Origin of the sequence: Kurthia zopfii (assembly GCF_003143955.1) — a bacterium.
GTDB classification, from domain to species: Bacteria; Bacillota; Bacilli; order Bacillales_A; family Planococcaceae; genus Kurthia; species Kurthia zopfii.
Map to the genome: position 1 here is coordinate 1 of NZ_QFVS01000015.1, position 57671 is coordinate 57671.

Genomic DNA, 57671 nt, shown 5'->3' on the forward strand with positions numbered 1-57671 from the left:
ATGACGTATTACAATCATTATCGTGGTCAGTGGAATTTAAAGAAGCTGCCGCCTGTAAAATACAGACAGCAGCTTCAACAAGTTTCCTAGTCTTTTTCAAAATGTCCTTTACAAAGGGTACACTTTATATGGAATCGGGGGTTTGTTTTTTTGTTCCAATATTTACATAATTATAGTACGATTGTAATGGTTCGTAAGTTATTAAAGTTAGATGAATTTGAAAATAGGAGATGATTGTATGGAAATTGATCGTAGACAACAAGAGATTATTGCCCTTTCTAAAAATATTAACTTATCAACAATAGTGAGCAGGAGAAAGTAGCGAATAAATAGTAACGACTGACTGTACTTGAATTGAAACAGGTTCTAAATATTGTTGTGTGATTTCTCAAAAAGGCAATGAAAATAAAGTTTTTCCACATTCACTTAACAAAAGTGTAATCTCGATTACGATTCCATAAAAATAAATCAATTGTTAATTGCCAGACGTATTTCTAATGAAGTATACGGCGCATATTGAAGAAATAGTACAATATAACTCAAAACCGTAGAAAGTGAAGTTTAAGAAGATTGCTTTTATTTTAAATAGTTAGTCAGAGGTTGGTAAACAACTTCCAAGTTAGCTACTTTTAATTACCACTATAAGGTGAAATAAAATCTCTATCGCTTTTAAATACGTTTTCACGGATAATATAGTATATACGGTATTTAAGGGAAACGATAATACCAATTGAGGATGATGAATTAGCTAGTTTGCAATCAAATAACTCAACGAAACCAATTCGCCGTGTTGTAAATATTGCTGAGGCGCTTTCGAAGTTAGGGACAATACCGCAAGTATTAGCGCAAAAGGATGTCATCGACCAAGTACGAACAACAGAATTCTGGGAAACAGCATCATTAGCTGATTTAGAGAAGGTGCGTGTCGCGATGCGTGACTAAATCCGCTATATTGAACGTTCGAATCAGAAAATCTACTATACAAATTTCCAAGATGAAGTAATGTCTGTTGTCGAAAATGCTTCTTTTTAAACGTCAATGATCTAAAAAGCTATAGCAAAAAGGCCGAGCATTACTTAAAAGAGCATCAACACAAGGATACTTTGGCAATCTACAAGCTTCGTAACAATAAACCCTTAACGAAGCTTGATGTAGATTATTTATAACAAATCTTGTGGAAAGAGCTTGGTTCAAGGGAGCAGTACAAAAAAGACTATGGCGATACACCTGTTACAAAGCTTGTTCGTAAGGTAGTAGGGCTGGACGCCAAGCAGCTGTTGAAGCATTTTCTGTGTTTTTCTCAGAGCAAAACCTTAATCTCCAGCAATCGCAATTCATCGAGATCATCATTGATTACATCGTAAAAAAAGGTACACTAGAGCGCCAAGTATTGCAGCAAGACCCGTTTAGTTCAGTAGGTGGAATAATGGTTGTGTTCAAAGACCAGTTGCCAAAAGCGCGCGGTATTTTGGATATTCTTGAACGTATAAATCGGAATGCGGAGGAAATATCATAGCGAAAAAATGAGTGTTTAGTGAAAGGATGATTTTTATGGATATCGAAGATAAATTATTACTTCATTTGAGTAAAATTACAACAGCTCCTTTCCTTTTTATTGGATCTGGATTTTCTAAAAGGTATTTAGATACAGAAAGTTGGGAAGGATTGATTAGAAGGTTTTGCGAATTAGTTCCACAAGGCTTTGGATACTATAGATCTACCTCAAATAGTAAATGGGATATCGCTGCACAAATGATAGCAGAAGATTTTCATCAAATTTGGTGGAGTGATGATAGATATTCAGATAGTAGAAAAAAATTTGAAGAATATGCTACGAAAAAAAATAGTCCGCTAAAAATAGAAATTTCCAACTACCTAAAAAGTAAATCCTATGAGTATGGAATTGATAAGCAAAATGACATTGAAATAAATTACCTGAAAGAGGCTGTAATTGACGGTATTATAACCACGAATTGGGATACGCTGTTAGAACAAATTTTCTATGAAGAAGAAATGACTGTTTATATCGGACAAAAGAAGTTACTATTTTCTAATAATTTGGGAGTTAATGAAATTTATAAAATTCACGGTTGTAGTACAGAGCCAGATTCATTGGTGTTAACTAATGATGATTATGAAGAATTCACTAGTCGTAATGCTTATCTTGCTTCTAAACTACTCACTATATTTGTTGAACATCCAATAATTTTTATAGGTTATTCAATTTCTGACACAAATATTATTCAAATATTAGAATCTATTACAGCCTGTCTGGATTCCACTAATATTAATGATTTAAAGGATCGTTTAATATTTGTAGATCGTGCGGGTGGTGCAAGTGAGTCATTTCAAGAATCTACTATTACAATAAATGGACTAACAATTCCAATTACTAGAGTAGTTACAGACAAATATGAAAAAGTTTATAGACCCTTAACAACTATTAAGCGGAAATTCAGCACTAAAAAACTGAGACAAATGAAATCTGAAATGTACGAGTTAATAAAACATAATGATCCAAAAGGAAAAATGAAAGTTATCAATTTGTACGAAGGAGAAGTTGAAAACGATAATATTGAATTTGTAGTAGGTTTTGGGATGAATCATTTTGCTGAACAGATTGAGGGAATAATTGATTCAACTGATAGATTAAAGCCTAGTAAATTAAGACATTCTTCTATGGGATATATAACTTATTCTCGTACAGACTTATTAAAAGAAGTATTAGCGGATTATGACAAATTTAGTTATGACTATGATGAATTGTTAAAAAGGACACTTCCAGAAAAATTGAAAACAGATCACAATTTACCTGTAAATCGCTTTATTAAGTTTTCTAATATAACTGACATTGAAAATTTAGATCATAAAATAATTAAAAGAAAAAATATGAAAATAAATGATTTTTTAAATCATCAACAAAGAATGATGAAAAAAGAATTCGCTTTTGAGTGGCAATTTAATAGTGTTAAAGAAGTTTATGATGGCTATAATAATTTGGAAGAAAAATTCTTTTATATTGCTGTCTTAAAACAAGATAAAATTGATTTAGCAGAGTTAAGAGAAATTCTTTTACAGCACATTGATTTAGTAGAATCGAAAAACAGTGAAGGAGCCAACTTGAGGAGATTATTTAGTATTTATGATTATTTGGCTTTTGCCGATAGAAATTAAAGTATTACAAATACTTCAAAGGGGTTAGAAGTATGATTTTAGTTGAACTTGATAGTTCGAAAAGGGCAAATGATTTCAAAATGTGATAATAATCTCTATCTGTATTTAGCAAGTTATAGAACATAAGATTGCAAAGCCGACTTTGGTTGCAAATACTATGTACTTTCATTTTGCAGCATTACATCATCGATTGCCGAAAGAGTTGCATACAAATACTTATAGTGATGTTAAATTCTAATTCAACATTTTATGGTTTTTAGACTACAAGGAATTAGTACCAATAAAAGTAGTAAAAGGAATAGCTTTTTTAAACAGGTACTCGAAAAAGAGGGACTCAAAGATAGGATTGATATGCTTTAACAATTAGATGAATTGTATTCTGAATTGAATATAAATCAGGCATCCTCGGAACTTAAACAGGAAATTATGAAGGAAATAGCACAAGGGGGAAGAGCGACTGTGATATCCTTCCAACAATTTGAAGATATTGATTCTATCATAAGTATATAAAGTGTTGTGGGATAATTGGATATTTTGAGAGTGTTCCAGTTATTTTTGAATTATAGAGAATAAGTATTCAAGAAGTTGTTGAATTTCCTTTTAATGTTGAAATAGGTGAAGTGCAGGTATACAGTCAATATTTTCAACGATGAAATGTATTAAAAGTGCATGCAATTGATGATAAGTATGGAATCGTTGCTAGGATATCTAACCTTCAGTATGTGATGTAGGAGCGATAGATTCAAATGATTAAGAAAGAAAGTTATCCTTGTTTCTGTAGTTTGGTTTGCAAATAGGTAATATGGATAAGGAGTAGATTAATAAATCAACTTCTGTAGAATTGTATCTGATACCAGAGTGGTATGTTTTTTTATGTTTCATTATTCTTTCAGCAGATTTGTGAGAAGTCAAATGATTTATTAAAATGAAGGTGGTATTGGGTTACAATGGAATAATAAAAGTGATATTTTCCACCATCAATAAATTTGTTCTTAAATGATGAATTAAATTAATACGCCGCTTCATATGCCTTTCCGGGTATGTCTTCTCAACCTGCGCAGTCAATACTCCAGGCACTATGATGAAGTGAATAATACCTAAAATATGGTTTATGCCTATTTTTAAGGTAATTTGGTGTTAAAACTACTGTGATTTTATTATTCTTTTCTATATAATAACACCACCTATAATTTATAATAGACAATATTAGGGGGAAATAAACAATATGAATATTGATCAATGTACTAAAGAAGACTTACTTCGGTTAGAAGAAATCGCCATTAAACAGGGGAATGTAATAAACCTTTCAATAATACTGATTACTGTAAAACCAAAAGATGATGAGCTGCAAGATATCTTGAATTATTTTGAAGAAAAAAATATAAAAGTTATAAATTCAGATATCGAACCTGATTCTATTGATGAAAAAGAAAGTGATTCTACTGAAATGTATATTAAACCTTTTGATCCATCTAAAATTGATATAAAAATGGATAAAATGACGATTGATTCAATAATTAAAAGAATTAAGTATGGAGAACTAGAATTTGATTCAGATTTCCAACGCAAATCTGGACTTTGGAATATTGTTCAAAAAAGTCAATTGATAGAATCTATTCTCCTAAGGATTCCTTTGCCAGCTTTTTATTTTGATGCTTATAATGACGATAAATGGCTAATTATAGATGGCTTGCAAAGAGTTGGGACGTTGAAGGAATTTATCGTAGAGAAATCATATCAATTAAAAGGAATGGAATTTTTGCAAGACTTAAACGGACTGAATTTTGATAAATTACCTAGGTCATTTCAACGAAGAATTGAAGAAACAAATGTTAATGCATACCTTGTTAATCCGGCTACTCCTCCAAATGTAAAGTTTAATATTTTTAAAAGAATAAATACTGGCGGATTAGTTTTGGAACCCCAAGAAATTAGAAACGCATTATATCAAGGTAATGCAACAAAATTACTAAAAGAATTAGCAGATCTACCAGTGTTTACAAGTGCTACTGATCAAAGTATAAAAAAGGACAGAATGTTAGATAGAGAATTTTGTTTAAGATATGTAGCGTTTACTTCTTTAACTTTAGATATTTACAGTAACATCGAGGAATACCTTAATGCAGCAATGGGTTATTTAAATGAAATTGACGAAAAAGAATTACAGCGTATAAGTAATGATTTTAGTAGAAGTATGACATCGTGTAATCGGATTTTTGGGAAATACGCTTTCAGGAAAATGGCAGATGATGGAAGGAGGCGTCCTATAAATAAGGCAGTATTTGAAATATGGTCGCATATTACTTATAAACTAAAGGATAATGAAATTGAACAACTAATTAAAAGAAAAAGTGAAGTTCAAAGCGGATTTATCGAATTGTGTGGAAACAATCAGTTTTTGAATCTCTTAAAATCATCGAACCAGAGGTCGATAAAAAAGAGAATTGATGAGGTAAAAAATATGGTTACAGAATTATTAGTGAGGTGAGTTCAATGATAAAGAATATAACGTTAAAAAACTTCAAATGTTTCAAAGATTTGTTTTTGGAAATGGAAAATTTAAATGTTCTTGCAGGTGTCAATAGTAGAGGTAAATCTACGGTAATTCAAGCTTTGTTACTATTACGTCAGTCATATGATATGGGAGCAATTAATAAAGGTTTACATTTAAACGGTGATATAACTAATTTGGGGACTGGATATGACGTTTTGTATAAAGATAGTGAAGAAGATGAATTTGAAATAATAATCGAACAAAATGACAGCAAATATAAATGGAGCTATACTTATGAAAAAGATTCTGATTTTCAAAAATTAAAAAAAGACAATGAACTTGAAACAGATTCATTAAACTCGAACATATTCCAACCTACATTTGCTTATGTATCTGCTGAGCGAATTGGTCCACAAAGATTTTATAAAAAATCTTATCACGAGGTATTTGATAAAAATCAAGTGGGGTATAAAGGGGAGTTGTTTGTTGATTATCTTGCTGAAAGAGGTATGTTAGAAAAAGTAGAAAATAGTAGTGTGTTGCATAACAAAATTGAAAGTCAGATCTTAATATATCAGGCTCAAGAGTGGCTATCCGAAATAAGTCCTGGAATAAAGATCGGAACAAAAGACTATACAGGGGCAGGCATAGTAGGAATCGAATATGATGGGATTAATCCATTAAATGTAGGATTTGGATTAAGTTATGTAGCGCCGATTATAATTAGTCTCCTTAAGGCAAAAAAAGGTGATTTATTAATTATTGAAAATCCCGAGGCGCATTTACATCCAAAAGGACAACGTAAGATGGGAGAGCTAATCGCAAAAGCGAGTGCAGGGGGTGTACAAGTCATTTTAGAAACGCATAGTGACCATTTACTTAATGGGTTGCGATTAGCAGTCAAGCAAAATATAATCGATAGTAATTCAATTCGATTAAATTATTTTTATCAAGATATTGAAGAAAATAAATTGATTTATAAAAAGTGCTCTCCTGCAATTTTGAAAGATGGAAGCTTATCAGATTGGCCAGAAGGATTTTTTGATGAGTGGGAAAAAGCAATAGACGAATTATTTTAGGGGGATGTTATGTACGCAATATTTAATGAACTATCTGTTTCTTCAAGTGAAACTTTTGATAAAGAATATTCTAGAAGTACTATAAATGATTTTGTTAAACTGTTGCATAAAGTTAATAGAAAAATTGGATTTAAATCTCTAATTACTACTTCAGATTTCTATAATCTAAACGTATCTGCATATAACATAAATGATTGGTTAAATGATCCCTTAGTAGAGAGAAATCACAAAACTTTTCTTAGAACTTTTTATAATAAATGTACTTCTATTGATCATGAAAATTATTCTTCAAATGATTTTGAAATTGGTATTAATGATAAAATTGTAAATGGAATAGGATGTTTAGTTGCTTCTGAATTGAATGAAAGTGTCATAAGTTTAAAAACTGATACAATATGGCTTAAAGATGTTATAAAAGGAACTTTATTAACTTATGAAAATGATGAGATTATTAATGAAGAAAGAGAAATTGACAATATTTCTGAAGAAGCACATATTAATAGTGTAGAAGCTAAATTAATTCATAGTGAATTCGCCATGTTATCATCAGGACAAGACTTATGGGAAAAAAGAGAAAAGTTGTTTCCAAATTTGATTTTTTGCAGAAGTATTAAAGACCAATTATACAAAGATCCAGAAAGATTCCATATTGAACAAGTGGCGAAAAAACTACTGGGTTTACAACAATATTTCTCGAACTATAATGGAATATACAACCCGAATGAATTGGGGTTTAAAGCGAGAACCGAGTCTGAAACAGTAAAGTCCAATGATCATTTAAAAGGCCTAAGACTTTTTGAAAAACCAGATGGTACTCGGGAATATTTTTATGATCATATAGGATTTACGGGTAAGTATTGTGGTAGGATACACTTTTTCCCTGATAATGTAAATAAAAAGTGTTATATAGGATACATTGGGGTTCATTTACAGACAAAAAAATTTTAATTTCCAAAACATGGACTAACTCCACCGTTATTAGATAGTATACGCTTTTAGCCTTCCCGTTTAGTGTTCATATTTAGGAAGGTGGAAAATATGGATTAATACCCCAAAATAGTCATGTGGTTTTAGACATTAAGTATAGTGTCATTTGTGTAACAGAACATTTTGGTTACCAGGTTCTAACGTGATTAAGAATCCAGTTCAACTAAAAGATTTTGCAGTCGACTATGCTACATCTTTTTTATTGTCCAAGCTCAGCACTCCACACACTGTGAAGCAGTAGCGTGGTTGGAGTTAGTTTAATAAATGTTTAAGATAAACCCTCGAATCCTTTATGGAATCGGGGGTTTATCTTTTATTCCAACATTTAGATAAATATAGTACGATTGTAATGGTTCGTAAGTTATTAAAGTTAGATGAATTTGAAAATAGGAGATGATTGTATGGACATGTTAATTTCAAAGGAACAATATGAATCATTAAAAACGACTGGATTGGATTTTAAAAAACTTTCAGAAAAACATTTATCTGAAGAAGAAATCGAAGCGATTGGTTTTCAAACGACGCTTTCCAACAGTCCAGAAGATCATGGTAGTTTCGCTAACTATAGCAGCTTTGCTTATTGGAAAGACTCTGAAAAAAAGAAAGCTTCTGAGCAAGCGAAAGAAACAATTGAAATTCTTCAAAGTTGGGAGAAACTACAAGAAAATGAAATAAGTTTACATGCTGATTACATATTATTAGGCGTTAATGCAGGTTCATTCGGTATGGATGGAAAGGAAGAAGAAACATTTGAGCATTTTGAAATGTTTCAAATCCGAAGTGTTTTAAAAGAAGGCAAAGTAAGAGGTATTCCTAGTCCTATAAAATACAAAAATGCGTTAATTAATAATGGAGAAGAAGGATTATTTTCACAAAAATTAAAGGGAATGTATATGACTGATTTTATTAAAGGATTCCCAACTAGATTTGGTGGAGATATTAAAAAGAATTTAAAACTGTATGTAAAAGATCTTCATCCTAAAAAAGCTGATTTTGAAGAATTCTACACGAAATTTTGTCAGCTATTTGGAGATATTTTAGAAAATGAATTAAATTTATTGAAAAATCCAGAAGCGCCAGAATCATACAAGCAAACTCTCGTAATTATGGGGAAAAATCCAAAAACTTGTGTGATAAATGATTTCTTAAAAAGAAGTGAGTTAGATAAAAAATATAACATTATTAATATACCTCACTACTCAGCGCCAGTTAAACATACTGTAATTGTGGAATCATTTAAAAAGGTATTTGAGTAAACCGATAGAAATCAAAGACATCGACATAGTCCGATGTCTTTTTATTAATCAATAAATTCCTTTGTCATCCTCCCGATTTTCAGGGTATGGTATTCAGTAGAACGAGAATCGAGGAGGTCATATTATGTGTACGAGTATTACGTTGAATAGTGTGGATCAGAAATATCTGTTGGCGCGTACGATGGATTTCTCTTTTAATCTGGAGCCGGAGATGGTCGTGTTTCCGAGGGAATCGGCATTGAATTTTGATTTAGCGGAATCGCTTCAGCAGCATTATGCTTTTGCTGGATTGGCGAAAGATATTGGTAGTTATTATATTGCAGATGGAATTAATGAATTCGGCTTAACAGGGGCAGCACTTTATTTTGAAGGATGTGCGCATTATGCGAAGAAATCGACAAAGGATCAAATAGAAATCGCACCGCATGAAGTAATCATGTGGATGTTAGCGCAATATAAAACCGTAGATGAAGTGAAAAAAGCCTTTCATCAAATAACAGTTGTTGAAAAACCACTCGAATTTTTAGGAACTGTACCGCCGCTTCATTGGGTATTTTCTGATGAACAGGGGAATTCAATAATCGTTGAAATAATGGAAGATGGCTTGCATATTGAAGAAAATAATTTAGGTGTTTTGACGAATAGTCCTGATTATAAATGGCATATGACGAATGTGCGAAATTTCATCGGATTAGATCCTCATCAAGTAGAAGCGAGAACGATTTTTGGGCAGGAATTTAAACCATTCGGACAAGGGAGCGGCACATTTGGATTGCCAGGTGATTACACACCACCTTCTCGATTCATTAAAACATTATACAATAAAATCAGTTCGAAAAAGTCGGCAAATGCTGATGAGATGGTATTGAGCGCGATGCATATTTTAAATGGAGTAGATATTCCAAAAGGCAATGTCATTACGAATCGCCAGACAATCGACTTCACGCAATACACATCGTATATGGTGAACAACGACCGTAGCTACTTTTATCGCATGCATGATTCATTGAATATTATTCGCGTGAATTTACTTGATCATGATTTAGACGGTAACAATGTCATCATACTTTAAACATCTACCATCCTTTTCTTGTTATACTATGTATGAAATCAGTATGCAAAGGAAGATGAAAATGACATTTGAAGCGATTTTATCAGAATTAAAAGCAGGTAAGAAAATTATCCGTACAGGTTGGCATGGTGCGGAATTATATGTGAAATATGTGCCTGAAACGACTTTAGACGGTTTATCAATGAACCCTTATTTCGTCATCAATGTTACAGGCGAAGGCTATACGATGTTTACACCAACAGTTTGCGATATTTTAGCGACAGATTGGGCAATCGTAGAATAATAAGTAAAAGAACTGGCTTGATTAATTGAGCCAGTCTTTTTTATGGAGGTACATAGAAAATGACATTTGAAAATAAGAAAATATTGATCACAGGAGCAGCTTCTGGCATCGGCCAAGCGCAGGCAAAGGCATTTTTACAAAAAGGTGCAGTTGTAATAGGGATTGATGTAAATCCATCAACCATTTCACATGAAAATTATTCACATAAAGTTGGTAGTGTGACGGATCAGTCGTTTATTCAAGCAACAGTTACAGAGATTTCCGATGTCGATATTTTATGTAATACAGCAGGTGTACTCGATGGATTTGCGCCAACATTAGAAACGGATGAAGCACTATGGGATCGCATATTCAATATTAATGTGAAAGGGATGTATCATATAACGAATGCGGTTTTACCTCAGATGATTGCACGCAAAAAAGGCATCATCATTAATATGGCATCCATTGCAGGTATGATTGCAGGTGGCGGTGGAGCAGCATACACAGCTTCGAAACATGCAGTGATCGGTTATACGAAACAGCTATCCTATGATTATTGCAAAGAAGGTATTCGTGTGAATGGTATAGCACCTGGCGCGATTGATACGCCGATGAATGCGGCAGATTTTGAAGGTGACGGAGAGATGGCGAAGTCTGTAGCAGCAGAGACGCCAGCAGGTAGATGGGCAAAAGCGGAAGAAGTAGCGAATGTTACTTTATTTTTAGCAAGTGAAGAAAGTGACTATATGCATGCGACGATTATTCCAATTGATGGCGGTTGGATGAATAAGTAAGCAATGCAATATTGTAGTTGCTTTAATAGTATAGTAAAATGAACAACTGTAACACACTATGGCACTTTGGCAGGGTACTAGCACCCATGCTCCTTTGGTCATAGTTATGAGTAGAGTCGTGGAAAACACTTCTCTATAAAGGAGGAAATTTAATAATGCAAAATCCGGTTTCTTCTGCACGTCCAAATGTGCAGGAAATGACTAAAGTTGGGCTTGTAGCTGCTCTTTATGTGGCTGTGACGCTTGTTTTAGCGGTCATTAGCTTCGGGACGGTGCAATTACGTTTATCTGAGATGTTCAATTACTTGGTACTCTTCCATAAACGATACATTGTAGCTGTAACACTTGGAGTAGTTTTGGCGAACTTTCTATCACCATGGTGGTGGATTGACGTTCCAATTGGAGGAACGGCAACTTTAATCGTTTTAATTATTTGTCGTATAGTAACAAAAAATATGAAAAATCTCGTAATGAAATTAATCATTACAGGTGTTTTATTTACAGTATCCATGTTTACAGTAGCAGCTCAAATAGCGGTTATTTCAGAAGCGCCATTTTGGCCAATCTACGGAATGGTAGCTGTTGGTGAAGCTTTTTCTATGCTAGTAGGAGGCGTCACGATTTACTTACTTCAAAAGAAAATAAATTTTGCAAAGTAACAATGCCAATACGCAATTGACATGATTCATCTCAGTTGTTAATATTGGGTAAAATTGAATAGCATTATTGCGGGGGGACTCTTTTGAGTTGAGAAGGTTAAAACCTGACTCTTTGAACCTGTCAGTTAATACTGGCGTAGGGAAGCGATTCATTATATTTTTGAGCATAGCTGAATTGTGTTTTCCTAGTTTTTTATTAAATAGGGAAGCACTTTTTTTATTTCACATAATGAATTCACATCGATCAACCTCAGTTCTAATACTTATTCTTTTAACTAAATGTGATAAGAAGGGTGATAGAAATGGAAACGAAACAAGAAATTCAAAAAAGTATGATGCAAGCAGTAACAACAGTAAAAGAGACAAATCCAATGGCGGGTTCAATTACGAATACCGTGACAATCAATTTCGTCGCAAACGCACAATTAGCAGTTGGTGGTTCGGCAGCGATGGTATATTTACCTGATGAAGCAGCCTTTTTAGCCGAAGCTGGTGGAGCGACATATATTAATGTAGGAACAATTTTCCCGATTTATTCAGAGACATTACCTAGCGTAGCGAAGATTTTACATGAAAAACAGAAGCCTTGGGTTTTAGATCCAGTAGCAGTCGGTATTGGCTCTTTACGTACTTCATTATTACAGCAGTTCAAACCATTTAAACCTGCGATTATTCGTGGGAATGCTTCAGAAATTATCGCATTAGCGGGATTATGGGAGCTAGATGGAGGCGCTACGGAATCAAAAGTACGTGGTGTAGATTCGACGGACGAAGTGTTTGCGGCGCAACATGCAGCCATCGCATTAGCAAATTGGACAGGTGGAGCAGTCGCAGTATCTGGTGAAACAGATTTAATTACAGACGGTACTCAAGTGGCGATTTCAAAAGGCGGCTCTCATTTCATGGAGAAAATTACAGGAGCGGGCTGTTCTTTAGGTGGCGTTGCAGCAGTTTATGCGACAGCTACGACACCTTTCATTGCAGCGTTAACGGCGACAGCAGTTTACAATTTAGCTGGCAAACGTGCGGGGCAATTAGTCGACGGGCCGGGAAGTTTCCAACAACAGTTTTTAGACGAATTATATAAAGCAACAGCAGAAGAAATTGCAAATAATCCATTTGAAATGCAGGAGGTACTTGTATGAACACATTAGTAGCAGTAGCAATCGCTCCATTCGGTGTAGGCGACGAGCTTGCGAAAGAAGTAGCAGAAGTTGTGAAAGTCATTCGTGAATCAGGTTTACCAAATCGCACGACATCGATGTTCACTGAAATAGAAGGAGAATGGGATGAAGTGATGAAAGTTGTGAAAGAAGCAACATTCGTACTTGCTGAAAAAGGCATTCGCACAGAAGTTGTCTTAAAAGCAGATATTCGCCCAGGATTTACAGATACAATGAATGCAAAAGTAAAAAGAGTTAATAGTATTATTGGTGAATAAAAAACGGCAGACATTTCTTAATGGAATGTCTGTTTTTTCGTATTCCCACATCCTTTTTGGTATAATGGTCAAAATTGGTATTCGAGTTAAATGGAGGGGAATTGTATGAAAACAATCTTATCTATTATTGCAGCAATTTTAATTGTGGTGATCGGTTTTACCATCTATGTGAAGGATACATCGAAGCAGCAGAAAAGTAATGAGCGATTGGTGGAACGTACGGTCGAACAGTATTTATATGAAGAAAAGAAGTATAATAAAAATGAAATTAAAGCAATTTCGTATAAAAATAACGAGAAGAATAATGGCGAATACTTTAGTAATCAATCATCCGTGATTTTTTCGGATGAGCCGAATAATGAATATATTTACTATGTAAAAAAAGACGACAAGCGCATACAATTTATCGGGTTTGCATCGGTCGACCCGAAAATCAAACCAGCACATGAGAAAGTGAGTGATTAAAATCGAAGCAGCAAAAACTTGGCTCGCGATTCCTAAAGAAGTAAGGCGAGAAATCTTACAAAATACTTTTTGTTCAAAATGTTTTGTAACGGAGATGGAGAAGTTCACAATCCACTTAGACGGCGATCGACTAATTTTGGACGGACAATGCAAGCAATGTAAGGCAAAGGTGCGACGTGTAGTTGATTAATGAGAAAGTGAGTGATTAATATGGAATTTCAAGAGGTTATGACGGAATTAGAAGCGTTGAGCAAAGAGCGTATGAAGAAGATTTATATGTCGAATGGGGCAGTAGAACCTGTATTTGGTGTAGCAACTGGTGCGATGAAACCGATGCGTAAAATCATTAAAAAAGACCAAGAACTCGCAGAACAATTGTATGCGACAGGGAATTACGATGCGATGTATTTTGCAGGCGTAATCGCTGAACCAAATGCGATGACGAAGGAAGATTATAATCGTTGGATGGATGGCGCGTACTTTTATATGCTGTCAGATTTCGTAGTAGCCGTTACATTGGCTGAAGCTGAAATCGGTCAAGAAGTAGCGAATGAGTGGATTAATAGTGGTGATGAACTGCGCATGTCGGCTGGTTGGAGTAGCTATTGTTGGATGCTCGGTAATCGTAAAGATGATCAGTTTGAAGCTGCGAAAATTGAGCGTTTGCTTGAACAAGCACGCGATGAAATTAAGGATGCTCCTTTACGCGCTCAATTGTCCATGAATAATTTCATTTTCACTGTCGGACTTTCGTACAAGCCAATGCATGAAAGAGCGCTTGAAATTGCGGATGAAGTGGGCATAATCGAAATCGTTCGAGAGAAGAAGAAAAATACGATTTTAAATGCAGCGGAGAAAATTCGTGCGGAAGTCGAAAAAGACCGTATTGGATTTAAGCGTAAATACGTTCGTTGCTAAATGTTCATTAGCCTTTAAGCACATTAAATGATAAAATAATATGTCTTAGCATTTATTTAAGTAGGAGGCAATTATGACAAATAACGATATGATCATTCGTCTGCGCTATGCGTTAGATATTAAAAATACGGACTTAGTTGAAATGTTCAAACTAGGTGGCATGAAATATACAAAAGAAGAAGTATTAAATATGCTTCAAAAAGTGAAGGAAGACGAAGAACCACCAGCTAATTTCGTTGAAGTGACGAATGAAATGTTGGAGTCATTCCTAAATGGTTTAATCATCTTCAAACGTGGCCCTCAAAAGCCAAGAGAAGGTGCAGCGCCAACACCGACAGCACCGCCTGTTAAAGAAAGCGCCAATAATATGTTGCTGAAAAAAGTGAAAATCGCTTTAACGATGACGAGCGAAGATATGTTAGACACTTTATATGATGGCGGCGTAGTCGTATCAAAAGGTGAATTAGGTGCGATTTTAAGAAATCCATCACACCGTAACTACAAACCATGTGGCGACCGTTTTGCACGTAACTTCATTCGTGGACTAACAGTGCATTATCGTGACGCTGATAAAAAATAAAAAACGGACTGATTTGGCGCACAAACATCATTGTGCGAAAATCAGTCTTTTTTTGAATGTATGAACAAAATGGTGAAATCGCGCATTTTTTCTAATTTATCACTATTTATTAATAAAAATTACGTCATATAGGTTGTACAACACAGCGCTAAAGCATAAAATAAAAGTGTATGTACTTTTCAAATTTCTTAAAAAGGTTCTCCATTCACGCAACCTCAAAATTTTATAAATGTCCTATTCAGTAGAACTAAATTTTCCATTTGGTCCATACTGGAAATTCCGTTTATTGGTTGGGATTTAGGGTAATTATTAGAGGAGCAAAATGTAAGTGAGAAGGAGTTCTTTTAAATGAATAAAAAGCAAAGTGCAAAAGATGCGATTATCGAAAAATTAATGAAAATCGGCGTCTATAAAATACAGAATTTACAGCTTTACGAAGTACCGTTTATCGACTTAATGAAAGAATATAAAAAGTACGTGAACGAATAATGAAAAAAGCGAGAACTAATACAAGAAAAATGTTAAAATAGTAGATTGAAAAAGACATTGATCGTTACAGATAGGAGAATATAAATTTATGTGTGGATTTACAGGATTTGTAGGCGAAGTTTCTAACCCAGATGTAGTTTTAGAGAATATGATGAACCAAATCATTCACCGCGGACCAGACTCGGCGGGTGCTTATACAGATGGAGAGGCGGCACTAGGTTTCAGACGCTTAAGCATTATCGACGTTGAACACGGTAGCCAACCACTTTACAACGAAGACCGTTCTTTAGTATTAATTTTCAATGGTGAAATTTATAACTTTGAAGAAATTCGTGAAGACTTAGTGGCGAAAGGTCACACTTTCACAACACAAACAGATAGTGAAGTTTTAATTCACGGATACGAAGAGTACGGCCCACAATTAGTGCAAAAACTACGTGGTATGTTTGCGTTCATTATTTGGGACAAAAACAACAAAAAATTATTTGCTGCTCGTGATATGTTTGGTATTAAACCACTTTATTACGCACAAATGAACGGTACTTTAATGTTCGGTTCAGAAATCAAAAGTTTCTTACCGCACCCTCATTTCGAGAAAGAACTAAATGAAAAAGCATTAAAACCATACTTAACTTTCCAATACCCAGTATTAAATGAGACATTCTTCAAAGGTGTATTCAAAATGCCAGCAGCTCATTACATGACATTTGAAAATGGCAAAGTTGAATTAACACGCTATTGGGAACCAAAATTCAATCCAGAAGAGCGTCCTCTTGATCAAATCGTTCAAGAAATTGATGACACAGTTCGTGAATCAATTAAAGCGCATGAATTCTCGGATAAAGCAGTACAAGTTGGATCATTCCTATCTTCAGGTGTCGATTCAAGTTATGTCGCTTCAGTTTTAAAACCAGACAAAACTTTCACAGTAGGTTTTGCGGCTAAGAAATTCTCTGAAGTGGATAATGCACAAGAATTATCTAAAGAGCTTGGCATCGAAAACGTAAGTGAAGTACTTGATCCAGAAGAATGCTTCAATAAAATCGATGAAATTCAATATATGATGGATGAACCACATTCAAACCCATCAATCGTTCCTCTATACTTCCTAGCAGAATTAGCGCGTAAACACGTAACAGTTGTGCTTTCAGGTGAAGGTGCAGATGAATTATTCGGCGGTTACGAAGAATATGATGAATCACCATCAATGAATAAATACAAAAAAGTACCTAGTTTCATCCGTAAACCTGTAGGTAAAATCGCGTCAGCTTTACCAGAAGTACGCGGTAAGCACTTCCTTATGAAAGGTGGCCTACCTGTTGAGAAAACATTCATCGGGCAAGCACATATTTTCGAGGAACATGAATCTGCAGCAATCTTAAAACCAGAATTCTTAGATGCACCATCTGTAGCAGATATCGTAATGCCTGTTTACAGCAAAAACCCTAACGAAGATGACCTAACGAAGAAACAATTATTAGATTTGAATCTTTGGTTAGTGGATGACATCCTATTAAAAGCGGATAAAATGTCAATGGCTCACTCAATCGAATTACGTGTACCATTCTTAGACCGCGAAGTAATGAAAGTAGCTTCTAAAGTACCTTCTCGTTACCGTATTAATAGTGAAAATACAAAATATGCATTCCGTAAAGCTTCTGAAAGAGCATTACCAGAAGAATGGGCGAAACGTAAGAAAATGGGCTTCCCAGTTCCGATTCGCTTATGGATGCAAGAAGATAAATATTACAACCGCATCAAAGAAACATTCGAATCTGCAACTGCAGCTAAATTCTTTGACCAACAAGCGATTGTTAAATTATTAACTGATCACTACGAAGGAAAAGCGAAAAACCAACGTAAAGTTTGGTCAATTTACGTATTCCTAGTTTGGTATAACAAATACTTCGGATAAGATCAGATCGAGAGGATAAATAGCATTGTTTAAGAGAAGTAAAGTCATTTTGTCTTTGCTCCTCTTTTGCATTTTAGTGCTTGTTGCTCTAATAGGTGGATATTATATATTCCAATCTGCAAAAGACGGGCAAACTGAAAAATCCATTAAAGTCATGCTCGTTGAGTTTGCTACAGGATCGCCTATTTCTGATATGAAAATCGAAATAAAAGATAGTCAAACAAATGAAGTAATTATGGAAAAAACGGCGGATGCAAATGGCGAGGTAATCATTCAAGGACTTGTTCCTGGGAATAAATATCTCTTTGCTCCGTCTTCCATTTTTGATGATGGAACAGGCAGTGCTGCAGGTGTTGCGCAAGTTGTACAAATTGAAGATTCAACGAATTATGTTGTATTAGAAACGTATAATGTACGCGATCATAAAGGCGCAAATGTACCAATCATTATGCAAAACCCAATGTTTCCACATGGTTGTGAAATCACATCATTAACTTCTGTTTTACGATTTTTTGGTGAGCGTGTGACGAAGGAATCGATGGAACGTAATTATTTGATTAAAGAAGGTTTTAAACGTACGAATAATGAATGGATTGGCCCGGACCCTGCGAAGAAATACGCCGGTAATCCAGCGGACATTCATGATGGTATGTACGCTTTTGCACCAGTAATTGAGCAAACGGCGAAAGACTATATTCGAAAAACAAAAACAAAGCTTAAAGTCGAGAATATGACTGGCGCTTCTAAACAACAAGTACTTGATAAAGTAAAACGAGGCATTCCGGTTATTACTTGGGTGACACTGGACCTTTCAAAACCGATGATGAAGGACGGTTGGAAGATCAAAGGCACTGAAGAAACGATTCGCATGTACCGCAATTTACATGTAGTTGTTGTGACAGGTAACCAAAAAGGCAAAGTAATCGTAATGGACCCACTTAAAGGGTATGTTGCGTATGATGAAGATAAATTCTTCAAGAGTTTTAAAGAAATGAATTCACAGGCAATCGTGCTTGAAAAATAAAGAGAAAGCAGATGATTAAAAAATGGCTGAAAAATCATTTTTACCAATATTAATTGGCTCTGATATGAACGCTTACGGTATGGCACGCGCTTTTTATGAAGCGTACGGCATCAAAGCAGTTGTAATCGGACGTGCACATTTAACACCCACTCAAAACAGTAGTATTTTAGATTTCTACGAAGAGCCACAATTAAAAGAAGATTTCCTAGCGATTATGCAACGCACAGCGAAAAAATTCGCAGGTCAAAACTTACTGTTAATGGGTTGTGGAGATGATTATGTAAAATTAATTATCAAAAACAAAGACGAATTAGTAAAAGATTTCAAAGTGCCATATATCGATGAAACATTAATGGACAAGATTCTACTAAAAGAAAATTTCTATGAAATGTGTGAGAAGTATAACTTTAGCTATCCTAAAACAGATACGGTAACTGCTGAAAACTACAATAATTTCAATCCGGATTTCCAATATCCAATCATCATCAAAGCTTCAAACTCTGTTGAATACTGGGCTTGTTCATTCCCAGGTAAGAAAAAAGTTTTCGTAGCACATGATGAAGCGGAAAAAACGGCAATTCTAAAAGCAATCTATGCATCTACATACCAAGATACGATGATTATCCAAGAATTCATTCCTGGTGACGACTCGTATATGCGTGTATTAAATGCATATGTAGCTACAGATGGCAAAGTGAAATTAATGTGTCTAGGTAATCCAATTCTTGAAGAACACTCTCCAGAAGGTATCGGAAGTTACGCTGCAATCATCACAACTTTTGATGAAGAAATCATGGATCAAGTGCGTTTCTTCTTAGAAGATATCGGTTTCGAAGGGATCGCCAACTTCGATATGAAATACGATTACCGCGATGGTAAATATAAATTATTTGAAATTAACTTACGTAACGGTCGTTCTAGTTATTACGTAACGGCAGCTGGCTATAATTTAATGCAATATGTTGCAGACGACTATATGTTGGGTAAAGAACAAGAGTTAGTTTATGCGGATAATGAACATTTGTGGACAGTCATTCCAAACGGTGTATTATTCAAATATGCTCAAAATGAAGAATTAAAAGCAAAAGCGCGTCGTTTAATCAAAGAAGGTAAAGTGACGAACTCACTATTTTATAAAGAAGATATGAATATGAAGCGTTGGTCAAAACTAACATTGAACAGCTTGAATTATTATCGTAAATATAAAAAATACTTTAATAAGAAGGGTTTGTCATAATCTATGAATAAGAAAACATTAGGTATTATTGGAGGCGTAGGTCCACTTGCGACAATGCTTTTAGGTGAGATGATTGTCAAAAGAACTAAAGCTTCAGCAGATCAAGAGCATATGCATTTTATCATTGATAATGATACGAGAATACCTGATCGTACAGCTTATATTTTAGATCGTGAACAACCAAATCCACTGCCAGTTATGATACAAGATGCAGGCAAACTTGTAAGTGTAGGTGTGGATGTCATCTGTGTTCCTTGTAATACGGCACATTATTTCTATGACGAATTAGCAGATAACACGGCCGTGCCGATTTTGCATATGATTCGTGAAACAGCGAATAAAGTGAAGAGTTTACAAGCGAAAAAAGTTGGTATTTTAGGAACAAAAGGGACGTTATCGACGAATCTCTATCAAGATTCATTGAGGGAAGTTGGCATTGAACCTGTCGTACCTGATGATGCCGTACAAGATTTATTAATGGAAATCATTTATGACTATGTGAAAGCGGGCAGCTCGATTACGAGAGAGATGTGGAGCAAAGTTGAAGATGCGATTATGGCTCAAGGTTGTGACCATGTTATACTAGGTTGTACAGAATTATCAATCGTCAATCGTGAACTATCATTAGATCAAGATACAAGATATGTTGATGCACTTGTTACTTTAGCAGATCGAACAATCGAATATTGTGGTTACGAGCTTGCACAAAAAAATGCTGTAAATCGATAAAACTAATTTTCAAGGCAGACTGTTGAGTATCGCTTCTGAGGTAATTGCGGAATGGTAATGAATCATCATTAACGCTATACTTTATGGAAGGATCAGAGACAGTCTGTTTTTTATAAAGAAGAAAGAAGGTAAAAAATTCATGTCATTTTTAAATGAATTAAAAGAAGAAATCCAAAACAAATGGAAGTTTGAAAAAACAACGCCAATTCAAGATGCAATGATTCCAGCAATGTTAGAAGGTAAGGATGTTGTAGCGGAATCACCAACAGGTACGGGTAAAACTTTAGCTTACTTACTACCATTATTACAAAAGGTTGATGGCACGAAGAAGAATACACAAGCTCTAATCGTCGCTCCTTCACAGGAATTATGTATGCAAATTACAGATGTAATTCGTGATTGGGTTGCTGGTACACCAGTAACTGTAGTGCCGTTAATTGGTGGCGCAAATACTGCTCGCCAAATCGAAAAATTAAAGAAAAAACCGACAATCGCTGTAGGTACGCCAGGTCGTTTAAATGAATTAGTGAAAGCTAAGAAATTAAAACTACATGAATTACATTACATCGTTTTAGATGAAGCAGATCAACTTTTAGGTCGTGAATCTCGTGTCATGATTAAATCATTCATCGACGGTTCAAATCATGATCGCCAAGTAGCGCTAGTTTCTGCAACGATTACAGAAGATATTGATGCATTGGCTGACGAATGGATGAAAGAGCCAGTTCGTCTGAAAGTTCGTCTTGAAGACATGCCAGACCAAGGTAAAGTAGTTCACTCATTTATGAAAGTAAGCGTTCGTGAAAAAACGGACTTATTAAGAAAACTTTCATATATTGAAGGATTACGCGGTTTAGCATTCGTAAATAACTTAGACCAACTAATAATGAAAGAAACAAAACTTCAATATTTGAATGCACCGATCGCAGTTCTTCATGCTGAAATGAAGAAGGAAGAACGTAAAAATGCATTGGAATCATTCCGTAAAGGGAAAATCCGTATTTTAATCGCGACGGATGTAGCAGCTCGTGGATTAGACATTTCAGGCCTTACTCATGTTATTCATGTCGATGTACCTCATAACCAAGAGCAATATTTACACCGTTCTGGGCGTACAGGTCGTGCAGGAAAAGACGGCGAAATTCTAACGCTTCTAACTTCTTTTGAAGAAAAAGAATATAAGCGCTATACACGTGAATTAGACGATAAACCAGAAGAACGTATTCTTAAAGGTGGCGTATTGGCAGCTGGTAAAGGGGAATTCCCTCACGCTTCTCGTAAACCGGAAGAATTACGTAAGAAATCTTACAATAAGAAAAAAGGCAGTTACGGTTCAAAACCAGGGTTTAAAAATGAATCTGGCGACAAAAAGCCTTATAATAAGACACAGAGAAGCTTTTCTAAAAAGAAATAATTTACAAAGGGGTTTGTGAGATATGATGACTTTTCAAGAGAAATTAGCTCAATTTGCTGAATTAGCAGTTAAAGTTGGCGCGAATGTACAAAAGGGGCAAACATTATTAATTAACACGACGACGGACACTGTCGAATTTACACGTCTAGTTGTGAAAAAAGCGTATGAAGCTGGTGCTGCAAGAGTAACAGTGAACTTCTCGGATGGCGTAACAGATCGTGCATTTTTCGACAATGCGCCAGAAGATGAATTTGGGAAATACCCACGTTGGATTGCTGAGCAACGCGATGAATTAATCGAACGTCAAGGTGCATTACTGTGGATTGATGCAGCGGATCCAGATTTATTAACAGGTGTACCTGTGAGTAAGTTATCGGCACATCAAAAAGCAGCAGGTAAAGCTTTAGAAAATTATCGTGATGCAGTTATGAATGACAAAATTGCATGGTCAATTATTGCGATTCCATCAAAAGCTTGGGCGAAAAAAGTATTCCCGAACTTACCAGAAGAAGAGCAAGTTGAAGCACTTTGGGATGCGATTTTTAAAACGGTTCATATCGGTGAAGGTAGCGCAGTTGAAAATTGGAGCGAACATTTAGTGAAGCTTCATGCTCGTGCAGATCAATTAAATGCGAAACGTTATACGAAATTACATTACACTGCACCAGGTACTGACTTAACGGTTGAATTACCTGAAAAACATATTTGGCAAACGGGTTCAAGCAAGACACCTCAAAATACTGAATTCGTAGCAAATATGCCTACTGAAGAAGTATTTACGCTTCCAGCGAAATATGGTGTAAATGGTTATGTATCGAATACGAAGCCACTTGTTTTCCAAGGAAATATTATTGATCAATTCAAACTAACATTTGAAGATGGTGTGATTGTGAAGGCGGAAGCAGGAGAAGGACATGATTTATTACAAGAGATGATTCGTGCAGATGAAGGCTCTAAATACATCGGCGAAATCGCGCTTGTACCACATGAATCACCAATCTCAGCTTCGAATATTCTTTACTATAATACTTTATTCGATGAAAATGCTTCGAATCACATTGCAGTTGGAGCAGCATACCCAACATGTTTCGAAGGCGGCAGCGAATTATCAGAAGAAGAATTAGAAGCAAACGGTATTAACGTATCGATCACACACGAAGACTTCATGGTCGGTTCTGGCGAAATGGACATTGACGGCGTATTACCAGACGGAACAATCGAACCAATTTTTAGAAAAGGCAATTGGGCATAGAAAGGCGTTTCCGCTTGGGACTCTCGAGAGCACTGGAGGAAACGAAGGAAAAGTAAACGCCCCACCACTTTTCCCCGAGTTTTCGAAGTGACTCAAAGAGAGTAGCGGAACAAGCTAGACACAGAAAGAAAAGCGGAGGTGGCTCGTTTATCTCGAGAGCACTGCAGAAAACGAAACGAAAGTAAGAACGAAAAGTGGAAAACGCTCGATCATATGCGGAAGTTCTGGAAAATTCGAAGGAAAAGTAAAAGCTTTACCACTTTTCCTCGAGAATTTGAAGAGCTGAAAGCATATAGCGTTTGGAACTAGACACCATTACCCTGGGAGAAAGTTTTTTGAAGTGACTCAAAGAGATAAGCCACCGGAGCTAGACAGAGAAAGAAAAGCAAATCACGCTCGTTCATATGCGGAAGATCTGGAAAATTCGAAGGAAAAGTAAATGATCCACCACTTTTCCCCGAGAATTTGAAGAGCTGAAAGCATATAGCGTGAATTTGCTAGACACCAAAACCCGAGAAGAAAGCTAGACCACGCTAATCTCGAGAAGAAAGCTTTTCATTCAAATCTCGAGACAACGCTCCTCTAGCTCATCTCCACAACACCAAAAAAACTAGCGACCGAGTATAAATCGATCGCTAGTTTTGATTTTACTACTGTTTTTTTAATTTACGTTGGTCTAAGATCTTTTTAACAATCGGGATCACAATTGGCGCTAATTTGATTGCTGTTTTGATCAGACTACCTTTTTTATTATTGCTCATAAGTGATATCCTCCTTAGAAGTTAATACTTTAATTCCACGATATACGTTCCAAATAATTATTGCAAGCGATAAAACGCCTAAAGCAATAATTAGTCCAATTACCCCAATTGCTAAAGTAGCACTGCCAGATTCAGTTGCAGGAGCGTCAGAAGTGATAAATCCTGTAATCATTAAACCTATTGCAAAAATAAATGCAGGAATATATAACAGTAAGTGTGAGATAAGTGCATGCGTTGCATGCTTTTTAACTTCGCGATCTTTTACGATTAAAAGAACGACTAAAGGTAGGATGAAACCAGCGAAGAAAACACTGAAGTAACATAGAGCTGAGATTACGCGATTATTTTCCATAATAAAACCTCCAATAATAATGAATACCTTATATACGAATGAATAAAACAATAGTTTCAAAATTGATGTTGATATTATTGTCAAATATGGTTACAATAGACCTGTTCTTAAAAAATTTCATGATGTATTACCACAAGGGGTGCCAAATGGCTGAGAGAGAGTGTACACTCAAAACCCTTCGAACCTGTAAGTTAACACTTGCGTAGGAATGTGGATAGAAACCAAAACATATCGATGTTAGGCTCTGTCCTAATGTCGTTTTTTTATCTAGATTACCACAGGAATTGTGTAGGACATCTGATCAATGGAGGTTCATTCGAATGAACAAACAAAGATTATTAATGATGATTGAAGTTGCGATTTTCGCAGCAGTCGGCTTGATTTTAGATAAGCTGTCATTCTCAATTTGGGCTCAAGGTGGCTCAATTAGCTTAGTTATGGTACCAATCGTACTAATGGCTATGCGTTGGGGAACATTGGCTGGTTTAACAACCGGACTAATCGTAGGGGTGCTACAAGTAATGTTTGGCGGCTCAATCTTAACGCCGTTACAAGGAATTCTTGATTACTTCTTCGCATTTACGATTGTCGGAATTGCAGGAGCATTCCGCCCGATGGTATTACACGCATCTAAAAACAGTAAGTCAGGCGCAATGCTCGGTTGGATATTAATCGGGACAACAGTTGGGGGTATTTTACGACTTGTATCTCATACAGCTGCTGGAGCAGTTTTCTTCGCAGAGTATGCGGGAGGCCAAAATCCTTGGATTTACTCAATCACTTATAACAGTTCATATATGATTCCAGCAATCATTTTAACAGGGATTGTGATTTTCCTATTATTCAAGGCAGCGCCAAAACTATTCGTCCAAAAACAACTTTAATCGAATACTTACACACATATGCAAGGGTTGGGCTGAAAAGTCTGGCCCTTGCATAAACTTTATTTTGCGAGAATATGTTATAATATACAATAGATTTTTCAAAAGAAGGGACCGTATAATATGATCGCAACTACACAACAAGAACTAGATGCGCTTTTAAAAGCTGGTCGTGCGATGGCAGAAATCCGCGAAGCTATGAAAGCAGCTACAAAACCAGGTGTTACTACAAAGGAATTAGATGAATTAGCAGGTAAGCTATTCGAGGAAAAAGGTGCTGTATCAGGACCTAAAGCAGAATACGATTTCCCAGGTTACACTTGTATTAGTGTAAATGAAGTTGTGGCTCACGGTATTCCAAATGACACACCATTAGTAGATGGGGATATGATCAATATTGATGTATCAGGCCATGTTGATGGTTTTTATGCGGATACAGGTATTTCATTCGTAGTAGGAACTGCTGCAAAACCAGAATTACAACAATTATGTGATGTTGCGCAATCTGCATTTGACCGTGCAATGACGAAAGTTAAGCCAGGTGCTAAACTTAATCAAATCGGTAAAGCTGTTGAGCGTGAAGCGCATGACAATAAACTAAAAGTAATCATGAACTTAACTGGTCACGGTGTAGGTCATTCATTACACGAAGAACCTCAATATGTTTTAAACTACTATGATGCATGGGACGCTACTTTAATGAAAGAAGGCATGGTTTTTGCTGTAGAACCTTTCATTTCACAAGCTGCTGAAAGCATTATCGAAGGAACAGATGGCTGGGCATTCTTAACACCAGATAAATCATTTGTTGCACAATTAGAACATACAGTAATCGTAACGAAAAACGGTCCAATCTTAACGACTAAATTAGACGATTAAGAATTGGTAGTAATTCGACCTCTATTTAGTGATTTTTGGCTAAGTAGAGGTTTTTTTAATTGACGAATTGTAATATTAAGCGCAACACCTATAAGTCAAAATGAAAGAAGCTCATAACGACCTCGTGTACAATGTTAGTTACCACACCAAACATAGAAGGAGGAATCGTTCTGCGGCTTCGATGGAGACTGCAGTAAAACGGTTACACAAACAATTACCTGAAGGTGCCATTCAAACAGCGACAACGGATCGCGGGAAAGAATTCAGCTGTTACAAAGTTCTCGAACAGGACATAAATATTCAAGTTTACTTTGCGGATGCCTACTCGTCTTAGCAACGTGGCAGTAACGAAAATAGTAATGGTCTTTTACGAGAGTTCTTCCCGAAGAAAACAAATTTCAATCACGTAACTGAAAAAGAGATGGAGCAAGCGCTTCAACTTATCAATAATCGCCCAAGAAAATGTCTTGGATGGAAAACAGCATACGAGGCGTTTGAAGAAGAACTGTTATACTTAATTTGACAAACGATCTAATAAAAACACTCCTATTAAATTCATAAATGATAGGAGTGTTTTTTATTTTGTATTATTAATTGGAGTCAGATTATATCATTTCTTTTTATTTTCACTTTCTAAATTATCTGTGATATCTCTTACAACTATAAAGCTATAGATTGTACTGATTAATGTAAATACAATAATGATTATTAATAACATAGTTACAGAGAAATCTTCTGTGAATGGGGAAAAAGTTAAAGCTAAAAGTAATATTGGAACTAGTACTCCAAAGTACTGTAGGATAAATCTAACATTTTTTAATTTGTTGTACATTTATAACACATCCTTTAAATACAAGGCTTATATTTCTTTTGAGCTGCATTTAAACATGTAATTTATGCATGACTAGCAGTTACTAAAAAACCTGGCAAACTAGATTTAACAAATATTGAAAATCCTTTTTTCCAGCTTTTATTCATAATAGCATCTACAAAACTAGTTATCAATTTTAAAAAGGAAGTGACTTATGGATATTCAAGTATATGTAGCAAGTGCATTCAGTAAAAATGGGCAAGGAGGTAATAAAGCGGGCGTTGTTTTCATGAAGGAAGACTTAACCGTTTCTCAAAAGATGGACATTGCCAAACAACTAGGTTTTGCAGAAACAGCTTATATTTCGGCTTCACAAGTAGCAGACTATAAAATCGAATATTTCACACCAAAAGAAGAAGTAGATTTATGTGGACACGCAACAATCGGTTCTTTCGCAATCATGATGCATTTACAAATGCTTGATCGAACGAAATATACGATTGAAACGAAGAGCGGTGTTTTAGATATTTCAATCTCAGAAGGTATGATTTTTATGGAGCAAAATAAACCACAGTTTTTCGAGGAAATTGATGTAGCAGAATTTTCTTCGAGTTTAGATCTTACACAAATCGATGAGAAATATCCAATCCAAATTGTTTCAACTGGACTTAGAGATATTCTAATCTCAATTAAAAATAATGAAGGTCTACATGCATTACAACCGAACTTCGATGAAATTAAAAAAATGAGTGAACGCTACAATGTCATAGGAACACATTTATACACATTTGAAGATGATCGAATCATCTGTAGAAACTTCGCGCCACTTCATGATATTAATGAAGAAGAAGCAACAGGTACATCAAATGGAGCGCTCGCTTGTTATTTATTCACTAAGCAAAATATGAAAAAAGAGCTGTACGTTTTTGAACAAGGCTATGCATTAAACTCTCCATCGGAAATTTTAGTGAAATTAGATTGCGATTCAAATGGTGAAATTCAACGTGTATTCGTTGGAGGTAAAGGATACTTCGTCGAAGAAAAAATGATTCTGATTTAATTTTTTGGATCAAAAGCATTCGTTCTAATTCAAAAAAATAGGCTACTTCCAAATTGATGGAGGTAGCCTATTGCTATGTTGTTTTTACTTTTTTGCGCATAAAAATAATTCCAGTTACGAATACACCACTTAAAAATAGTGCTGCTGTCGTAACGAGCAATTCCTCAAAGTTATTGTGTACAGCAATTCCTACATAAACCCAAATGAACACTAGTGGGAAATAAGGGTCGTAATGATGGAAGCGGATATGCATGACAATCGCGACGAAACCTGTAAGTAAGATTACAGACCAAAGCGGTTGGCTCAAACCAAAACCATCCCAACGGTAATAAACAAGAATAATGGCGATATTCAGCATCACAACGATCATTAACCAAGATAGGAATAATGAAATTGGGATACGAGCAGCCCATGTATTTTTAGTAGGCATTAATAAATAAAATGCTGTAATACATAATGCAGATAGGACAATTAACACACATGAGATGATGAAACTCTCATCAAACCAGTAGTAAACCCAAGCCATTTGAAGAAACATGCCAATTGTGAACAGACTTGTTTGTGCGAATGAAAATGTCATATTTTGCTTGCGAACCAGTTGCCATTGTTTGTAAAACCAATATAATATAGAAATATAGATGAGTGCTACCACATAAAACACATATTTTGAGGGGAAGGCTAATATTGTATAGCTATCCGCGACAGATGTCGTTGTGTGCCCGTTAAATGGAAAGATTGTAGCAGATACGCTAAAAATCATCATACATAAATAACTGATGAACATGATGAATAGTCTGCCCAAATGATTTCCTCCTCATCGAAAAGATGTTCTCTAAAATAAACACTAATTACTATTATACACTGCTTTGCTCGATCAACAATTTGCAATTTAGTGAACGTTTTTGGCAAAAAGGGTATAACAATTTAAAAGGAGTGGTTTTATGAACCAGAAAATCGAAAACTTACAATTGGACAAGCATTTAAAAAATAATAAAGCATATAAAAAGGAATTAAAAAAACTGCAATTAGAAATGTTAAACATTCAACAATTCCTGTTCCAAAATAATATCGGTATTATTATTGCATTTGAAGGAATGGATGCAGCTGGTAAAGGTGGCGCCATTAAACGACTTACAGAGCGCTTAGACCCACGTGGTTTCGTCGTACACCCAATCGCTGCACCAAAAGAACATGAACTACGACATAACCATTTACAACGTTTCTGGCGTAAGCTACCAATGCGTGGAAGCATCGGTATATTCGACCGCACATGGTATGGCCGTGTATTAGTAGAACGTATTGAAGGATTTGCGACGAAGGATGAATGGACGCGTGCATATGATGAAATCAACCAATTCGAAAAAGTATTAACAGATGATCGCTATATTTTAATTAAATTCTGGATTCATATTTCAAAAGATGAGCAATTAGCTCGCTTCAAAGCACGTGAAACAGATCCATATAAATATTGGAAATTAACAGATGAAGATTGGCGAAATCGTGATAAATGGGATCTGTATGTTAAAGCAGCAGATGATCTATTCAAATATACAGATAAGAAAAATGCACCTTGGATTTTAATCGAAGGTAATGATAAGAAATATGCGCGAATCCGTGTATTGAAAGAAACGATTGAACATTGTGAACATGAGATTGAGCGACTTGGTCTTAAGTTAACTAAACCCGAGGAAATCCTTTTAAAAATTAAATAGGAGGGTATGCGATGAAACTTGAGAGTGAACGTTGTTTTTTAAGAACATTAGAGGAAGAAGATGCTCCAGAGCTAACTTCTCTAATTGTTCGCAATAAGAAATTTTGGACAATCCATGAACCATTGCATAGTCCTGAATTTTATACAGAGAAATTTCAATTAAAAAGAATCATTGAATCCGTTCATCAAATGTCGTTAGGGAGAGAATACAGTTTCGGGATTTTCTTAAAGGAAACAGGGGATTTAATTGGGCATATTTCGATTTATTCAATTAAAAGACTGCCATTTTCGAGTGCATTTATCGGCTATTCTTTAGATGAACGATTTACGAGAAAAGGGCTAACAACAGAAGCGGTGAAGCGAGTTTCACAATTTGGCTTTGAAGATTTGGAGTTACATCGAATCGAGGCATATGTGTCGCCAGCGAATGAAGGCTCGTACCACGTTCTTGAAAATGCCGATTATTCGAGAGAAGGACTGCTAAAAGAAATTCTCTACATAAATGGCAAGTGGGTTGATCATTATTTATACGCAAAAATTGAAAGTGAACATTGAAAGGGTAAGACGATTTGGCAACGTTTTGTTGGCAAAAGTAAATTACTCTTGCGCAGTATATTGAATGAAGAATAGAACAAAAAAGGATCATGCGATTGCATGATCCTTTTAAGCATTCATATATTAGGCATTATAGCCGTTTGTTACTAAATCTAGTTTACCTGTCTTAGGATCAATAATTAATCCATGGACTGGAATATCTTTTGCGATTAGTGGATGATTGCGAACAACGTTTACGCTGTTTTCAACATCAGCCTCTAAATCTGTGAAGCCTTCCAACCATTTCGCAACATTGATTCCAGAACTGTTTAAAATATCGAAAACACTTTCATCGATTCCTCGACTTTTAATCGTTTCGATTACTTTTTCCGGATTCATGGAGTTCATACCACAGTCACGATGACCAACGATGAATACTTCCTCCGCTTTTAAAGCATAAACAGCTACTAGTAAACTACGCATGACACTGCCATATGGATGATCAACTTGAGCACCAGCAGTTTTAATCATTTTCGCATCACCATTTTTAATGTTCATCGCTTTATTAATTAATTCAATTAAGCGAGCATCCATACAAGTGATGATTGCAATTTTCTTACTCGGCACCCCATCCGAAATATAAGAAGCGTATTCTTTGTTTTCCACGAAATTTTCATTGAACGATAAAATATCATTTAACTTTGTCATAATGACTCCCCTTCCATGCTTCATTTTATTTTATAGGAAAGTTCCGCAAAATGAAATAATTTATTCAAAAAAGGGAAGAAAACTGACTATTTAAGATATTGTAGTGTCTCAGTCGACAAGCCAGTACCAATTGCTACAGATTCTAGTGGAGAAGCTGCGCGGTAAACTGGAATGAATAATTCGTTCGATAACCATTCGTCTAAACCGTGAATTAAAGAAGTACCACCAGATAGTACAATTCCGCGTTCTACGATGTCACCAGCTAATTCTGGAGGGCAGCTTTCAAGTGTACGGCGAATCACTTCAATAATTGATTGGAATGTTTCAGATAGACAGTCATGTAACTGCATTGAATTTAGTTCAATCGAGCGTGGAAGCCCTGTTACTAAGTCACGGCCAGTAACGGTCATTTCAACTACTGCATGTTCGATAGGCGCATGAGCGATTGTAATTTTGATTTCTTCAGCCGTTTTCGCACCGATTAAAATGCTGAACTCTTTACGAAGGAAGTGGATGATTTCATTATTAATGCGATCGCCACCAACTTTTAATGTGTTCGTCGTTACGACACCACCAAGTGAGATAATGCCAACTTCTGTCGTACCGCCACCTAAATCAACGATTGCGCTTGCTGTTGGTTCGTTAACTGGTAGTTCTGATCCTAAAGCTGCTGCGATTGGTTCATCAATGATGAATACTTCTTTTGCGCCACATTGTTTAACGGCATCTTGAATAGCTAAACGTTCAACTGATGTTGCACCAGATGGAGCGCAGACAACTACGCTAGGTTTTTTGAATCCGCTTTTACCTTTTAATGAAAGTTCTAGTACTTTTTTTAGTAAAGCGCTAGTCATATCAAAGTCGGCAATAACGCCATCTTTTAGTGGGTGACATACAGTAATTGATGGTGGTGTTTTACCAATCATCGCTTTTGCTTCATTGCCGATTGCTAAAACTTGTTTTGTTTTTGTGTTTACTGCGATAACAGACGGTTCGTTTAAAACGATCCCTTTATTTTTAATATACACAAGTGTATTTGCTGTCCCTAAGTCTATTCCGATTGCTGATGATGAAAACATCTTCAACGCCTCCTAAATTCTCTATACCAACTGTTTCTACATATGTATATAGATGAATAATAAATTTCCATTATGTAAGTATAGATGAATAAAAAAGGGAATGGTATGTTAAAAATACCCATTTCTTTTTTATTACATTTTATTAATATTTAGAAACGCTTATTTATAAAGGGTTTGAACAGTTTTTTAGGAGTATAGTAGGAGGGGGGAATCGTAAAAATGAAAAGAACGTCTTATCCTTGTAAAAAAGGATAGACGTTCATTTTCAATACTTGGTTGTAGGTTTTGGGTCAACAATTTCAGATTGCTTAGAATCAAGCCCAACGCGTAAGTAATGTACGAATAAAGCTCCGACACCTAAAATTGCAGCCATATAGCCAATAATTGTCACAACATATAAGCCCATTGTATGATCCCCTCTCTACTAGAATGCAGTTAATAACTCAACTATACATTAATTACCAAAGGAAGAACAGTGTAAAAATAGAAAAAATTAGTAGATGTTAATTAGAACGCCCAGTTACCGTTACGGAACACAGGAACTACTGTGCCATCCTCTTTAACCCCATCAATATTCATCTCGCCAGAACCGACCATGAAATCGACATGCGTCATACTTTGATTTAAGCCAGCTACAGCTAATTCATCCTGTGACATAGAAGTACCATTTTCAACACAGAAAGTATAAGCGCTACCGATTGCTAAGTGATTCGAAGCATTTTCATCGAATAAAGTGTTGTAGTAAAGTAAGCCAGAATCTGAAATTGGTGACTGGTGAGGGACAAGTGCCACTTCACCTAAATAATGCGAACCTTCGTCAGTAGCGATTAAGTTTTTCAAGACAGTCTCACCTTCAGCAGCTTCTACATCTACAATACGCCCTTTTTCAAAAGTGATTTTGAAATCATCAATAATATTTCCGCTGTAGCTTAAAGGTTTTGTACTACTTACATACCCATCTACGCCACCTTTTAACGGTGCTGTGAAAACTTCTTCAGTTGGAATATTTGCCATGAAATCAAAGCCGTTGACGTTCTTACTGCCGCCACCGCCCCAAATATGTGCATCAGGTAGTTCGATTACTAAATCCGTACCCGGAGCAGTATAATGAAGTTTTTCGAAACGAAGTTCATTTAATTCCTTCACTTTTTTACTAAGTGTTTCATCATGTTTTTTCCATGCTGCTACAGGATCTTCTAAATCTGCACGAGTCGCTTGGAAAATCGCATCCCATAGTGCTGGAACTTGTTGTTCAGTAGGTAAGTGACCGAACATTTTTTTCGCCCAATCTTCAGAAGGAGCTGCCATGACAGTCCAACTAACTTTATTCGCTTGAGAAGCTTGGCGATACTTCGCTAATCCTTGACCTGCAGCTTTTTGGAATGCAGCGATTTTTTCAGCATCCACACCTTTTAATAAATCAGGGCTTGATGATTTAATTTTAATAAAAGCACCGCCGTGTTCAGCTAACCATTCCTTCTCAACTTTTTGCCATTCAGGGAAGTGATCGAACTCTTCTAAAGGAGCATTATCGTAATGGAGGCGAGTAATGACATCATCTTCGTAGTTTACGAATACTTGTTTCGCGCCAGCTTCGTATCCTTTTTTAGCAATTAATTGAGCTAATTGAGCATTTTCAATCGTGACATCGACGAATAAATATTGCCCCTTTTGTAAATTAGAACCTACTCTTACTGCAAGTTCAGCATATTTTTCTAATTTCTCTTCAAATGAAAACATGAAATCCCATCCTTTAATTATAATAGTGAAGTATACATTTATATTTTCATCTATTTCGGGTGTCGAATCAAGTAAAAGAACAGAATACTTAGATATTAAAAAATTGATATTAAATAGCATATAATTAGAGCGTTGGAGAAATTGGTAGCAAACTACATAATAAATAGTATTTTCGTCACAATACAATTGTATTTCTTTGATGAACTGTATTAAGATTTTAAAAAATGTACCGAAATAAAATAGAGAATGACGACTTTGGAGGTTCTGAAATGGATATATCATCATTAGTAGGTATAATACTTGGTTTTGTCTCGCTTCTTGTCGGGATGTACTTTAAAGGTGTAACACCAGATGCACTGCTAAATCCAGCAGCACTCTTTATCATTATTCTAGGAACAATTGCGACGGTCGTAATTGCATTCCCTATGAGTGAGTTAAAGCGTATTCCTAAGCTGTTTGGGATTTTATTTAAAGAAAAGAAAGCTGTGAATGATTTAGAAATTATTAAATTATTTTCTAGCTGGGCAGATCTAGCTCGTCGAGAAGGTTTACTTGCGTTAGAGAGTAAAGTAGACGAGGTAAATGATCCGTTCTTGAAAAATGGTTTAACATTGGCAATTGACGGCCAAAATGCGGACTATATCCGTGACGTTTTAACTGAAGAAGTTGAATCAATGGAAGAAAGACATACAACTGGCGCTCAAATTTTCACTCAAGCAGGTACATATGCTCCGACACTAGGTGTATTAGGAGCAGTAATTGGTCTGATTGCCGCGCTAAAAGAGTTAGACGATGTTGAAAAACTAGGTATGGCGATTTCAGCAGCATTCGTTGCGACACTATTAGGTATCTTTACAGGTTATGTTTTATGGCATCCATTTGCGAATAAATTAAAACGTAAATCTGCAGTAGAAGTGAAGCAAAAAATGATGATGATCGAAGGTATTTTATCAGTATTAGAGGGGGAGGCTCCTCGCGTGATCGAACAAAAATTAGCGTCTTATTTACCTAAGAGTGAACGTGCTAAAATACTGGACGAAAGCGGGGCAGATGGCCTTGGCAAAGAGAGCTAAAAAGCATAAAAAACACGAAGAACATATTCCAGAATCATGGCTTATTCCATATGCGGATATTTTAACGCTGTTATTAGCGCTGTTCATTGTATTGTTTGCATCATCTTCAGTTGATGTAAAGAAACTTGCGCAATTATCTGCAGTCTTTAATACAGTATTTGATGGCGGCTCTGGTGTAATGGACAATCCATCACCTATCGAATCACAAAATCCTGTAAGTCAGCAAATGAGTGCTTATGAGGAAGATCAGCGACAATTAGAAGAAATCGAGTCAGATGTTGAACAATTTATCGCAGAGAAAGAACTTGAAGGTAAATTTGATACGAAGATGACAGAAGATGGGCTTCTAGTCACGATCAAAGCGAGTGTTCTATTCTCGCCAGGTAAGGCAGAAATCATGCCGGAATATCACTACATTGCGAAAGATTTATCAAAAGTATTAAATCTTGAACCAAAAAGATCTGTCGTAGTATCTGGCTATACCGATACAGTACCGAGTACAGGAGGCGTTTATGCTTCTAACTGGGAACTTAGTGCGATGCGAGCAGTTAATTTCTTAACTTTACTTGTAAATTCTAATAGCAAATTGGACCCTGCATTCTTCAGTGCAAAAGGTTACGGAGAGAACAATCCAGTAGCGAGTAATAAGACTGAAGACGGTAAGGCGAAAAACCGCCGTGTAGAAGTATTAGTGAAGCCACTTGTAAAAGAGGATGGCTCTTCATACGAAGAGAAGAAATAATAATTTAATTACGAAAGAGGAGATCGCACTGCGACCTCCTCTTTTTTATGGTATGAAAAAGAGGAACTGCGCAAAAGCACAGCTCCTCTTCAAGTGATTAGATCTATTTACGCAATGAGCCTAGTTCCGCTACGATTGCTTGCATCTCACTTGGACTGAAAGCGTCACGTTTATGAACTAATTCATAAAGATAAACTAAGTCTTCGTAATTACTAGAATCAAAATGCTCTGGCTTCATTGCATCTGCATTTACCATGCGTAATTTGTCTTTGATTGCTTCAATGATAAAATGTACATTTTCAGTTGATGGTGATGATAAGTCCAAGGGAAACCCCTACCTTTCGAAATGGTTACCTTGTAATCATTCCATTTCACTGTTCAATTGTCAATTATCAATTTTGTGAACGAAGAGCTAACTTTTCTTCCTTCAGCGTTTTTTGTATAATGCGCGTTTCCGCAACGATTACACCAGATAGACCAATTAATCCAATTAAGTTTGGAATCGCCATTAAACCGTTCGCTACGTCTGAGAATGTCCATACTAAGTCTAATGAAGAAGTAGCACCAACATAAACGAATAGAACGAAGACAATACGGTAAATTGTAATTGCGCCTGGAGCTTTAATTAAATACTGTAAACATTTCTCGCCGTAGTAAGCCCAGCCCATAATTGTTGAAGATGCGAAGAATACTAAACCAATCGCAACGACATAAGGACCGAATGAGCCTAAGAAAGTACCGAATGCAGCAGTAGTTAATTCATTTGCTTGGATGTCAGGGTTTTTGTAAACGCCAGACATTACGATTGTTAAACCTGTAATAGAACAGATTACTAATGTATCTAAGAACACTTGCGTCATCGAGATTAATGCTTGACGGCCTGGTAAATCTGTTTTTGCAGCGGCTGCAGCGATTGGAGCCGAACCAAGACCTGCCTCATTCGAGAAGATCCCTCGGGCAACCCCGTAACGAATAGCGGCACCGACAGCACCACCACCGACAGCAGCTCCTGTGAATGCATCACTAATGATGACACCGAATGCAGCTGGTACTGAAGAAAAGTTCATAATGATAACGATTAAACCTGCAACTAAATAGAATAATGCCATGACTGGAACGAATATAGCAGTTACGTTACCAATTGAAGAAATACCACCTAAAATTACTAAACCAACAACAATTGTTAAAACAACACCTGTAATCCAAGGGTCAATGCTGAATGTGTTTTTAACTACACCAGCTACTGAGTTAGATTGTGTACCATTACCGATACCGAATGATGCCATAACACCAAAGACAGCGAACAATACTGCTAGCCATTTTTGTTTTAAACCGCGTTCTAAGTAGTACATCGGTCCACCAGCCATTTTACCATTTGAATCTTTCACACGGTATTTAACAGCTAATAATGCCTCAGAATACTTAGTCGCCATACCTAATACTGCTGCGATCCACATCCAGAAGATTGCTCCTGGGCCCCCTAAAATTACAGCAGTTGCAACCCCAACGATGTTACCCGTACCAACAGTTGCAGCTAGTGCAGTCGTCAGTGCTTGGAATTGCGTAATATCTCCTTCAGCTTCTTTACTATGCTTCTTAGAAAATACTAAGCGTAGTGCAGTTGGTAATAAACGAATCTGTAAGAAACCTACTCGAATCGTTAAGAAGATACCCGTACCGATGATCAAGACAATCAGTGGAATCCCCCATAACACACCTGAAACCTCGCCTAGAAATGCATTTAACTTGTCACCAAAAGCTCCCATAAAAATCCCCCTTAAAATATAAGAATTAGAACAAATTGTAAGACTTATTCCTATTTTCTTAAAATTCAGTCATATTGTCAATCTTTATTATCAGAATTGTTATAGTACAAATTTTTTTCGTTCGACAAGACATAGGTGACGGTTTACTGATAAGGTAGAAGGGTACTATAATTACTATATAAATACATACTAGATTTGGAGGAATTTGAAATGGTAAAAAAACTTTGTTTAGGAATTGCTTTAGGAGCAGTTGCAGGAGCGGCGATTAGTTTATTAGATCGAAATACGCGTGAACAAACAATTCAAAAAGCGACAAATATTAAAACGGATGTTCAGTATCTTTATTACAGCCGTGATCAAGTGAAGGAAAATGCGAAAGGTAAGTTTAGTAAAGTGCAGGGCTTACTTGAAAATGTTATGGAGAATAAAGACTTCTATTTAGAAAAGATTGCGGAATTAAAAGAAACAACGCCAAAGTTGGCACAGCAATTCCAGCAAACGAAAGAAGCATTTAGTAAAGAATCATCAGAACCTAAAAAACCAGAAGAGGTTATTCATTTATAAAAAGGAGGAATGCTTGTGGGGAAGTATAAAAACGACCGATCTTCTGAAATCTTTAATCGTATGAAGTTGATGCGATTTGAGAAAAAGAAAGCAATGACTGATTTTGATTACACAGCCCCGAAAGGATTTCTCAAGGGCCTCATAAACGGCGTGAAGGAAGCAGATGTTTCAAGTGCTGGCGCACAGTTAGCTTATTTCTTCTTGCTATCGTTATTTCCTTTGCTAATTTTTTTATTAACTTTGCTTCCATTCTTGAACTTGCCACAGGAACAAGTTTTTACAATGCTAGAAAATATTTTGCCTGAACAAGTATTTAGCTTGATCGAAAGTACAATCAAAGATGTGTTGAGTAATCGTAATGGTGGATTACTATCAGTTGGTATTATTGCAACGCTATGGTCAGCATCAAATGGTGTAAATGCGCTTATTAAGAACTTAAATAAATCATATGATATTACCGAAACAAGACCATTTATTGTTGCTCGTGCGGTATCTATTTTCTTTACTGTTTTATTAATTGGTTTAATTATTGTAGCACTTGTACTCCCGGTTTTCGGTAAAACGATTGGCCAATTTATGTTTGAAGTAATCGGCTTAAAAGAAGGTTTCTTAATCGTATGGAACTATGTACGTATTATTATTCCACCATTCTTAATTGTGACAGTTCTGGTGTTACTTTATTGGATTGCTCCAAATGTCAAAATCTACTTTAGACATGCAATACCAGGTGCCTTGTTCGCTACAATAGCATGGGTATTGATTTCATTTGGATTCTCTTTTTATATTAGTAACTTCGCAAACTACTCGAAAACATATGGTAGTATCGGTGGTATCATTATTTTAATGTTATGGCTTTATATAACAGGTATTGTCTTAGTAGTAGGTGGGCAAGTGAATGTAGCTTTCCAAAAGAGGAAGAAACAACTGGATTCAAAATAATTAAAGAGACATCACATTGTTCAATGTGATGTCTCTTTTTGCAGTCATTATTTAACTTTTGAATTCAACATACGTAAACCGTTTAAAATAACTAGAATTGTACTACCTTCATGGCCGATTACACCAAGTGGTAAATTGACGATTTGAAGGAAGTTAGAAATGATTAGTAGCATGATCACCGTGATGGAGAAGATGATGTTTTGTTTAATGATTCGTTGCATTTTCTGTGATAATTTCACAGCGTATGCGATTTTAGATAGATCATTTTTCATTAAGACAACATCTGCAGTTTCAAGTGCAACATCCGTACCTTCGCCCATTGCAATCCCTGTAGTAGCGGTTGCTAGAGCTGGGGCATCATTGATTCCATCTCCAACCATTCCAACATATTTATATTTCTCAAGCAATTCTTTCATATGTTTCACTTTTGTTTCTGGTAGACATTCAGCAATCGCTTGCTCAACGCCTGCTTCTTTTGCAATAACATTGGCAGTATTCGTATTATCACCAGTTAACATGATCGTATGAATACCCATATCATTTAACTGTTTGATGGCGATTTTTGATTGTTCTCGAACGGTATCTTTCATTGCTGCTAAAGCGACAATGCCTTGTTCATTCGCCATGAAGATTACTGTCTTACCTTCATTCGTAAGTTGTTCCGCAATATTATTTTGGAATGCTCGTACTCGGTCGAATCCGACAAATTCAGGTTTCCCAACATTGTATGTCACACCATCAATTGTCCCTTTCAAACCCCAGCCTGGAATATCTTCAATTTGGGCTTTGTGGAAATTCGTAATGCCTTGTTTGCGTGCATATGATGTAATCGCGATTGCTAATGGGTGATTCGATTGAGATTCAACGCCAGCAATCATCGATAATAATTGTTGTTCATCTTGACCATCAGCGACGATGAAGTCCGTCACAATTGGTTTCCCCTGTGTTAATGTACCAGTTTTATCAAAAGCAATTGCTTTCAAAGAGCTTAAATGTTCAATGTGTAAACCGCCTTTGAAAAGGACACCGTGACGAGCGCCGTTCGATATGGCAGAAAGTGTAGCGGGTGTAATCGCTGCAACTAATGCACATGGTGAAGCTACAACGAGTAAGACCATTGCGCGGTAGAATGTTGTATTCCAATCCCAACCTAGAATGAAGTGGGGAAGGAATAGCATTAATCCAACAACTGCTAAAACAATTTTTACATACGTACCTTCAAATCTTTCGATGAATTGTTGTGAAGGTGATTTTTCGCTTTGTGCAGATTGTACAAGTTCAATAATTTTAGAGAAAAGTGATTCTGAATTCGGTTTAGTCATTTCGACTGTAATCGCACCCGTCATATTAACAGTTCCTGCGAATACTTCGTCATGAATATTTTTAGTGACAGGAATTGATTCGCCCGTAATCGCAGCTTCATCAATAGTAGAAATACCATCAACGACAGTACCATCAGTTGGAACACGCTCGCCTGGTTTGATTAATAGTCGATCACCAATTGCTAATTCAGAAATTAAAACAGATTTAGTTGAGCCATCTGGTAATAGTAGATTCGCATCTTCAGGTTGTAAGTCCATCAGTGCAGAAATTTCTTTATGACTTTTATTCATCGCATAAGTTTCCATTGCACCACTTACTGCGAAGATGAAAATAAGTACAGCACCTTCAGTCCAGTAACCGATCACTGCAGAACCAACTGCTGCTAAAATCATTAACAACTCGACATTTAAAGTTTTATTTTCAATTGTTTCCTCGATACCTTCTTTTGCTTTCGCAAATCCGCCGATGATAAATGCAGCGATATAAAGTCCAACTACTAAGCCTGTTTCACCAATGTTCTTACTTAGGATCCAAGCTGCTAAAATTAATACTCCAGAAAATAAAGCGGCATATAATTCGCCATGTGACTTCATTTTCTCAATTAGTGTTTGTTCAGTTTGAGCCATTATGATTCCTCCTTGAGAATGAATATCATTATTAAAACGTTATATGAAGAAAAGAAAGCTATGTATATCAGCTAATTCTTCGTCATTCAATTTCATTTTTTAGTTTATAATCATTATAAATAAGAGTGAGGAAAATGTCAACTAGTTGAGAAAATGATACTGATTATCACTATCATTGAGGTTTTAAATTATAATCATTCTTATTAAAGGCGAGTAGCTATGTAATCTATACCCTAATTTTGGCAATAAAAAAACTGCCCCGAAGGACAGCTTTCATATCGTATTAGAATACGCGATCAGCGTGTGCAGCTAATTTTTCTAATGAAGATTTTTGAACATCAGCGTGTAATGAATTACCGTGTGAATCCATTGTTACTACTGCTGTAAATCCTTCAACAGCTAAATGCCACATTGCTTCAGGAATACCGAAGTCTAATAAATCTACGCCATCAACTGATTTAATACAGTCAGCATAGTATTGTGCAGCGCCACCGATTGCATTTAAGTAAACGCCACCGTGTTCTTCAAGTGCAGCAAGAGTTTTTGGCCCCATTCCGCCTTTACCCATAACAGCGCGAATACCGAATTTCTTCATAATATCGCCTTGGTATGGTTCTTCACGAATTGAAGTCGTTGGGCCAGCAGCTTTTACAGTCCAGTTATCTTCTGCATCTTTCGCCATTACTGGACCACAGTGATAAATGATTTGACCATCTAAGTCTACAGGAGCATCGTGGCTCATTAAGTGATGGTGGATTGCGTCACGGCCAGTGTACATACGACCAGTGATTTTCACTACGTCACCAACTTTTAATGAACGGATTTTTTCTTCAGAGATTGGAGCAGTTAATTCAACAACTTCGCCTTGTTGTGTATTACCAGCTTTTGCTTCTTCTTCAAATCCGATTTTTTCGCCATCTTGGTAATGCCAGTTCATAATTTCGCCAGTTTCAGCATTGATGTCTACCGCCATACGACGGTAAGCCCAACAGTTGTAAGCTACTGATACGAAGAATGAAGCAGGGATACGGTGCATAACGCCGATTTTACAACCTAGTAAAGTTGCTTCACCGCCGAAGCCCATTGTACCGATACCGAATGTGTTTGATTTTTCAACGATATACTGTTCTAATTTCGCAAGATCTTCATTAGGATTTACATCATCAACGTGACGGAATAATTGCTCTTTTGCTAAATCGTATCCAGAAGAACGATCTCCACCGATTCCAACGCCGATAAATCCAGCTGAACAGCCTTGCCCTTGTGCTTGGTAAACTGAATGTAAAATACATTTACGAATACCATCAAGGTCACGACCAGCACGTCCTAAACCTTCTAACTCAGTAGGTAAGCTGTATTGGATGTTTTTGTTTTCACAGCCGCCACCTTTAAGGATTAGTTTCATCTCGATATAATCTTTTTCCCATTGTTCAAATTTCACAACAGGTAAACCATCGCCTAAGTTATCGCCACTGTTTTTACCAGTTAAAGAATCCACTGCGTTAGGACGTAATTTAGCATCGCCAGTAGTTGCTGCGATTGCTTTTTTAATCATTTCTTTAATTTCGATTTGATTTACGCCAACAGGAGTTTTTATTTTGAAAGTTGGTAAACCAGTATCTTGGCAAATTGGAGAAACATTATCATCAGCCATGAAGATATTGTTTGCGATTGTATCTAAACTCATCGCTGCACGAGTTCCAGCGTTTTCTGCATCCTTCGCCTTTTTAATTGCACGACGAACGTCTTTTGGAAGATTCGTCGATGTTTCGGTTACTAAATTATAAATACTTTGTTCAAGATTTGCTAAATTCATAAAAATGGCCCCCTCAAAGAGTTATATGTGAATCATTCATATTATAACGTGTAAAAGATAGTAGAAAAAGAGAATATAGAGAAATATAGTTATTTATTAAGCAACTGCATGAAAAAACAGACTGGAGCAATAGAAAAAAAGAGAAGAAACCATTCATTCATGATTTCTTCTCCTCATATAGAAATTACTGTAGTGTGTTCACACTTGAAAGTTATTTTTCGTTTTCTGAACGGTGTTTAAAAGTATCCATCTTGTCTTCGATATCATCTACCATTGAAATAAGACGGTCAATATCTTCTAATTCAGTCGTTTCAGGATCGATTGCATCTAACACTTCTACGAAGATTTGTAGACGCTCTTTTAAATAGGTTACTTGCTGATCTTTATTCGTAATTGATTTACTCATCAGTACACCTCATTTCATTCAAATTCATCGTAACGGATTTTATAAATTTTTTCAATGATGAACGGATAAATTATTTATTTATTGAATAACATAGTCAGAAAATTTACTTTATTGATGTCTTATGATAATATGTACTTAACCTTTTAGGAAGGAGGATATATAGAATCACGTGTCCAACTTAATAGTAAGGGAACAGCCTAGTTTGATCATCCACTTTTTATATAAATGTATATAAAGTTTATTCGATTGAAGCAAATGCCTAATCACAACCCTCTTCCGCGTTTTTAGGTCAATCAATAATAGAGTTAAAGTGAGATGATGAAAGTACTCGAAGGGCCCCAAGAAAAGGAGGGAGTTTTAAACCCATCTCGGCTTTTTGCTTATGCCGATGCAGTTTAGAATCAATCATATGAAAACTATAGAACGTAATTGAACTCATTAGTCGATGAAAGTGGCTGATGAGTTCTTTTATTTATGTACAGTTTTCTTAATTTTCCGTGTATGCGAGAATCTATATAGTCCATTTGAGAAATATGATACGATATGAGCGGTTTACTACGAGATATGAACTATTAAATAAGAAGGGGATTGATTAGTTGCTGCGAAATATGGATGCGGAGAAAAAGAGGTTTTGGATTTTAGTCATTATTGTATCTATTTCTGGTTTTTCTCAAGGGATGTTATTGCCACTCATTTCAGTCATATTTGAAAATGACGGCGTATCATCTTCATTAAATGGATTAAACGCAACAGGATTGTATTTAGGAACATTGTTAATAGCGCCTTTTGTTGAACATCCTTTGAGAAAGTTCGGCTATAAACCAGTCATTATTACTGGTGGGGCAATCGTATTTTCAGCATTATTCCTTTTCCCATTTTGGAAAAGCGTAATGTTCTGGTTCATTTTAAGATTGTTAATTGGTGTTGGGGATCACGCACTTCACTATGCGACACAAACTTGGATTACGACGACAGCTCCAGCTGAGAAATTAGGTAAAAATGTCGCAATCTATGGCTTATCATTCGGTCTAGGTTTTGCGGTAGGTCCACAATTCGTACCGCTAGTAGCAATTAGTGAAGCATTACCGTTCATCGTTTCTTCATTATTATGTTTATTTGCTTGGTCATTTATTTTCTTCCTTAAAAATGAAAAACCTGAACCAATTCAAATCAATCAACATGGTAATACTTTTGCGCGTTATGGCAAAGCGATGAAATATGCATGGGTAGCATTCCTACCTCCGCTAGTTTATGGTTTCTTAGAATCATCATTAAATGCGATTTTCCCGGTTTATGCGGTGCGGAATGACTTTGATTTATCAATGTTAGCATTTACATTATCAGCATTTGCAATCGGAGGAATCATTACACAAGTGCCGCTTGGTACACTCGGTGATCGAATTGGTCGACGAAAAGTATCATTACTCGCACTTGGTGGCGGTGGAATTATGTTCTTCTTAGGAAGTTTTGTGGAATCATCGGAATGGTTAGTATTGATCGTATTCTTAATCGCAGGTATGTTCTGTGGTTCGGTATTCTCACTCGGTATTTCATATATGACCGATTTAACACCAAAGGAATTACTGCCAACAGGGAATTTACTATGTAGTATTTTCTTCAGTGTCGGAAGTTTAGCAGGTCCATTCCTAGGTGGGGCATATGTAGAATATGTCGATGCAAGTTTCCTATTCCTAGTATCAGGCCTAATCATGGTCGTATTTTTAATCGCTTTATTCTTTGGTAAAGAAGATAAAGTACAATCTGAACAATAAGAAAGACCGCATGGCGAAGTATGAACTTCATCATGCGGCCTTTTTTGTTATTTATTTTTTAAAGTTAGTAATGTAACACTTTCAACATGTGCTGTTTGAGGGAACATATCAAGTGGTTGAATATATTCAACTTTGTAGTTCTTCGTCAATTGTGCTAAATCCTTCGCCAATGTAGAAGGGTTACATGAAGTATAAACGAAGCGTTTTGGCTTAACTTTATTAATTGTATCAATTAAGCTTTGCGCTAATCCAGTACGTGGTGGGTCAACTGTCAGTACATCAGGAACAAAGCCGTCTTTCTGCCATTGATCTAACCAATGTTCTGCACTACCATCTTCATATTTAATATGTGTTAAGTTGTGATTTTCAGCATTTTGCTTCGCGTTTTTGATACTTTCAGGAATGATATCCATCGCACGAACTTCAGAAGCGCCATCTGCTAACCACATACCGATTGTTCCAACGCCACAATAAGCATCTACTACTGTTTCTTTGCCTGTTAGGGCAGCAGCTTTTTTGATTTCATTGTATAGCTGAACCGTTTGCGTCGGGTTCAATTGGAAGAATGCACGAGCAGAAAGGTCAAATGCGAATTCGCCAAGTTCTTCGTGAATTGTTTCTTTACCAGCTAGAACGACAGTCGTATCACCGAAAATAAGTGATGTGTCTGCGTTATTAACATTTTGTACGATGGATACGATTGAGTGATCAATTGCTTTTAGACGTTCGATGAATTCTTCTTTACGAGGGAAGTTTTTACGAGTTGTAATGATTACCACTTGTACTTCATTCGTTTGAATCGCAACGCGTACTACAATCGTACGGATGATTCCTTTTGTAGAACGACCGTCATATACTGCGATGCCAAGATCTTCGATGATCTCTTTTGCTGCATTTGTAATGATGTTCGTAATACGATCTTGTACAATACAATCATCGATATCTAATAGAATATGACTATTTTCAGCGAAAAGTCCTGCTTGCACGCGACCGCCAGATTTTCGAACTTGGAATTGACTCTTATTACGGTAATTCCAAGGATCTTCCATGCCGATCGTATTGCGTACGTCGATTTTCTTCGCATGTTTTGGTACATATTTTTGTAATGCTTGTAGCACTGTATGTTTTTTCGCAACAAGTTGGCTACCGTAAGTCATATGCTGCATTTGGCAACCGCCACATGAATCATATACAGGGCAAGGTGGTGTTACACGGAATTTCGATGCTTTCTGTACTTTTAAAACTTTAGCTTCGGAAAAGTTACGCCCAACTTTCGTAATTTCAGCATACACTTCTTCGCCAATTAAAGCGCCAGGGATGAAAACGATATTCTTTTTATAATAGCCGATCCCTTCACCGTTAATACCTAACTTCTTTATATCCAACGGAATACGTTTGCCGACTTCCATTATTGTTTCTTGCATAATAAAATCCACGTCCTTCAGCCGATTTTTTCGGCAGTTATTAAATCATTTCTTCATTATAACGAACGTAGCGCTTGAATAATAGTCCATTAGAAAAGATTCACTAATGCGTCTTTTATTTTCGGGTAATTAAATTCGAATCCATGCTCAATTAGTTTGGTCGGTAGCACGCGTTGACCTTCTAATACCATGATGCTTTTTTCGCCAAGTGCAACTTTTAAAAGTGGTGAAGGTGTCGGGAACCAATGTGGTTTATGCAGTACTTGGCCGATTGTTTGACCAAGTTGTTTCATGCGAATAGGATTCGGTGATGTCACATTTACAGGTCCCTTAATAGTAGAATCATGAATGACGAAATCAATTGCCTTCACAACATCATCGATATGCACCCATGAAACCCATTGAATACCAGAGCCTAAATTGCCCCCTGCGTAAAATTTATAAGGGAGTGCCATCATCGGTAATGCACCGCCATCTTCCCCGAGAATGACACCGAATCGAGTTTGAACTGAACGAACGCCAAATTCTTCTGCTTTTTTCGCGAGATGTTCCCATTTCTGTACAGTATCACCGAGAAAGTCATTTGCGAAAATGGTTGATGATTCATCATAAACTGCTCTTTCTGAAATTGGATAAATTCCAACAGCACTCGCATTAATATATACTTTTGGCTTCGTATGTAGCTGGTCGATTATGTTCAAAACTTCCTTCGTTGTCTTCACGCGGCTTTGCACAATTTTTTCTTTTTGCGAGTCTGTCCAACGTCCTTCATTTAAAGAAGTTCCAGCTAAGTTAATAAAAGCATCCGCATCTTCAAGGCAATCTAATGTTTGTTGTGGAGTGGGCGACCATTGAAGGTGTTTAATAGAACCTTCCAAATGTGATGGTTTGCGCGAGAGAATCAAGACTTCATGTTTTTGCGCGGTGAAAAACGCTGTTAATCGCTGTCCTAAAAATCCGCTACCACCTGCAATAATGATTTTCATAATATGAACCCCTTTCTACGTCTCTTTTTAATAATTGTACCCTTTATCGAGTAGAAACATGCAATGATTGCTATAGGTTGTCCTCGCTAAAAGATGTATAATGGAGAAATGGAGGTGATTGAAATGGCACAGGTCATTACGAAAATTACTCGTCAAAAAAGGAATGAAGAGCGCTATAATATTTTTCTCGATGAAAAGTATGCGTTTAGTGTCGATGAATCAATCATCATCCAGTATGGTCTTACGAAAGGGAAGATATTGGACGAGATGGTTGTTGGCGAAATTACTTTTGACGATGAAGTATCGAAAGCGTACAATCGAGGCCTATCTTATTTAAGTTTTCAAATGCGAAGTGAACATGAGATTCAGCAGAAATTGCTAAAAGAAGAGTACGGTGAAGCGGTAATTGCGGAAGCGATTCAGAAATTAATCCGAATTGGCTTGTTAGATGATCAAATGTATTCAAAAGCTTTAGCTGATACTAAAAAGAAAACTTCCAAAAAAGGTCCTAGAGCAATTATTCAGGATTTGAAGCAGAAGGGGATTGCCCCGAAACTGCAACAGGAAATGTTGGATGATTTCTCTGAAGAAGAGCAGTTAGAGATGGCATTGGATCTTGCAGAAAAGAAAGTAAGACAAGAGAAGAATAAAACGCCGAATCAAGTGAAGCAGAAAATCCAAGAATTTCTTATGCGAAAAGGCTATGATTTTTCAATCATTCAACAAGTCGTTCCAAAACTTGAGTTAGAGAAGCAAGAGGATGAATGGACGGAAATGATTGAGGTTCAAGGAGATAAGCAGTGGCGTAAATATAGCCAGAAATATTCAGGCTATGATTTGAAGATGAGAATGAAGCAATCACTTTATCAAAAGGGTTTTCCTGCTGAAGTGATTGATCAATATATAGAGATGAAGGAGCAAGAATAATGGAGAAGAAATATAGTGAGATGACACCAACTGAACTACGAGACTTAGTCGCTGTACTTCGTGAAAAAGCGAGACGCGCAGAGCAATTAGGTATTATCAATGAATTTGCAGTTTATGAACGTAAAGCATTGTTAGCGCAGGCTTTCTTATTAAACCCAGATGACTTTATTCCGGGAGAATTATACCGTATCCAAGGGGATCCAGGTATGTTCTTTAAAATCGATTATTTAAAAGGTGTTTACGCATGGGGCTACCGTCTAGGTGGTACGCAGCAAATTGAAGCGATTCCGATTTCAATGCTCGTAGACGTGAAGGAGGCTTTCTAAGTGGAAGAAAGAATTGTAGAACTTGCAGAATTATTACAACAGTCGAATGATCAACTTTCTGCTGAAAAAGCGAAGACTTGGGTTGAATTACTATGGTCGGATTTTGAAGCAACTTATGCGAGAGCAGGCTACACTTACAAAGGTGCCGAATTAACAGAGAAAATGATACGCCAATGGATTGAAAGTTACGGCGCTACATTACATGAATTTGTCGCACGTAATCCAAAATATGCGGATTTATTAAAATAAAAAAAAGAGCTGTTTCCACTTCGATTGATGAAGTAGAAACAGCTCTTTTGATTATAATAATTTACGATCTTCTTCTAATTTTGTTTGTAATTTTTCTTCAGAGAAAATCCAACCGGTATAGGAATTTACGATTTCCAATGTCGGGCTAATTTGTGCAACCGCCACGAATGGATAGCGGTTATTACTGCGGTAGCGTAAATCAATTAGGCGAACTTCGGTAAGGTCGTTTTCGATTTCTCGCATTTCTACACGATAGATTGGCGAGAATGAAAGGAAACTTTTGAAATTATCATCTTCTGTCGCTTTATTGAAAATCGGATTGTCAGGCAGCGGTTCGATTTCAAATTTATCTAATAATGTGATCGAGCGACCATACGCTCTTCCGACAAAGTGATGCGTTGTTGAATTGGCTGCTACTCGATATTGGAAGAAGTAGCGAGTTGGTGAAAGATAGATTTCTGTCGCATCTGGAATCGTATTTTGCACCGCTTGCTTGACTGCTCCATGAAGCCAAATTCTTATGATATAGTAAATGACGAGAATACCATATAAAATGGACATCGTAATAACTGGATTTGCGCCGAAAGCCCAAATCATAATCGCGATGACATGAAGGCCGAAAATAATCGGATCAAATGTATTGATGATGCCGAGCGCAACCCATTTTTTAGAGAACGGCCGTAAAGCTTGCGTTCCATAAGCATTGAATATATCTACGAAGACGTGCAATGCTACTGCAAAAAATGACCAAAGCCATAAATGGAGTGCGTTGGCGTCTGAAATGAAAAATGATAAAACGAGTGTAATGAGAATCGGCCAAATGATGACGGCAGGAATCGAATGCGTGATTCCACGGTGATGTCGAATGTAAACGGCATTATTTCTTAATTTTAAGACGGTATCAATGTCCGGTGCTTGTGAACCTAGGATGACTCCTGTAATAACTGCGGTGGCAGTAGCAGTACTACTTGCGACAGCAGGATCCACAAACGTCAATCCGCCAATTGCAATACCCATAACTAAGTGTGTCCCAGTATCCATAATGTCAACTCCTTAGCGAAATCGCTATAATCATTACTTCGGGTATAGCCATCGTTTTTATGATATGTTTATACCCTGTTTATTACTATTTTAAATCGAGGAGGCCCTCTGTGTCTTATAAATATGAAAAAGAATTTCGACAAAATTTAGTCGAATGGTTCGAAAATGAAAAAAGAGATTTACCGTGGCGCAAAACGAAAGACCCTTATAAAATCTGGGTGTCGGAAGTAATGCTACAACAAACACGTGTAGACACGGTCATTCCTTACTACGAAAATTTTTTAGAAAAGTTCCCAACAGTGCAACACCTAGCAGATGCTGAAGAAGAATTCTTATTGAAGCAGTGGGAAGGTCTTGGCTACTACTCTCGCGTGCGCAATCTACAAGCCGGTGTGCGAGAAGTTGTGGAAACTTATAATTCTATTGTACCTAAAACGCGTAAAGAAATCTCGACATTGAAAGGTGTCGGTCCCTATACAGCTGGAGCGGTATTGAGTATCGCTTATGGCGTACCCGAACATGCCGTTGATGGCAATGTCATGCGTGTTCTTAGTCGAGTTCTTCTATTAGAAGATGATATCGCACAACCGAAGTCGAAGAAAGTATTCGAAAAAGCGGTGATGGATCTAATCGATGTGAAGAAGCCATCCGAATTTAATCAAGGATTGATGGAACTTGGTGCGCTCGTATGTACGCCAACTTCTCCAAAATGTTTGCTCTGCCCTGTGCGTGATTATTGTGGCGCATTTGCTGAAGGTAGAACGACCGAACTGCCGATTAAAACGAAGAAAACGAAAGTGAAAAAATTAAGCTATGATGTTTTCGTCGTTGAAAATGAAGAAGGTAAACTTCTATTAGAGAAACGTCCCGAAACAGGTTTGCTCGCAAATATGTGGCAGTTCCCGATGATTGAACAAGCTGCTGAATACGCATCGACTGTTGAGTTATCTAAATCTTATCAAATTGAGTTAGGTGGTCAAAGTGAATTGCCTTCACTCAAGCATATCTTTTCTCATATTGTGTGGAATTTGAATAGTTTCTATATAAAAGGGGAATCTACTAAAGGTGACTGGTTCACTTTAGAACAGATTGCTGAATTGCCTTTACCAGTGCCAATGCAAAAAATATTACATTCATATAAAATTGAACGTTGTAAAATCGATTAATCGTATTTGGAAAAAACCGAGTCAATGTACATTTTTTAGCTAAACGAAACATTTTTGCTACACGTTTTTTCTTTACATTGTTATAATGTTACAAAGAACTTTTATTTAAAGACTACGTTTCACAAAGGTGGGCTAGATGATGGCAATTCCAATTGAAGGGGAAATTGTACAAATACATAGCTACAAGCATAACGGTCATATTCATCGTGTATGGCAGGAAACGATGGTTCTCAAAAGTACGCCTAAAATTATTATTGGCGCAAACGAGCGAACTTTAGTGACTGAATCGGACGGCAGAACTTGGCTAACGAGAGAGCCTTCGATTACTTATTTCCATACGGAGCTGTGGTTTAATATTATTTGTATGTTGCGTGAAGATGGCGTTTATTACTACTGTAATATGAGTTCGCCGTTTGTATTTGACAATAATGCGATTAAATATATTGATTATGATTTAGATGTGAAGGTATTTCCGGATATGTCTTATACTTTGCTTGATGAAGATGAGTATGAGCAGCATAAGGAAGAAATGGAGTATCCTCCTGTAATCGATCGTATTTTAAAAGCGAATGTAAACAAATTAATTAGTTGGATTCAACAAAGAAGAGGTCCATTTGCGCCAGATTTTATTGAAGCATGGACGAGTCGACATCGCTTGTATAAAGAGATGCACAATCCAGAATAGAGCGAATTAATAAACCAGGAATGGCTTCATACGCTATTTCTGGTTTTTATTCCGAATGAGAGGGAGTGAATGTTTTGGAAAGTATGAAAAGATATATGCAATTTGTTTGGCCTTATAAATGGGACATAGTCATTGCATTCTTCCTAGGAATCGTGAAATTTATGATTCCTCTATCAATACCTTTCATTATTCAAATTATTATTGATGATATTATTAACAATGATAAATTAACACCAGATGTAAAAACTTCGCAATTATTTATGTGGTTAGGTGTGATGGCGTTTGTATTCTTTATTTTACGTCCGCCAATCGAGTATTATCGTCAATATTTTGCACAAAGAATAAGTAACCGTGTGTTATATGATATTCGTACAAATATGTATGCCCATTTACAAAAACTTGGTTTGAAATTCTATTCGAATAATCGAGTAGGTGATGTCATATCTCGTACGATCAATGATGTGGAGCAGACGAAGGAATTCGTTGTGACTGGGTTGATGAATGTATGGATTGACCTTGTGACGGTATTTATCGCAATCGGCATTATGTTATATATGGATGTGAAATTAACATTAGTAACATTAATTGCACTACCGTTTTATATTGTCAGCGTGAAATTCTTCTTTACGAAACTACGATTTTTATCAAAAGAAAGATCTCGCGCGCTTGCAGGTGTTCAAAGTTATTTACATGAACGTGTGCAAGGGATGAGTGTTATTAAAAGTTTTACACTTGAAAAGCATGAGCAAGGCATTTTTAAAGAAGCGAATGGTAATTTCTTAGAGAAGGCTTTGGATCAAACCCGTTGGAATGCGAAAACTTTCATGGTCGTCAATACGATTACGGGTATTGCACCGGTAGCGGTAGTTGGATACGCGGGTTATCAAGTAATTCATGGCAATGTAACGGTAGGGGTTTTAGCAGCGTTTATCGGATATATCGATAGTTTATACAATCCGTTACGTCGTTTAGTCAATTCTTCAACTACTTTAACGCAGGCGGTTGCTTCAATGGATCGTATGTTTGATTTATTTGATGAGGAATATGATATTAATGATCGTAATGATGCGAAGTTACTTTCGAATGTGAAAGGGAAGGTTCAGTTTGATGATGTTGTCTTCCGTTACGATGATGAAGGGCGAAATGTATTAAATCATATTCAATTTACGATTGAGCCTGGACAAACAGCTGCTTTCGTAGGAATGAGTGGTGGCGGTAAATCGACGATCATTAGTTTAATTCCTCGTTTCTATGATGTCATCGAAGGGGCAATTCGTATCGATGATCAAGATGTGCGTGATACGACGATTCAGTCTTTACGTCATAATATCGGGATCGTCCAACAGGATAATGTGTTATTCAGTGATTCGATCCGAGAAAATATTATGATGGGGAATCCGAATGCGAGTGAGGAAGAAGTAATCGCTGCTGCAAAAGCTGCAAATGCGCATGACTTTATTTCTGAATTCCCGAATGGTTACGATACATTAGTTGGTGAGCGTGGCGTGAAATTGTCTGGTGGTCAGAAGCAGCGTGTAGCGATCGCGCGTGTATTCTTGAAAAATCCGCCAATCTTAATTTTAGATGAGGCAACGTCTGCTTTAGATTTAGAGAGTGAAGCGTTAATCCAAGAGTCACTCGATCGACTGGCTCATAATCGTACAACTTTAATCGTGGCGCATCGTCTGTCTACAATTACACATGCAGATAAGATTATGTTAATCGATCATGGTGAGTTAAAAGAGAGCGGTACTCATCAGGAGTTGATGGGGCAGCGTGGTCTTTACCATGACTTATTCCAGGTTCAGGTGTTGGATTAGGTTTGGGAGAGATAGAGGTAAGAGCGAAAAGAGATAAAAAAGAGATAAGAGATAAAAAAGAGATAAGAGATAGAAAAGAGATAAGAGATAGAGATAGAGAAACTTAAAAGATTTATAAGATAAAAGAAATAAATATTTAGGGTGAGTGGAATGGGGTTTAGTGTTTCACTCATCTTTTTTGTTTTGGATCAATGGTGATTGTAGTTGAAAGAAATAGCGATGACTCCTGCCGAAAAACAAGTGTGAAGCAATCCTTTCTTTCCACCTAAAGTGGAAAGAAATAGTGCGGCACTTGTCGGCGGAAAGCATTCGTTATTTCTGGAATCTAGGAATAAAAGATAAGGGCAAGGAAAAAAGCTGAAATCAGATGATTTCAGCTTTTTGTGTGGGTTATTTGCGAGAAGGGCGTTCTTCTCAAGGTAAGTGTGGTCTAGCTTTCTTCTCGGGTTTTGGTGTCTAGCTTGTTCCACTACTCTCTTTGAGTCACTTCGAAAACTCGGGGAAAAGTGGTGGGGCTTTTACTTTTCCTTCGTTTCCTCCAGTGCTCTCGAGAGTCCCGAGTGGAAACGCTTTTCGAGTTTACTTTTCCTTCGAATTTTCCAGATTTTCCGCATATGGGCGAGCGTTTTGCGCTTTTCTATCGGTGTCTAGCTCCGGTGGCTTATCTCTTTGAGTCACTTCGAAAACTCGGGGGAAAGTGGTGGAACGTTTACTTTCCCTTCGTTTTCTGCAGTGCTCTCGAGATAAACGAGCCACCTCCGCCTTTCTATATTACTTCTTCATTCTTCTCTTTAAACTTCTCTCCTGGGTGGTGCTGCAAAAACGATGTGATCAGCGTGTCAAGGTGTTCAAGGTTCTCTTCGTAATCGAGTATTCTAGATAGAATGTGGAGTAGGTGATAGCTTGAGAATTCTTCTTGGCTTTCCGCTGCGTGTTCAAGCACTATGTGTTTCGCAAAGATGTCCATGACTTCGTTTCTTTGTAAAAATTCTTCTTCACCAATCCATGTCGTATGCTCTGCTTTTAATTTACCTGTATATTTCAGTAAGAGTTGTTCGTGGTAGGTTAATAAAAAGTCGAGTCTTTCTTGAATCATGATGTGGAATTTCTCTGGTAGTTGCGATAGTTCATTTTCATGTAGGTGTAGTCGGTTCAATACTTCAATACTTTTCGTCATAGTAATAAGCATCTGTCTGTATACGACTAACTTTCTTTGTTTCACATTTCTAGATTTCTTCGTGTATCCGCGTTCTTCTTTGAATAATTTGTACAATCCGTTCACGCGTTCAAATTGTTGGCGTAATCTGCGAAGTGATTGTTTTGTTGATGTATGCTCGGATGCTTGGCGTACAGCAAGTCGTATCCATTTGATAATGTCGGTTTGAAGATATTTAATCGATGTAAAAAGTCGTTCTTCATACTTGGGTGGTAGGAAAATTAAATTAATAATAAATGCAGCTAACACACCGACCATTACTGTAGCAAATCGTAAAATTGCAAATTCAATGAAATCACCTTGTTGGAATTCCATTATGACAATTACGGTTACGAGTGCTAATGAGATACTGTTCTCTAATTTGAATTTCATCATGATTAACAGTGTTACGATAACAGCTAATCCAACAACTACATACGAGTGGCCAAATGCTGAACCGAATATAACAGCGATCAATGCTCCGATGATGTTACCTTGTACTTGCTCAATAATTGTTTTGTATGAGCGATAAATAGATGGCTGTAATGCAAAAATTGCTGCGATTCCTGCAAATATTGGTGCGGGTAACTGGAACCAATATGCTAAGTAAAATGCAAAGACAATTGCAACGCCGGTTTTTATGATGCGGGCACCTAATTTCATTTGAAATGGGCTACCTCTCTTTCTTTCGATATGGTCGTACTGTAACGCATATAGGTGCAATGGTCAACTATATCTCAATTGTATTAAATAATACATGATATTACCAAATATATTGTTACAATGGAGAAGACGAAATAATACTTGGAGGGATGCAATTATGAAACAATTAGAAGGTTTACAGGCTCCGGAATTCTCTTTATTGAATGAAAAAGGGGAAATGGTGTCGTTAAGTGATTATAAAGGAAAGAAAAATGTCATTCTCTATTTTTATCCGAAAGACATGACGCCAGGTTGTACAACTGAAGCTTGTGATTTTGCTTCTGCTCATGAAGATTTTTCAGATTTAGATGCAGTAATTTTAGGTGTAAGTCCAGATTCAGAGGCGCGTCATACGAAATTCATCGACAAGTACGAGCTGCCATTTTCTTTATTAGTCGATACAGAGTTAGAAGCGGCTAAGGCTTATGATGTTTGGCAATTGAAAAAGAATTTCGGCAAAGAGTATATGGGCATCGTGCGTTCTACTTTCTTAATTAATAAAGAAGGTATTGTTCAAAAAGAATGGCGCAATGTTCGCGTGAAGGATCATGTAGCAAATGTTGCGAAGGAATTAAGAGGTGAAGAGGTATGATTTATTTCACTTTTGATCCAAGACCAGATTTGAAAAATGACCTACTTTCTTCTATTAGAGAGGAGAAATTTGAATTCACACGCCAAGTAGATGTCGAATTACTAAAACAGGCGGAGATTTTAGTGACATATGGTGAAGATCTAACTGTGGAGCATCTTCCATTTATGAACGATTTGAAGTGGATTTTCGTCGCTTCAGCTGGTATTGAGAAAATGCCTTTGAAAGAGTTGAAAGAAAAGGGAATCGCAGTATCAAATGTGCGTGGTATTCACAAAACGCCTATGGCTGAATCGGTTCTTGCACATATTTTAACTGCGTATCGTTCTTTGAAAACAATTTACAAAGAAGAAGAGCAGAAAAATTGGAATAAGAAAGTTCCTTCAAAAGAGTTATTCGGTTCCACTGCGATTATTTTAGGGCCTGGTGCAATCGGTGGAGAGATTGGTCGTCTATTACAAGCTTTCCATGTGAAAACAATCGGTTGCAACCGTTCAGGTAAGAAAGCGGATTTCATGGATGACATGATTTCATTTGACGGTTTACTAAATGCATTGCCAGAAGCGGACATCGTTATTTCGGTGCTACCGAGTACAGAGGAGACGAAGAACTTGATCACTGCTGAACATTTCAAAGCAATGAAGAATGATGCGATGTTCATGAACTTTGGTCGAGGTAGTTTAGTTGCGACGGATGTGTTAATAGAAGCTTTGGAAAATGGGGAAGTCGGTTCGATTGTATGTGATGTGTTTGAGGAGGAGCCATTGCCTGCTCACTCGGCATTGTGGAACTTCGAGCAAATGACTGTGTCACCACACGTATCAAGCCACTCCTCTCGTTATTTAGAGAGAAGTTTTGACATCTTTAAACGCAATATGAAGATTTATAAAAATGGTGATTTGGCTAACTTAGAGAACCTTGTGAATTTAGAAGCGGGTTACTAATTTTCAATAACTGCCACATATTCTCAAATAGCCAAGCTAATTCTTGAGATTAGTTGATAGAAGTTGACATATAGCGTACTATTTAGATACACTAATTATAACGATTATAAAATAAGAACTTTTATGAAAGAGGTGCATGGCGATGTCTGAAATGCAATTAGAAAATGCGCTAGACACGCTCAAAAAAACAGGCGTTAGGATTACTCCGCAGCGTCATGCGATATTAGAGTATTTAATAGAATCTATGTCACATCCAACTGCTGATGAAATTTATAAATCTTTAGAATCTAAATTTCCTAACATGAGTGTTGCGACAGTTTACAATAACTTACGTGTATTTAAAGAGTCAGGTTTAGTACAGGAACTTACTTACGGTGATAATGCGAGTCGTTTTGATTTCATTACGAGCAAGCATTACCATACGATTTGCCAATCTTGTGGTAAGATCGTTGACTTCCATTATCCTGGACTTGATGAAATTGAGAAATTCACAGAACATGTTACGGGATTCAAGGTAAACTCACACCGTTTAGAAATTTATGGTGTTTGTCCTGATTGCCAAAGCAAATAAAAAAACTCTACTCGAAACGAATTCGGGTAGAGCTTTTTATTTATATGTCTTATTCTTGATGTTGTGTCTTCGATTTATTATTATAAGATTGGTCAAACTCTTTTCCTATTAATGCAGGATCGAGTGTTAGTGGTTCATTACAGTACATGCACATATCTACACGACCCAATACTTTCGTATGTTTTTGGCAACTAGGGCATTCAACAACGACTGCTCGAGTTGAAAGAAATCCAATCCATCCATATACGACAGTACTTAG

At 36.6% G+C, this 57671-nt stretch carries 60 protein-coding genes, 1 pseudogene and 2 riboswitches (1 of these 63 running past the window's edge); of the genes and pseudogenes, 45 read left to right on the forward strand and 16 right to left on the reverse strand.

Annotation, left to right across the window (positions count from 1 at the left end; genetic code table 11):
- From DF281_RS14995 to DF281_RS07030, 25 genes are all read left to right on the forward strand, one after another.
- Positions 1–90: IS3 family transposase (locus DF281_RS14995; protein ID WP_338084919.1), on the forward strand; the 90-nt coding region annotated here is incomplete at its 5' end.
- Between the two features lie 663 nt (positions 91–753).
- Positions 754–942 (forward strand): hypothetical protein, encoded by a 189-nt coding sequence (locus DF281_RS06915; protein ID WP_109349528.1) that lies wholly within the window; start codon positions 754–756, stop codon positions 940–942.
- A gap of 349 nt (positions 943–1291) precedes the next feature.
- Positions 1292–1516 (forward strand): type I restriction-modification enzyme R subunit C-terminal domain-containing protein, encoded by a 225-nt coding sequence (locus DF281_RS06920; protein ID WP_109349529.1) that lies wholly within the window; start codon positions 1292–1294, stop codon positions 1514–1516.
- Positions 1517–1551: 35 nt separating this feature from the next.
- Positions 1552–3174: an SIR2 family protein gene (locus DF281_RS06925; RefSeq protein WP_109349530.1), complete on the forward strand. Its 1623-nt coding sequence runs from the start codon at positions 1552–1554 to the stop codon at positions 3172–3174.
- A gap of 1225 nt (positions 3175–4399) precedes the next feature.
- Complete coding sequence (locus DF281_RS06930) at positions 4400–5662, forward strand: DUF262 domain-containing protein (protein WP_109349531.1); 1263 nt, start codon at positions 4400–4402, stop codon at positions 5660–5662.
- A 5-nt stretch (positions 5663–5667) separates the two neighbouring features.
- Positions 5668–6747, forward strand: coding sequence for an AAA family ATPase (locus DF281_RS06935; protein ID WP_109349532.1), 1080 nt, complete (start codon positions 5668–5670; stop codon positions 6745–6747).
- Between the two features lie 9 nt (positions 6748–6756).
- The gene (locus DF281_RS06940; RefSeq protein ID WP_109349533.1) at positions 6757–7695 is read left to right on the forward strand and encodes a hypothetical protein; all 939 of its coding nucleotides are present in this window, start codon (positions 6757–6759) and stop codon (positions 7693–7695) included.
- Between the two features lie 440 nt (positions 7696–8135).
- Entirely contained in the window at positions 8136–8990 is an 855-nt protein-coding gene (locus DF281_RS06945) for a hypothetical protein (protein ID WP_109349534.1), read from the forward strand.
- Positions 8991–9114: 124 nt separating this feature from the next.
- Positions 9115–10062 (forward strand): linear amide C-N hydrolase, encoded by a 948-nt coding sequence (locus DF281_RS06950; RefSeq protein ID WP_109349535.1) that lies wholly within the window; start codon positions 9115–9117, stop codon positions 10060–10062.
- A 61-nt stretch (positions 10063–10123) separates the two neighbouring features.
- Entirely contained in the window at positions 10124–10345 is a 222-nt protein-coding gene (locus DF281_RS06955) for a DUF2829 domain-containing protein (RefSeq protein WP_109349536.1), read from the forward strand.
- Positions 10346–10404: 59 nt separating this feature from the next.
- Positions 10405–11121 carry a 3-oxoacyl-ACP reductase gene (locus DF281_RS06960; protein WP_109349537.1) on the forward strand — a complete coding sequence of 239 codons (717 nt, stop codon included), beginning with the start codon at positions 10405–10407 and terminating at the stop codon, positions 11119–11121.
- Positions 11122–11276: 155 nt separating this feature from the next.
- Complete coding sequence (locus tag DF281_RS06965; RefSeq protein ID WP_109349538.1) at positions 11277–11780, forward strand: QueT transporter family protein; 504 nt, start codon at positions 11277–11279, stop codon at positions 11778–11780.
- 61 nt (positions 11781–11841) lie between these two features.
- Positions 11842–11941, forward strand: a riboswitch (TPP riboswitch).
- A 141-nt stretch (positions 11942–12082) separates the two neighbouring features.
- Positions 12083–12925, forward strand: coding sequence for a hydroxyethylthiazole kinase (gene thiM / locus DF281_RS06970; RefSeq protein ID WP_109349539.1), 843 nt, complete (start codon positions 12083–12085; stop codon positions 12923–12925).
- Positions 12922–13221 carry an MTH1187 family thiamine-binding protein gene (locus DF281_RS06975; RefSeq protein WP_109349540.1) on the forward strand — a complete coding sequence of 100 codons (300 nt, stop codon included), beginning with the start codon at positions 12922–12924 and terminating at the stop codon, positions 13219–13221. Before thiM ends, DF281_RS06975 begins: the two co-directional genes overlap by 4 nt.
- A gap of 105 nt (positions 13222–13326) precedes the next feature.
- Positions 13327–13686, forward strand: a complete 360-nt coding sequence (locus DF281_RS06980; protein ID WP_166636097.1) for a DUF3139 domain-containing protein — start codon at positions 13327–13329, stop codon at positions 13684–13686.
- On the forward strand, positions 13679–13876 hold the full coding sequence (locus DF281_RS06985) for a hypothetical protein (RefSeq protein ID WP_240605523.1): 198 nt from the start codon (positions 13679–13681) through the stop codon (positions 13874–13876). The genes DF281_RS06980 and DF281_RS06985 overlap by 8 nt, the downstream gene beginning before the upstream one ends.
- A gap of 20 nt (positions 13877–13896) precedes the next feature.
- A complete protein-coding gene (locus DF281_RS06990) occupies positions 13897–14604 on the forward strand; it encodes a DNA alkylation repair protein (RefSeq protein ID WP_109349542.1) in 708 nt (235 codons plus the stop codon).
- Between the two features lie 73 nt (positions 14605–14677).
- On the forward strand, positions 14678–15184 hold the full coding sequence (locus tag DF281_RS06995) for a YehS family protein (RefSeq protein ID WP_109349543.1): 507 nt from the start codon (positions 14678–14680) through the stop codon (positions 15182–15184).
- 348 nt (positions 15185–15532) lie between these two features.
- Positions 15533–15673 (forward strand): Fur-regulated basic protein FbpA, encoded by a 141-nt coding sequence (locus DF281_RS07000; RefSeq protein WP_109349544.1) that lies wholly within the window; start codon positions 15533–15535, stop codon positions 15671–15673.
- Positions 15674–15761: 88 nt separating this feature from the next.
- Entirely contained in the window at positions 15762–17588 is a 1827-nt protein-coding gene (gene asnB / locus DF281_RS07005; RefSeq protein ID WP_109349545.1) for an asparagine synthase (glutamine-hydrolyzing), read from the forward strand.
- Positions 17589–17637: 49 nt separating this feature from the next.
- Positions 17638–18612: a C39 family peptidase gene (locus tag DF281_RS07010; protein WP_109349546.1), complete on the forward strand. Its 975-nt coding sequence runs from the start codon at positions 17638–17640 to the stop codon at positions 18610–18612.
- Between the two features lie 22 nt (positions 18613–18634).
- Positions 18635–19849: a carboxylate--amine ligase gene (locus DF281_RS07015; RefSeq protein WP_109349547.1), complete on the forward strand. Its 1215-nt coding sequence runs from the start codon at positions 18635–18637 to the stop codon at positions 19847–19849.
- 3 nt (positions 19850–19852) lie between these two features.
- Entirely contained in the window at positions 19853–20578 is a 726-nt protein-coding gene (gene cuyB / locus DF281_RS07020) for a cysteate racemase (RefSeq protein ID WP_109349548.1), read from the forward strand.
- 139 nt (positions 20579–20717) lie between these two features.
- Positions 20718–21992: a DEAD/DEAH box helicase gene (locus DF281_RS07025; protein WP_109349549.1), complete on the forward strand. Its 1275-nt coding sequence runs from the start codon at positions 20718–20720 to the stop codon at positions 21990–21992.
- A 25-nt stretch (positions 21993–22017) separates the two neighbouring features.
- Complete coding sequence (locus tag DF281_RS07030; RefSeq protein ID WP_109349583.1) at positions 22018–23244, forward strand: aminopeptidase; 1227 nt, start codon at positions 22018–22020, stop codon at positions 23242–23244.
- Positions 23245–23994: 750 nt separating this feature from the next.
- Here DF281_RS07030 and DF281_RS07035 read toward each other — a convergent pair.
- The gene (locus DF281_RS07035; RefSeq protein ID WP_109349550.1) at positions 23995–24357 is read right to left on the reverse strand and encodes a magnetosome magnetite crystal formation protein family; all 363 of its coding nucleotides are present in this window, start codon (positions 24355–24357) and stop codon (positions 23995–23997) included.
- Between the two features lie 125 nt (positions 24358–24482).
- A riboswitch (TPP riboswitch) is annotated at positions 24483–24583 on the forward strand.
- A 94-nt stretch (positions 24584–24677) separates the two neighbouring features.
- On the opposite strand from DF281_RS07035, the gene thiT reads away from it, so the two are divergent.
- The 4 genes and pseudogenes from thiT to DF281_RS07060 all read left to right on the forward strand — a co-directional run bounded on the left by thiT (position 24678) and on the right by DF281_RS07060 (position 27988).
- On the forward strand, positions 24678–25241 hold the full coding sequence (gene thiT / locus DF281_RS07040) for an energy-coupled thiamine transporter ThiT (RefSeq protein WP_109349551.1): 564 nt from the start codon (positions 24678–24680) through the stop codon (positions 25239–25241).
- Between the two features lie 120 nt (positions 25242–25361).
- Entirely contained in the window at positions 25362–26117 is a 756-nt protein-coding gene (gene map / locus DF281_RS07045) for a type I methionyl aminopeptidase (RefSeq protein WP_109349552.1), read from the forward strand.
- A 163-nt stretch (positions 26118–26280) separates the two neighbouring features.
- Positions 26281–26640 (forward strand): annotated as a pseudogene (locus DF281_RS14905) (IS30 family transposase); the annotation flags it as partial.
- Between the two features lie 502 nt (positions 26641–27142).
- Positions 27143–27988 carry a PhzF family phenazine biosynthesis protein gene (locus DF281_RS07060; protein WP_109349553.1) on the forward strand — a complete coding sequence of 282 codons (846 nt, stop codon included), beginning with the start codon at positions 27143–27145 and terminating at the stop codon, positions 27986–27988.
- A 73-nt stretch (positions 27989–28061) separates the two neighbouring features.
- On the opposite strand, the gene DF281_RS07065 is transcribed toward DF281_RS07060, so the two are convergent.
- A complete protein-coding gene (locus tag DF281_RS07065; RefSeq protein ID WP_109349554.1) occupies positions 28062–28790 on the reverse strand; it encodes a hypothetical protein in 729 nt (242 codons plus the stop codon).
- A 139-nt stretch (positions 28791–28929) separates the two neighbouring features.
- Here DF281_RS07065 and DF281_RS07070 point away from each other — a divergent pair, with 139 nt between their 5' ends.
- Both DF281_RS07070 and DF281_RS07075 read left to right on the forward strand, forming a co-directional pair.
- On the forward strand, positions 28930–29700 hold the full coding sequence (locus DF281_RS07070; protein WP_109349555.1) for a polyphosphate kinase 2 family protein: 771 nt from the start codon (positions 28930–28932) through the stop codon (positions 29698–29700).
- An 11-nt stretch (positions 29701–29711) separates the two neighbouring features.
- Entirely contained in the window at positions 29712–30254 is a 543-nt protein-coding gene (locus tag DF281_RS07075; protein ID WP_109349556.1) for a GNAT family N-acetyltransferase, read from the forward strand.
- A 123-nt stretch (positions 30255–30377) separates the two neighbouring features.
- Here DF281_RS07075 and DF281_RS07080 read toward each other — a convergent pair whose 3' ends face one another.
- From DF281_RS07080 to DF281_RS07090, 4 genes are all read right to left on the reverse strand, one after another.
- Positions 30378–30941 carry a beta-class carbonic anhydrase gene (locus DF281_RS07080; protein ID WP_109349557.1) on the reverse strand — a complete coding sequence of 188 codons (564 nt, stop codon included), beginning with the start codon at positions 30939–30941 and terminating at the stop codon, positions 30378–30380.
- Between the two features lie 86 nt (positions 30942–31027).
- Positions 31028–32020 carry a rod shape-determining protein gene (gene mreB / locus DF281_RS07085; protein WP_109349558.1) on the reverse strand — a complete coding sequence of 331 codons (993 nt, stop codon included), beginning with the start codon at positions 32018–32020 and terminating at the stop codon, positions 31028–31030.
- A gap of 265 nt (positions 32021–32285) precedes the next feature.
- Positions 32286–32426: a hypothetical protein gene (locus tag DF281_RS14720; protein ID WP_166636096.1), complete on the reverse strand. Its 141-nt coding sequence runs from the start codon at positions 32424–32426 to the stop codon at positions 32286–32288.
- Between the two features lie 101 nt (positions 32427–32527).
- Positions 32528–33760 carry an aminopeptidase gene (locus DF281_RS07090; RefSeq protein WP_109349559.1) on the reverse strand — a complete coding sequence of 411 codons (1233 nt, stop codon included), beginning with the start codon at positions 33758–33760 and terminating at the stop codon, positions 32528–32530.
- A gap of 269 nt (positions 33761–34029) precedes the next feature.
- Here DF281_RS07090 and motA point away from each other — a divergent pair, with 269 nt between their 5' ends.
- Entirely contained in the window at positions 34030–34833 is an 804-nt protein-coding gene (gene motA / locus DF281_RS07095) for a flagellar motor stator protein MotA (RefSeq protein ID WP_109349560.1), read from the forward strand.
- Positions 34817–35575, forward strand: a complete 759-nt coding sequence (motB, locus tag DF281_RS07100) for a flagellar motor protein MotB (RefSeq protein WP_109349561.1) — start codon at positions 34817–34819, stop codon at positions 35573–35575. The genes motA and motB overlap by 17 nt, the downstream gene beginning before the upstream one ends.
- A 103-nt stretch (positions 35576–35678) precedes the next feature.
- Here the strand turns inward: motB and DF281_RS07105 are convergent, their stop codons facing one another.
- Positions 35679–35900 (reverse strand): DUF1128 domain-containing protein, encoded by a 222-nt coding sequence (locus DF281_RS07105; protein ID WP_109349562.1) that lies wholly within the window; start codon positions 35898–35900, stop codon positions 35679–35681.
- 67 nt (positions 35901–35967) lie between these two features.
- Positions 35968–37341 (reverse strand): alanine/glycine:cation symporter family protein, encoded by a 1374-nt coding sequence (locus tag DF281_RS07110; protein ID WP_109349563.1) that lies wholly within the window; start codon positions 37339–37341, stop codon positions 35968–35970.
- A 210-nt stretch (positions 37342–37551) separates the two neighbouring features.
- Between DF281_RS07110 and DF281_RS07115 the strand changes: the two genes are divergently transcribed.
- Both DF281_RS07115 and DF281_RS07120 read left to right on the forward strand, forming a co-directional pair.
- Complete coding sequence (locus DF281_RS07115; protein ID WP_109349564.1) at positions 37552–37905, forward strand: YtxH domain-containing protein; 354 nt, start codon at positions 37552–37554, stop codon at positions 37903–37905.
- 15 nt (positions 37906–37920) lie between these two features.
- Entirely contained in the window at positions 37921–38844 is a 924-nt protein-coding gene (locus DF281_RS07120; RefSeq protein WP_240605524.1) for a YihY/virulence factor BrkB family protein, read from the forward strand.
- A gap of 47 nt (positions 38845–38891) precedes the next feature.
- On the opposite strand, the gene DF281_RS07125 is transcribed toward DF281_RS07120, so the two are convergent.
- From DF281_RS07125 to DF281_RS07135, 3 genes are all read right to left on the reverse strand, one after another.
- Positions 38892–40793, reverse strand: a complete 1902-nt coding sequence (locus DF281_RS07125; RefSeq protein ID WP_109349566.1) for a heavy metal translocating P-type ATPase — start codon at positions 40791–40793, stop codon at positions 38892–38894.
- A 283-nt stretch (positions 40794–41076) separates the two neighbouring features.
- A complete protein-coding gene (locus DF281_RS07130; protein ID WP_109349567.1) occupies positions 41077–42609 on the reverse strand; it encodes a fumarate hydratase in 1533 nt (510 codons plus the stop codon).
- Between the two features lie 211 nt (positions 42610–42820).
- Complete coding sequence (locus DF281_RS07135; protein ID WP_109349568.1) at positions 42821–43015, reverse strand: SE1561 family protein; 195 nt, start codon at positions 43013–43015, stop codon at positions 42821–42823.
- 608 nt (positions 43016–43623) lie between these two features.
- On the opposite strand from DF281_RS07135, the gene DF281_RS07140 reads away from it, so the two are divergent.
- Positions 43624–44787, forward strand: a complete 1164-nt coding sequence (locus DF281_RS07140; protein WP_109349584.1) for an MFS transporter — start codon at positions 43624–43626, stop codon at positions 44785–44787.
- Positions 44788–44834: 47 nt separating this feature from the next.
- Here the strand turns inward: DF281_RS07140 and rlmD are convergent, their stop codons facing one another.
- On the reverse strand, positions 44835–46214 hold the full coding sequence (gene rlmD / locus DF281_RS07145; RefSeq protein ID WP_109349585.1) for a 23S rRNA (uracil(1939)-C(5))-methyltransferase RlmD: 1380 nt from the start codon (positions 46212–46214) through the stop codon (positions 44835–44837).
- An 86-nt stretch (positions 46215–46300) separates the two neighbouring features.
- The gene (locus tag DF281_RS07150; protein ID WP_109349569.1) at positions 46301–47197 is read right to left on the reverse strand and encodes a TIGR01777 family oxidoreductase; all 897 of its coding nucleotides are present in this window, start codon (positions 47195–47197) and stop codon (positions 46301–46303) included.
- A 123-nt stretch (positions 47198–47320) separates the two neighbouring features.
- On the opposite strand from DF281_RS07150, the gene recX reads away from it, so the two are divergent.
- From recX to DF281_RS07165, 3 genes are read left to right on the forward strand one after another with little or no spacing between them, the layout of a single operon-like run.
- Positions 47321–48124 carry a recombination regulator RecX gene (gene recX / locus DF281_RS07155; RefSeq protein ID WP_109349570.1) on the forward strand — a complete coding sequence of 268 codons (804 nt, stop codon included), beginning with the start codon at positions 47321–47323 and terminating at the stop codon, positions 48122–48124.
- The gene (locus tag DF281_RS07160; RefSeq protein ID WP_232026009.1) at positions 48124–48450 is read left to right on the forward strand and encodes a YfhH family protein; all 327 of its coding nucleotides are present in this window, start codon (positions 48124–48126) and stop codon (positions 48448–48450) included. The genes recX and DF281_RS07160 overlap by 1 nt, the downstream gene beginning before the upstream one ends.
- The gene (locus DF281_RS07165) at positions 48451–48699 is read left to right on the forward strand and encodes a YfhJ family protein (protein WP_109349571.1); all 249 of its coding nucleotides are present in this window, start codon (positions 48451–48453) and stop codon (positions 48697–48699) included.
- A 51-nt stretch (positions 48700–48750) separates the two neighbouring features.
- On the opposite strand, the gene DF281_RS07170 is transcribed toward DF281_RS07165, so the two are convergent.
- Positions 48751–49740 carry a metal-dependent hydrolase gene (locus DF281_RS07170; protein WP_109349572.1) on the reverse strand — a complete coding sequence of 330 codons (990 nt, stop codon included), beginning with the start codon at positions 49738–49740 and terminating at the stop codon, positions 48751–48753.
- Between the two features lie 110 nt (positions 49741–49850).
- On the opposite strand from DF281_RS07170, the gene mutY reads away from it, so the two are divergent.
- The 3 genes from mutY to DF281_RS07185 all read left to right on the forward strand — a co-directional run bounded on the left by mutY (position 49851) and on the right by DF281_RS07185 (position 53411).
- On the forward strand, positions 49851–50906 hold the full coding sequence (gene mutY, locus DF281_RS07175; protein ID WP_109349573.1) for an A/G-specific adenine glycosylase: 1056 nt from the start codon (positions 49851–49853) through the stop codon (positions 50904–50906).
- A gap of 139 nt (positions 50907–51045) precedes the next feature.
- Complete coding sequence (gene ntdP / locus DF281_RS07180) at positions 51046–51591, forward strand: nucleoside tri-diphosphate phosphatase (RefSeq protein ID WP_109349574.1); 546 nt, start codon at positions 51046–51048, stop codon at positions 51589–51591.
- Between the two features lie 74 nt (positions 51592–51665).
- The gene (locus DF281_RS07185) at positions 51666–53411 is read left to right on the forward strand and encodes an ABC transporter ATP-binding protein (RefSeq protein WP_109349575.1); all 1746 of its coding nucleotides are present in this window, start codon (positions 51666–51668) and stop codon (positions 53409–53411) included.
- A 766-nt stretch (positions 53412–54177) separates the two neighbouring features.
- On the opposite strand, the gene DF281_RS07190 is transcribed toward DF281_RS07185, so the two are convergent.
- On the reverse strand, positions 54178–55269 hold the full coding sequence (locus DF281_RS07190) for an FUSC family protein (RefSeq protein WP_109349576.1): 1092 nt from the start codon (positions 55267–55269) through the stop codon (positions 54178–54180).
- A 157-nt stretch (positions 55270–55426) separates the two neighbouring features.
- Between DF281_RS07190 and bcp the strand changes: the two genes are divergently transcribed.
- The 3 genes from bcp to perR all read left to right on the forward strand — a co-directional run bounded on the left by bcp (position 55427) and on the right by perR (position 57412).
- Entirely contained in the window at positions 55427–55900 is a 474-nt protein-coding gene (gene bcp / locus DF281_RS07195; RefSeq protein ID WP_109349577.1) for a thioredoxin-dependent thiol peroxidase, read from the forward strand.
- Positions 55897–56841 carry a D-2-hydroxyacid dehydrogenase gene (locus tag DF281_RS07200; RefSeq protein ID WP_109349578.1) on the forward strand — a complete coding sequence of 315 codons (945 nt, stop codon included), beginning with the start codon at positions 55897–55899 and terminating at the stop codon, positions 56839–56841. Before bcp ends, DF281_RS07200 begins: the two co-directional genes overlap by 4 nt.
- Positions 56842–56983: 142 nt before the next feature.
- On the forward strand, positions 56984–57412 hold the full coding sequence (perR, locus tag DF281_RS07205; protein ID WP_172461974.1) for a peroxide-responsive transcriptional repressor PerR: 429 nt from the start codon (positions 56984–56986) through the stop codon (positions 57410–57412).
- A gap of 49 nt (positions 57413–57461) precedes the next feature.
- On the opposite strand, the gene DF281_RS07210 is transcribed toward perR, so the two are convergent.
- On the reverse strand, positions 57462–57671 hold the 3' portion of the coding sequence (locus tag DF281_RS07210) for a YgzB family protein (protein ID WP_109349580.1). Its footprint extends 153 nt past the window's final position; only the last 210 of its 363 coding nucleotides appear in the window; its start codon lies beyond the right edge, outside the window — the gene reads right to left on this strand; it ends in the stop codon at positions 57462–57464.

Excerpts from the sequence above, each read along its gene's own strand:
- DF281_RS06925 (WP_109349530.1), top strand. The coding sequence starts at position 1,552 with ATGGATATCGAAGATAAATTATTACTTCATTTGAGTAAAATTACAACA.
- DF281_RS06930 (WP_109349531.1), top strand. The coding sequence starts at position 4,400 with ATGAATATTGATCAATGTACTAAAGAAGACTTACTTCGGTTAGAAGAA.
- DF281_RS06935 (WP_109349532.1), top strand. The coding sequence starts at position 5,668 with ATGATAAAGAATATAACGTTAAAAAACTTCAAATGTTTCAAAGATTTG.
- DF281_RS06940 (WP_109349533.1), top strand. The coding sequence starts at position 6,757 with ATGTACGCAATATTTAATGAACTATCTGTTTCTTCAAGTGAAACTTTT.
- DF281_RS06945 (WP_109349534.1), top strand. The coding sequence starts at position 8,136 with ATGGACATGTTAATTTCAAAGGAACAATATGAATCATTAAAAACGACT.
- DF281_RS06950 (WP_109349535.1), top strand. The coding sequence starts at position 9,115 with ATGTGTACGAGTATTACGTTGAATAGTGTGGATCAGAAATATCTGTTG.
- DF281_RS06955 (WP_109349536.1), top strand. The coding sequence starts at position 10,124 with ATGACATTTGAAGCGATTTTATCAGAATTAAAAGCAGGTAAGAAAATT.
- DF281_RS06960 (WP_109349537.1), top strand. The coding sequence starts at position 10,405 with ATGACATTTGAAAATAAGAAAATATTGATCACAGGAGCAGCTTCTGGC.
- DF281_RS06965 (WP_109349538.1), top strand. The coding sequence starts at position 11,277 with ATGCAAAATCCGGTTTCTTCTGCACGTCCAAATGTGCAGGAAATGACT.
- thiM (WP_109349539.1), top strand. The coding sequence starts at position 12,083 with ATGGAAACGAAACAAGAAATTCAAAAAAGTATGATGCAAGCAGTAACA.
- DF281_RS06975 (WP_109349540.1), top strand. The coding sequence starts at position 12,922 with ATGAACACATTAGTAGCAGTAGCAATCGCTCCATTCGGTGTAGGCGAC.
- DF281_RS06980 (WP_166636097.1), top strand. The coding sequence starts at position 13,327 with ATGAAAACAATCTTATCTATTATTGCAGCAATTTTAATTGTGGTGATC.
- DF281_RS06990 (WP_109349542.1), top strand. The coding sequence starts at position 13,897 with ATGGAATTTCAAGAGGTTATGACGGAATTAGAAGCGTTGAGCAAAGAG.
- DF281_RS06995 (WP_109349543.1), top strand. The coding sequence starts at position 14,678 with ATGACAAATAACGATATGATCATTCGTCTGCGCTATGCGTTAGATATT.
- DF281_RS07000 (WP_109349544.1), top strand. The coding sequence starts at position 15,533 with ATGAATAAAAAGCAAAGTGCAAAAGATGCGATTATCGAAAAATTAATG.
- asnB (WP_109349545.1), top strand. The coding sequence starts at position 15,762 with ATGTGTGGATTTACAGGATTTGTAGGCGAAGTTTCTAACCCAGATGTA.
- DF281_RS07015 (WP_109349547.1), top strand. The coding sequence starts at position 18,635 with ATGGCTGAAAAATCATTTTTACCAATATTAATTGGCTCTGATATGAAC.
- cuyB (WP_109349548.1), top strand. The coding sequence starts at position 19,853 with ATGAATAAGAAAACATTAGGTATTATTGGAGGCGTAGGTCCACTTGCG.
- DF281_RS07025 (WP_109349549.1), top strand. The coding sequence starts at position 20,718 with ATGTCATTTTTAAATGAATTAAAAGAAGAAATCCAAAACAAATGGAAG.
- DF281_RS07030 (WP_109349583.1), top strand. The coding sequence starts at position 22,018 with ATGACTTTTCAAGAGAAATTAGCTCAATTTGCTGAATTAGCAGTTAAA.
- DF281_RS07035 (WP_109349550.1), bottom strand. The coding sequence starts at position 24,357 with ATGGAAAATAATCGCGTAATCTCAGCTCTATGTTACTTCAGTGTTTTC.
- thiT (WP_109349551.1), top strand. The coding sequence starts at position 24,678 with ATGAACAAACAAAGATTATTAATGATGATTGAAGTTGCGATTTTCGCA.
- map (WP_109349552.1), top strand. The coding sequence starts at position 25,362 with ATGATCGCAACTACACAACAAGAACTAGATGCGCTTTTAAAAGCTGGT.
- DF281_RS07060 (WP_109349553.1), top strand. The coding sequence starts at position 27,143 with ATGGATATTCAAGTATATGTAGCAAGTGCATTCAGTAAAAATGGGCAA.
- DF281_RS07070 (WP_109349555.1), top strand. The coding sequence starts at position 28,930 with ATGAACCAGAAAATCGAAAACTTACAATTGGACAAGCATTTAAAAAAT.
- DF281_RS07075 (WP_109349556.1), top strand. The coding sequence starts at position 29,712 with ATGAAACTTGAGAGTGAACGTTGTTTTTTAAGAACATTAGAGGAAGAA.
- DF281_RS07080 (WP_109349557.1), bottom strand. The coding sequence starts at position 30,941 with ATGACAAAGTTAAATGATATTTTATCGTTCAATGAAAATTTCGTGGAA.
- mreB (WP_109349558.1), bottom strand. The coding sequence starts at position 32,020 with ATGTTTTCATCATCAGCAATCGGAATAGACTTAGGGACAGCAAATACA.
- DF281_RS14720 (WP_166636096.1), bottom strand. The coding sequence starts at position 32,426 with ATGGGCTTATATGTTGTGACAATTATTGGCTATATGGCTGCAATTTTA.
- DF281_RS07090 (WP_109349559.1), bottom strand. The coding sequence starts at position 33,760 with ATGTTTTCATTTGAAGAGAAATTAGAAAAATATGCTGAACTTGCAGTA.
- motA (WP_109349560.1), top strand. The coding sequence starts at position 34,030 with ATGGATATATCATCATTAGTAGGTATAATACTTGGTTTTGTCTCGCTT.
- DF281_RS07110 (WP_109349563.1), bottom strand. The coding sequence starts at position 37,341 with ATGGGAGCTTTTGGTGACAAGTTAAATGCATTTCTAGGCGAGGTTTCA.
- DF281_RS07115 (WP_109349564.1), top strand. The coding sequence starts at position 37,552 with ATGGTAAAAAAACTTTGTTTAGGAATTGCTTTAGGAGCAGTTGCAGGA.
- DF281_RS07125 (WP_109349566.1), bottom strand. The coding sequence starts at position 40,793 with ATGGCTCAAACTGAACAAACACTAATTGAGAAAATGAAGTCACATGGC.
- DF281_RS07130 (WP_109349567.1), bottom strand. The coding sequence starts at position 42,609 with ATGAATTTAGCAAATCTTGAACAAAGTATTTATAATTTAGTAACCGAA.
- DF281_RS07135 (WP_109349568.1), bottom strand. The coding sequence starts at position 43,015 with ATGAGTAAATCAATTACGAATAAAGATCAGCAAGTAACCTATTTAAAA.
- DF281_RS07140 (WP_109349584.1), top strand. The coding sequence starts at position 43,624 with ATGGATGCGGAGAAAAAGAGGTTTTGGATTTTAGTCATTATTGTATCT.
- DF281_RS07150 (WP_109349569.1), bottom strand. The coding sequence starts at position 47,197 with ATGAAAATCATTATTGCAGGTGGTAGCGGATTTTTAGGACAGCGATTA.
- recX (WP_109349570.1), top strand. The coding sequence starts at position 47,321 with ATGGCACAGGTCATTACGAAAATTACTCGTCAAAAAAGGAATGAAGAG.
- DF281_RS07160 (WP_232026009.1), top strand. The coding sequence starts at position 48,124 with ATGGAGAAGAAATATAGTGAGATGACACCAACTGAACTACGAGACTTA.
- DF281_RS07170 (WP_109349572.1), bottom strand. The coding sequence starts at position 49,740 with ATGGATACTGGGACACACTTAGTTATGGGTATTGCAATTGGCGGATTG.
- ntdP (WP_109349574.1), top strand. The coding sequence starts at position 51,046 with ATGGCAATTCCAATTGAAGGGGAAATTGTACAAATACATAGCTACAAG.
- DF281_RS07190 (WP_109349576.1), bottom strand. The coding sequence starts at position 55,269 with ATGAAATTAGGTGCCCGCATCATAAAAACCGGCGTTGCAATTGTCTTT.
- bcp (WP_109349577.1), top strand. The coding sequence starts at position 55,427 with ATGAAACAATTAGAAGGTTTACAGGCTCCGGAATTCTCTTTATTGAAT.
- DF281_RS07200 (WP_109349578.1), top strand. The coding sequence starts at position 55,897 with ATGATTTATTTCACTTTTGATCCAAGACCAGATTTGAAAAATGACCTA.
- perR (WP_172461974.1), top strand. The coding sequence starts at position 56,984 with ATGTCTGAAATGCAATTAGAAAATGCGCTAGACACGCTCAAAAAAACA.